Source organism: Streptomyces sp. NPDC088350, from assembly GCF_044753545.1.
Lineage (GTDB): Bacteria > Actinomycetota > Actinomycetes > Streptomycetales > Streptomycetaceae > Streptomyces.
In genome coordinates this window covers 115,343-173,013 of sequence record NZ_JBIVNL010000009.1, presented here as the reverse complement: position 1 = coordinate 173,013, position 57,671 = coordinate 115,343, and the positions used below count along the sequence as shown (strand labels likewise).

Annotated in this window: 37 protein-coding genes (1 of these 37 cut by a window edge); 17 read left to right on the top strand and 20 right to left on the bottom strand. The window is 70.4% G+C overall.

Going from position 1 to position 57,671, the window contains the following annotated elements; translation table 11 throughout:
• Positions 1-463: 463 nt before the first annotated feature.
• Both ACIQBL_RS30900 and ACIQBL_RS30895 read left to right on the top strand, forming a co-directional pair.
• Positions 464-1,270, top strand: a complete 807-nt coding sequence (locus ACIQBL_RS30900; RefSeq protein WP_401947192.1) for an SDR family oxidoreductase — start codon at positions 464-466, stop codon at positions 1,268-1,270.
• A gap of 36 nt (positions 1,271-1,306) precedes the next feature.
• Positions 1,307-2,191 carry a helix-turn-helix transcriptional regulator gene (locus ACIQBL_RS30895; RefSeq protein WP_401947189.1) on the top strand — a complete coding sequence of 295 codons (885 nt, stop codon included), beginning with the start codon at positions 1,307-1,309 and terminating at the stop codon, positions 2,189-2,191.
• A 19-nt stretch (positions 2,192-2,210) separates the two neighbouring features.
• Here ACIQBL_RS30895 and ACIQBL_RS30890 read toward each other — a convergent pair whose 3' ends face one another.
• The 4 genes from ACIQBL_RS30890 to ACIQBL_RS30875 all read right to left on the bottom strand — a co-directional run bounded on the left by ACIQBL_RS30890 (position 2,211) and on the right by ACIQBL_RS30875 (position 5,273).
• A complete protein-coding gene (locus ACIQBL_RS30890; protein ID WP_401947186.1) occupies positions 2,211-2,516 on the bottom strand; it encodes a TetR family transcriptional regulator in 306 nt (101 codons plus the stop codon).
• A 346-nt stretch (positions 2,517-2,862) separates the two neighbouring features.
• A complete protein-coding gene (locus ACIQBL_RS30885; RefSeq protein ID WP_401947183.1) occupies positions 2,863-3,678 on the bottom strand; it encodes an endo-1,4-beta-glucanase in 816 nt (271 codons plus the stop codon).
• Positions 3,679-3,689: 11 nt separating this feature from the next.
• Entirely contained in the window at positions 3,690-4,505 is an 816-nt protein-coding gene (locus tag ACIQBL_RS30880) for a pectate lyase (RefSeq protein ID WP_401947180.1), read from the bottom strand.
• A gap of 183 nt (positions 4,506-4,688) precedes the next feature.
• Positions 4,689-5,273, bottom strand: coding sequence for a hypothetical protein (locus tag ACIQBL_RS30875; protein ID WP_401947177.1), 585 nt, complete (start codon positions 5,271-5,273; stop codon positions 4,689-4,691).
• A 602-nt stretch (positions 5,274-5,875) separates the two neighbouring features.
• Between ACIQBL_RS30875 and ACIQBL_RS30870 the strand changes: the two genes are divergently transcribed.
• The 5 genes from ACIQBL_RS30870 (at position 5,876) to ACIQBL_RS30850 (ending at position 22,662) form a co-directional block, all read left to right on the top strand.
• Entirely contained in the window at positions 5,876-7,081 is a 1,206-nt protein-coding gene (locus ACIQBL_RS30870; RefSeq protein WP_401947175.1) for a glycosyltransferase, read from the top strand.
• A gap of 253 nt (positions 7,082-7,334) precedes the next feature.
• Complete coding sequence (locus ACIQBL_RS30865) at positions 7,335-7,721, top strand: signal peptidase I (RefSeq protein WP_401947172.1); 387 nt, start codon at positions 7,335-7,337, stop codon at positions 7,719-7,721.
• 567 nt (positions 7,722-8,288) lie between these two features.
• Positions 8,289-12,314 (top strand): amino acid adenylation domain-containing protein, encoded by a 4,026-nt coding sequence (locus ACIQBL_RS30860; RefSeq protein ID WP_401947170.1) that lies wholly within the window; start codon positions 8,289-8,291, stop codon positions 12,312-12,314.
• A gap of 347 nt (positions 12,315-12,661) precedes the next feature.
• Entirely contained in the window at positions 12,662-21,739 is a 9,078-nt protein-coding gene (locus ACIQBL_RS30855; RefSeq protein WP_401947167.1) for an amino acid adenylation domain-containing protein, read from the top strand.
• A 44-nt stretch (positions 21,740-21,783) separates the two neighbouring features.
• On the top strand, positions 21,784-22,662 hold the full coding sequence (locus tag ACIQBL_RS30850; RefSeq protein ID WP_401947164.1) for a TauD/TfdA dioxygenase family protein: 879 nt from the start codon (positions 21,784-21,786) through the stop codon (positions 22,660-22,662).
• Positions 22,663-22,934: 272 nt separating this feature from the next.
• On the opposite strand, the gene ACIQBL_RS30845 is transcribed toward ACIQBL_RS30850, so the two are convergent.
• Positions 22,935-24,527 (bottom strand): pentapeptide repeat-containing protein, encoded by a 1,593-nt coding sequence (locus ACIQBL_RS30845; RefSeq protein WP_401947162.1) that lies wholly within the window; start codon positions 24,525-24,527, stop codon positions 22,935-22,937.
• A 259-nt stretch (positions 24,528-24,786) separates the two neighbouring features.
• Positions 24,787-26,931 (bottom strand): ATP-binding protein, encoded by a 2,145-nt coding sequence (locus ACIQBL_RS30840; RefSeq protein ID WP_401947159.1) that lies wholly within the window; start codon positions 26,929-26,931, stop codon positions 24,787-24,789.
• Between the two features lie 267 nt (positions 26,932-27,198).
• Here ACIQBL_RS30840 and ACIQBL_RS30835 point away from each other — a divergent pair, with 267 nt between their 5' ends.
• The gene (locus ACIQBL_RS30835; protein WP_401947157.1) at positions 27,199-28,275 is read left to right on the top strand and encodes a helix-turn-helix domain-containing protein; all 1,077 of its coding nucleotides are present in this window, start codon (positions 27,199-27,201) and stop codon (positions 28,273-28,275) included.
• Positions 28,276-28,340: 65 nt separating this feature from the next.
• Here the strand turns inward: ACIQBL_RS30835 and ACIQBL_RS30830 are convergent, their stop codons facing one another.
• Genes ACIQBL_RS30830 through ACIQBL_RS30820 form a run of 3 tightly spaced genes read right to left on the bottom strand, consistent with a single transcriptional unit; the run spans position 28,341 to position 31,284 of the window.
• Positions 28,341-29,090, bottom strand: a complete 750-nt coding sequence (locus tag ACIQBL_RS30830; protein ID WP_401947154.1) for a D-Ala-D-Ala carboxypeptidase family metallohydrolase — start codon at positions 29,088-29,090, stop codon at positions 28,341-28,343.
• 58 nt (positions 29,091-29,148) lie between these two features.
• On the bottom strand, positions 29,149-29,565 hold the full coding sequence (locus ACIQBL_RS30825) for a hypothetical protein (protein ID WP_401947151.1): 417 nt from the start codon (positions 29,563-29,565) through the stop codon (positions 29,149-29,151).
• Positions 29,566-29,601: 36 nt separating this feature from the next.
• On the bottom strand, positions 29,602-31,284 hold the full coding sequence (locus ACIQBL_RS30820; protein WP_401947148.1) for a GH25 family lysozyme: 1,683 nt from the start codon (positions 31,282-31,284) through the stop codon (positions 29,602-29,604).
• Between the two features lie 492 nt (positions 31,285-31,776).
• On the opposite strand from ACIQBL_RS30820, the gene ACIQBL_RS30815 reads away from it, so the two are divergent.
• Together ACIQBL_RS30815 and ACIQBL_RS30810 are read left to right on the top strand one after the other, a co-directional pair.
• Entirely contained in the window at positions 31,777-33,519 is a 1,743-nt protein-coding gene (locus ACIQBL_RS30815) for a sensor histidine kinase (RefSeq protein WP_401947145.1), read from the top strand.
• Positions 33,520-33,584: 65 nt separating this feature from the next.
• Positions 33,585-34,238, top strand: coding sequence for a response regulator transcription factor (locus ACIQBL_RS30810; protein WP_401947874.1), 654 nt, complete (start codon positions 33,585-33,587; stop codon positions 34,236-34,238).
• Positions 34,239-34,247: 9 nt separating this feature from the next.
• Here ACIQBL_RS30810 and ACIQBL_RS30805 read toward each other — a convergent pair whose 3' ends face one another.
• Positions 34,248-34,670, bottom strand: coding sequence for a response regulator (locus tag ACIQBL_RS30805; protein ID WP_401947143.1), 423 nt, complete (start codon positions 34,668-34,670; stop codon positions 34,248-34,250).
• A 227-nt stretch (positions 34,671-34,897) separates the two neighbouring features.
• Between ACIQBL_RS30805 and ACIQBL_RS30800 the strand changes: the two genes are divergently transcribed.
• A complete protein-coding gene (locus ACIQBL_RS30800; protein ID WP_401947141.1) occupies positions 34,898-36,163 on the top strand; it encodes a hypothetical protein in 1,266 nt (421 codons plus the stop codon).
• An 88-nt stretch (positions 36,164-36,251) separates the two neighbouring features.
• Positions 36,252-37,232 (top strand): threonine/serine dehydratase, encoded by a 981-nt coding sequence (locus ACIQBL_RS30795; protein ID WP_401947138.1) that lies wholly within the window; start codon positions 36,252-36,254, stop codon positions 37,230-37,232.
• Positions 37,233-37,534: 302 nt separating this feature from the next.
• Here the strand turns inward: ACIQBL_RS30795 and ACIQBL_RS30790 are convergent, their stop codons facing one another.
• On the bottom strand, positions 37,535-38,398 hold the full coding sequence (locus ACIQBL_RS30790; protein WP_401947135.1) for a helix-turn-helix transcriptional regulator: 864 nt from the start codon (positions 38,396-38,398) through the stop codon (positions 37,535-37,537).
• 131 nt (positions 38,399-38,529) lie between these two features.
• Between ACIQBL_RS30790 and ACIQBL_RS30785 the strand changes: the two genes are divergently transcribed.
• Positions 38,530-39,489 (top strand): zinc-binding alcohol dehydrogenase family protein, encoded by a 960-nt coding sequence (locus ACIQBL_RS30785; protein ID WP_401947132.1) that lies wholly within the window; start codon positions 38,530-38,532, stop codon positions 39,487-39,489.
• A 10-nt stretch (positions 39,490-39,499) separates the two neighbouring features.
• On the opposite strand, the gene ACIQBL_RS30780 is transcribed toward ACIQBL_RS30785, so the two are convergent.
• The 3 genes from ACIQBL_RS30780 to ACIQBL_RS30770 form a co-directional block, all read right to left on the bottom strand.
• A complete protein-coding gene (locus ACIQBL_RS30780) occupies positions 39,500-39,685 on the bottom strand; it encodes a hypothetical protein (protein ID WP_401947129.1) in 186 nt (61 codons plus the stop codon).
• A gap of 361 nt (positions 39,686-40,046) precedes the next feature.
• Positions 40,047-43,259: a TIM-barrel domain-containing protein gene (locus ACIQBL_RS30775; RefSeq protein WP_401947872.1), complete on the bottom strand. Its 3,213-nt coding sequence runs from the start codon at positions 43,257-43,259 to the stop codon at positions 40,047-40,049.
• A 292-nt stretch (positions 43,260-43,551) separates the two neighbouring features.
• Positions 43,552-46,488, bottom strand: a complete 2,937-nt coding sequence (locus ACIQBL_RS30770) for a SpoIIE family protein phosphatase (protein ID WP_401947126.1) — start codon at positions 46,486-46,488, stop codon at positions 43,552-43,554.
• A gap of 325 nt (positions 46,489-46,813) precedes the next feature.
• Here ACIQBL_RS30770 and rutA point away from each other — a divergent pair, with 325 nt between their 5' ends.
• Together rutA and ACIQBL_RS30760 are read left to right on the top strand one after the other, a co-directional pair.
• Positions 46,814-47,887: a pyrimidine utilization protein A gene (rutA, locus tag ACIQBL_RS30765; protein WP_401947123.1), complete on the top strand. Its 1,074-nt coding sequence runs from the start codon at positions 46,814-46,816 to the stop codon at positions 47,885-47,887.
• A gap of 86 nt (positions 47,888-47,973) precedes the next feature.
• Positions 47,974-48,609, top strand: a complete 636-nt coding sequence (locus tag ACIQBL_RS30760; protein WP_401947121.1) for an isochorismatase family protein — start codon at positions 47,974-47,976, stop codon at positions 48,607-48,609.
• 38 nt (positions 48,610-48,647) lie between these two features.
• On the opposite strand, the gene ACIQBL_RS30755 is transcribed toward ACIQBL_RS30760, so the two are convergent.
• Positions 48,648-49,337, bottom strand: coding sequence for a TetR/AcrR family transcriptional regulator (locus ACIQBL_RS30755; RefSeq protein ID WP_401947118.1), 690 nt, complete (start codon positions 49,335-49,337; stop codon positions 48,648-48,650).
• A 161-nt stretch (positions 49,338-49,498) separates the two neighbouring features.
• On the opposite strand from ACIQBL_RS30755, the gene ACIQBL_RS30750 reads away from it, so the two are divergent.
• Positions 49,499-50,572, top strand: a complete 1,074-nt coding sequence (locus tag ACIQBL_RS30750) for a medium chain dehydrogenase/reductase family protein (protein WP_401947116.1) — start codon at positions 49,499-49,501, stop codon at positions 50,570-50,572.
• Between the two features lie 66 nt (positions 50,573-50,638).
• On the opposite strand, the gene ACIQBL_RS30745 is transcribed toward ACIQBL_RS30750, so the two are convergent.
• The 5 genes from ACIQBL_RS30745 to ACIQBL_RS30725 form a co-directional block, all read right to left on the bottom strand.
• Positions 50,639-51,298: a response regulator gene (locus ACIQBL_RS30745; protein WP_401947113.1), complete on the bottom strand. Its 660-nt coding sequence runs from the start codon at positions 51,296-51,298 to the stop codon at positions 50,639-50,641.
• The gene (locus ACIQBL_RS30740; protein WP_401947111.1) at positions 51,295-52,575 is read right to left on the bottom strand and encodes a sensor histidine kinase; all 1,281 of its coding nucleotides are present in this window, start codon (positions 52,573-52,575) and stop codon (positions 51,295-51,297) included. The genes ACIQBL_RS30745 and ACIQBL_RS30740 overlap by 4 nt, the downstream gene beginning before the upstream one ends.
• The gene (locus tag ACIQBL_RS30735; RefSeq protein WP_401947108.1) at positions 52,572-53,171 is read right to left on the bottom strand and encodes a hypothetical protein; all 600 of its coding nucleotides are present in this window, start codon (positions 53,169-53,171) and stop codon (positions 52,572-52,574) included. The genes ACIQBL_RS30740 and ACIQBL_RS30735 overlap by 4 nt, the downstream gene beginning before the upstream one ends.
• Positions 53,172-53,358: 187 nt before the next feature.
• Entirely contained in the window at positions 53,359-55,383 is a 2,025-nt protein-coding gene (locus tag ACIQBL_RS30730) for an ATP-binding protein (protein WP_401947106.1), read from the bottom strand.
• 198 nt (positions 55,384-55,581) lie between these two features.
• A complete protein-coding gene (locus ACIQBL_RS30725) occupies positions 55,582-56,568 on the bottom strand; it encodes a helix-turn-helix domain-containing protein (RefSeq protein ID WP_401947103.1) in 987 nt (328 codons plus the stop codon).
• Positions 56,569-57,233: 665 nt separating this feature from the next.
• Between ACIQBL_RS30725 and ACIQBL_RS30720 the strand changes: the two genes are divergently transcribed.
• Positions 57,234-57,671, top strand: the 5' portion of a protein-coding gene (locus tag ACIQBL_RS30720; RefSeq protein ID WP_401947101.1) for a BBE domain-containing protein. It continues 189 nt past the right edge of the window; only the first 438 of its 627 coding nucleotides appear in the window; the start codon lies at positions 57,234-57,236; the stop codon falls past the right edge of the window.

The window sequence follows — 57,671 nt, the reverse complement described above, 5'->3', positions numbered from 1 at the left end:
GGCGAGCAGGTCGCGGGCGTGACGTACCTGTTCGTCGGTCATGGCGGGCGGGCGGCCGAGTCGGGCGCCGCGGGCGCGGACGGCGAGGTGAAGCCGACGCCGCGCTTCCGCCGGCCGGACACGATGGCGATGAGGTCCTGGAGGGAGCGGCCGAGCAGCCGAGCCGGTCCAGCGACGGGACGACGAGGGTGTCGGAGAAGGTCCGGATTTATGGCGCTCGGATCGAACTGGCCGCTCTCGTTGGCGAAGGTGAGTCAGCGCACCAGCCAAGGGGGGCTCTCACAGTACCTGTATCACCAGGGTCTCCCCGACGTCCCAAATGCCTGTCAATCTGGTTGAGTCGAAAGCGCCGACAACAATTCATTGACACGCACTGCGGCTTTGCCCTCATCAGCTCAATTCGGCTGCTCCGAATGCGCGACCATGTTGGCGCATTCTTCCACGACATAAGGGACGGAAAGCAATGACGGACAATCAATTCACCACTCACGCAGAACTCTTCGATCTGAGTGGGAAGTACGCCCTTGTCACTGGCGGCACCAGGGGAATTGGGATGATGATAGCGCGCGGCCTTCTCCAGGCGGGCGCCCGCGTCGTCATCAGCTCACGCAACGCGGACACGTGCGCGGAGGCACAGCGTCTACTGTCCGAATTCGGCGACGTGCGAGCAATCCCCGCCGACCTGTCCAGGCACGACGAGTGTCGGCGCCTCGCTGATCTTGTCCAGGCCGACTCGGAACGCCTGGACATCCTTGTCAACAACGCGGGAGCGATGTGGCGCGAGCCGCTGGAGACGTTCCCGGACGAGGCCTGGGACGCAGTGCTCGACCTCAACCTCAAGTCGCCGTTCTGGCTGGTGCAGGCACTGCTCCCGGCACTTCGTAAGGCGGGCACCGCCGATGATCCCGCACGGATCATCAACATCGGCAGCATCGCCGCCATCCATGTCGCCCCGTCGCCCAACTACTCGTACGCCAGCAGCAAAGCTGCACTCCATCAGCTCACCAGGGTACTTGCCAGAGAGCTGGGCCCCCAGCACGTCACGGTGAACGCGGTAGCACCGGGAGTGTTCCCGTCGCAGATGATGGCGACCACTCTCGATGCCATCGGCGACACGATCGCGGCGGCGGCCCCTCTGCGCCGGGTCGGCCGCGACGACGACATGGCGGGTGCCGCCGTGTTTCTCGCCAGCCGGGCCGGGTCCTACCTCACGGGCGCCATCATCCCGGTGGACGGCGGCACCGCAACGACCGCAACAAATATCCATTAGGCTGCGGGACGGGCTTACGGTGAGGAGAGAACCGCGATGGATCTACGCACCGAGATCCGGGAGTTTCTCAGCTCGCGTCGCGCCCGCATCGCACCCGAGCAGGCGGGCCTGCCCGCCTACGGTGGCAACCGCCGGGTCAAGGGTCTCCGCCGCGAGGAGGTAGCGCTACTGGCGGGGGTATCTGTCGACTACTACGTGCGCATGGAGCGCGGCAGCCTCGCCGGTGCCTCCGATGGCGTGCTCGACGCGTTGACCTCTGCCTTGCAACTCGACGAGGCCGAGCGCGACCACCTGTTCCACCTCGCGCGCCAATCCAGGACGCCCAGCGGCCCACGCCGGCGCGGGTCTGCCGTGACGGTGCGTTCGACGCTGCAGCAGGTGCTCGACGCGATCTCCGATGCGCCGGCCTTGATCGGTAATGGCCGTTATGACGTGCTCGCCATGAATCAACTTGCTCGTGCGCTGTATTCACCGGTGCTGGCCGACCCGCGACGCCCCGCGAACACAGCGCGGTTCGTCTATCTGAACCCCGAGGCGGCCAGGGGTTTCTTTGTCGACTACGACCAAATTGCCGGTGACGCGGCGGCGAAGCTGCGCATGGAAGCCGGCCGCAATCCGCACAACGAGGAGCTGATCGCCCTGGTCGGCGAACTGTCAACGTGCAGTGAGCTATTTCGGCAGCGGTGGGCATCTCAGGACGTGCGGCTGCGCCGGTCCGGCCGCAAGCGTATGCGCCATCCGATCGTGGGCCGGCTCGACTTGGACGTCGAGTCCCTGGAACTGCCCGCCGAACCCTGCCTGCACCTCAACGTCTACACCGCACCCGCGGGCACACCGACCGCTGACAATTTGGCGCTCCTGGCTTCGTGGGCGGCCACCCAACAGACGCCGGCGACCGGCCTCGAAGCACACAACGGATAGTCCCACCCCATCAGCCGTATTAGTCAGAAATCAGTATGGACACGCGCGTGAACCGTTGAAACTGCTGCGCCGGCTCGTGCCGATAGAGCTTGAGCCGGACGAACGCGTCCGTGGAGGCGAGCAGCCGCTCCGGTGCGGGCGCTCCGGGTCCCAGGGGCGGGGGTCCGTTCCCGACCGCATCGCGCGGTTCCCGGGACCGCTCCTCCAGCAGCGCCTGCAGCAGTCCGGCGCGGTTGCCGAAGCGCCGGAAGGCAGTGCTTTTCCCGACTCCGGCAAAGGCGGCAACGCGGTCGAGTGACACATGGCCCCGGCCGCCTTCGGCCAAGAGTCGCTCAGTCGCGCGTAGTACCGCGCGACGGTTACGGACCGCGTCGGCGCACGTCTGTGTAGGACGCCTTCAACGTCGTCTGCGCCGTCCGCCGGTTGACCGGCCCACGGGTCCTGAACTCGTGTACCAGCTCGCGCAGCGTCGCCCCACGGTGAACGGATCATGCCGCGGCGGTCCTGCGCGCGAATCACCCCGACGGCCATGCGGGTGAGGGGCGGTCCGCGCGCAGGACCGCCCCTCACATGGCATCAGCTAGCTGTGTTCTGTGTTCTGTGTTCCAAGGACGCCCCTGACCAGGCAGGTCAGTGAAACGAGGCGCTGCTGGAGCGGTGGACCGGGGCGGTCAGCCGACGTTGACCGAGTAGGAGCTGCTGCTCAGCTTGCCGCGTCCGCGGAAGACCTCCGTCCCGGCCTCGACGCTCGTCAGATACGCCGTGTTGGCCAGCAGCCTGCGCTGGACGAGGGCGTCGGCCATGGCGGTGATGTCGGTGGTGGCCGAGTTGGTGTTGGCGACGCGGACGTAGGAGTAGACGTTCCAGCTGCTGGTGACCTTGCCTGCCTGGTCCTTGTTGACGATCTGCCCGACGTACAGGTCCCAGGCCGTGCCGCCGATGGTGACCCGCTCGCGTTTCGTCCCCAACGGGCCTGCTCCGCCTTGGTGGTTGAGCCAGATCATCATCTCGTCGTGGGGCTGGTCGGCCCAGTTCGGGTTGGACTTCTGGTGGAACCAGACGTCGTAGGAGACGTTCATGACGGACGGGGTGTTCTGGGTGATGCCGAAGGTCCAGTTGGAGGTGACTTTGCGGCGGCTGTTGAGCTGGACGGGGAGTTTGGTGGTGGTGTCCTTCCAGCCCCAGTGCCAGCCGAGCACGATGCTGCCGTAGGCCTTCACGCCGGTCGGGTTGCCGCCCGACCAGTCGAAGGACGTCTCCCAGTTGACCTTGCTGCCCTGGTAGGAGTTGAGCCAGGTGCACTCCTTGCCGGTGGCGCCGCTGGCGCCCCAGACGTTGTTGTTGAGGTAGTACGGGGACGCCTTGATGGTGTTGAAGGCGGTGCAGTTGTCGGCGGCCCGCGCGGCGGAGGGGGCGAGGAGGAGCGGTGCGGCTACGGCGGCGGCGACCGACGCGGTGAGGCCCTTGAGGACCCTGGAGGTGAACATCGGTGGCGCTCCTACTTGTAGGTGATGTCGGAGGTCTTGTAGATGCAGTTGCGTCCGTCGGGTCCGGATCCGACCTTCGCGGGTTCGCCCGAGGTGACCCCGCGGAACTTCTGGCAGACGACGATCTTGCGCGCCGGGTCGCCCTGGATGGTGATGCGGGAGAGGCGGGCGGTGTCGCCGTAGGGCGTGGAGTTGATGCCGACGATGTCGAGGCCGGGGGACTTCACGGTGACGTTGTCGAGGACGACATGGCGCTGGTACTGCGTCTTGCAGTTGCCGCAGGAGCGGTAGAGCTTGCCGAAGTTCTCGACCTTGAAGTTCCTGATGACGAAGGTGCCGGGGCCGTTCTGCTGGAACACCTTGTCGGCGGCCTTGCGGGCGCCGCCGCCGTCGATCGTCATGGTCTGGTTCGCGGCGGTGCCCTTGAAGGTGGCCGCGTCCTCGCCGACGTCCTCCCACCACACGTTCTTCAGGGTGCAGGTGCCCCGGCAGTGGATGCCGTCGGCGGCGGGGGAGCCGATGATGACGTTCGAGACGGTGGCCTTGTCGGCGAGTTCCAGGATCGGCGGCTGGTTCTCGGCCTGGTCGCCGCCGGCGAGCGCGCCGGTGCCGACGAAGCGGGTGAAGTCGAAGTCGCGGTTGCCGGTGACCTTGATCGTGGCGGACACCGGCTGGACGCGCTTGGCGGCGGGCCAGTCGGCGGCGGGGCGTGCGGAGTCGGTGGTGCCTGGGCGGTCGGCCGCCGCGACGGTGCTGGGGAGCGAGGGGACGAGTGCGGCGGCCGCGAGGGCGGCGAGCGGCATGAGGGTGCGTCTTCGGCTGTGCATAGTCGGATCGTTGGCAGAAACCCGGCATCGGCGCGCGCGGTGTCGGCCGAACGCATGACCGGAGGGCTCGAACGGGTGTCCTGTCACGGAATCGGTCCGGCCCGCCAACGCACTGAGATGGTCGACGACCTCGGCGAGTGTGCGCGGCGCCGACCGCGCACGAACTCGTCCGCGCCGGCGAAGTCAGCCCATGGTGGTGTTGTAGTTGACGATCCGCTCCACGACGAGAGCGACCGCACCGGACAGTGGGCTGTCCGCCCCTTTGCGGACCACCTCGGGTAACCGGTGTGCCTCCTCCTCGGTGACCGCCACCATGCCCCAGAACGCGTTGAAGCCGGAGGGGTCCGCCGGCTTGTCGGTGGCCGCCCGGACGGTCGCGACGTCGTCCCCCGCGACCAAGGCCAGCGCGCCCATCTGCCGCAGCATGCCGGGATCCCGCTCTTCGGCGGCCACCACGCTCCAACCCGCCACCTCTACTTGTTGCAGTGCGGCGAGAAGACTGCCGGCACTGCCCGCCCCGGAGACAACGATGTCGGGGAGGACGAGAGCGACCGGCCCTCGCGTCATCGGCAACGCGGTCCGGATCGCGCCGTCGAGATCCGGTTCGAACGACTGGTCCTGGTAGACGAAGACCATTTGAAAGGTGTCGGCGTAGCGCGCGAGATAACTCACCGTGTCCAGCTTGTGTGTCCCGAACACGACGACCAGGCGCACGGTGAGCCCGCTTTTGGCCAGCTCGACAACGGCTTCCAGACTGCGGTCCAGCACCGTGACCCCGGGAGCGAGACAGTGCAGTTCCTTCGCGTAGGGCGCCCCGAAACGCGTTCCGTAACCGGCGCAGGGCAAGATGACCGAAACATCAGGGATGGGCACGGACGATCTCTGCATGGAGTGGCTCTCAGGTTGTGTTGACGATCCGGAACCTTGCGTGCCTCGCCGGGTACGTACGGGTACGGGCGGCCCCACGCCGACGCCACACCGCCGGCCTGGAAGCACGCTGGCGCTCACCGTAGCCACCGCGGACGGCTCCACGCGAGAGGGCGTTGATCGACGAGGTCTTCCGTGCGGGGGACAAGACCGGGCCGCCACTGTCCCGTGCCGACTTCCTCCAACTCCGCTACGTCGGCGCTCACTTGCCCATACACCTGGGTAAGGGCAGGGCGCGCGCGCCCCGACTCCTTGTTGATCGGCGACCCCTGCCGCGATCGGTACCACGCGACGTAAGCTGCTGCCGCGCATCCGCTACGACCGACGCATCGCCACCAACTCACCATCAACTCGTCATCAACTCACCATCAACGAGGACCGCTTGAAGCCTGGGCGGGCACCGGCCGAGACGTATGGGAAGACAGAGCGAAAGAGGACGCTGAATGCGGGTGCTGTTGTCCACATACGGAACGCGTGGCGATGTCGAGCCGCTGGTGGCACTCGCGGTGCGGCTACGGGCGCTCGGAGTGGACGTGCGGATGTGCGCCCCGCCGGACGAGGAGTTCGCGGAGCGGCTGGCAGGTCTCGGGGTGCAACTGGTGCCGGTCGGGCCGCCGGCGCGGGAGTTGATGCGGGGGTCGACTCTGCCGTCGGCGGCGGATCTTTCCCGGTACCGGACCGAGATGGTCGCCGCGCAGTTCGACATCTTCCCCGCGGCGGTCGACGGATGTGACGCGCTGGTTGCGGCCGGACTGGCGCAGATCGCCGCGCGGTCCGTGGCCGAGGCGGCGGGCATCCGCTACGTGTACGTGAGTTACTCGGCGGTCAACCTCCCGTCTCCGCACCACGCGCCGCCACCGCGGCCGGGCTGGCCGGAGCCGGAGGCGAGCGACAACCGGACACTGTGGGAGCTGGACGCCCACAACGTGAACGCCCAATTCGCCGACCCGCTCAACAGCCACCGGGCATCGATCGGTCTGCCGCCGGTGGACAACGTCCGCGACCACGTTGTCACCGGCCGGCCGTGGCTGGCGGCGGACCCGGTTCTGGGACCGTGGCCGGACACCCCGGGCCTCGACGTGACGCAGACGGGTGCGTGGACCCTGCCGGACGAACGCCCGCTCCCGGCCGACTTGTCGACGTTCCTGGAGGCGGGCGCGCCGCCGGTCTACGTCGGCTTCGGCAGCATGAGCCCGTCGCCGGACATCGTCCGCAGGGCCGTCGAGGCGATCCGCGCACAGGGGCACCGCCTACTCGTCTCCCGAGGCTGGGCGGACCTGGACCTGGTGGACGGCCGCGACGACTGCTTCGCCATCGGCGAGGCCAACCACCAGCGTCTGTTCGGCAGGGTGGCCGCCGTGGTGCATCACGGCGGCGCGGGCACCACGCTGACGGCCGCCCGGGCGGGCACGCCCCAAGTAGTGGTACCTCTCCAGCTGGCGGACAACCCGTACTGGGCCGGCCGGGTCGCCGACCTCGACATCGGCGTGGCACTGGACGGTCCGACGTCGACCGCCGAGTCCCTGAGCATCGCGTTCAAGACGGCCCTCGCACCCGAGACCCGGGAGCGGGCAAAGGCACTGGGCGCGGAGCTCCGCACCGACGGAGCGGCGGTGGCAGCGAGCCTGCTGTGCGACGCCCTCCGGTGAGCGGGACCGGCGGAGTGGGTGTTCAAGATTCCGGGCCAGCGCCCAGTGTTCACGTCGCGATGGAAGCTCCCGACGGACTGGCGAAGGCCGTGCTCGAGTTCGCCAGAAACTTCGACGCCGTCTGACGGTTGCGGGAGACCAGCAGGAAGGATCACTCCGATGTACGGCAGATCGGTTTCGCGGGATCGCGCAGGATCTCGGCGGACCTGTGTGACCTCCGTCCCGTCCAGGGCGACTGCTAGCGTTCCGGCGCATGGAAGACGGTGTGTACGTGGGCAACGCGGGCAAGGACGCGGTACTGGACCGGGGATGGCTGCTCGGGCACTTCAAGGAGCACGGCGATCCTCGGCACAGTGAAGCTGTGGAGGTCAAATGGGGTGTACACCCACGTGGCGAACAACGGGCACGGTGGGTGGAGGGAGAAGTGCGGACCGCTCTCCTGGTCCTCATCACCGGTCGCTTCCGTATGGAGTTTCCCGGTCGTAGCGTGCTACTGGAAGAGCAGGGCGACTATGTCGTCTGGGGCCAGGGGGTGGATCATTCTTGGGTCGCGGAGGACGAGTCCGTGGTCCTGACCGTGCGCTGGCCTTCCGTGCCTGGATACGCGGTACCTCAGGAAGAAGAGCGGACGCGTGCGTAGAGCCGATCGCGACGCCTGAACATGGGTCGGTCTGCCGGAACATCAGGCTTTCTTTGCCTGCAACGGCGTTTCACCTCACTCCGGGGGAAAACGTGTGACGTTGTGGAACCCTTCTTCCTATATGCCGGTTTCATGGGGCTCTTTTTCGGTGTGGGCCTTCTGTGAGGTGTCGCGGAATGTCGAGTATTGACATGTCCTGAGCCTGTGATTGATGATTACAGCTGTGTCACGGAGTTCCGGAAGGGAAATCCGAGTGAGCAGGAAAACGATGTGACCAGGTAATTGTCCAGCGATTTCGGGCATTGAATTATCGCATCACCAGGCCGCTTTCGGACGTATCACCCCGTGGACCAGCCCCTTCATCAACGACCTGACGTGTGCCTCGTCCCCGGTGACCGCTCCGCGGTGACAGCGCCCCGCGTGTCCCGGCCACGGGCCCCGCGCTCCGCCCCCGACGCCCCTCGACGGCGAGCGCGCCTTTTCCGGGCCGTCGGCAGTCCGGTGATCCCGGCTTGTCGCGCCCGATGTCACCCAGCCCCACACCGATGGGAAGGCCAGGTACCGCCGGTGCACAACACCCCTCACCCTGTCCCCACTCCACGCGCGTCCACCGAGACGGCCCCGGAGGGCACCGAACGGGCCCCGCGCGTCCGGCCCGCCTCCTTCGCCCAGCAGCGACTGTGGTTCCTGGCCCAACTGCCGGGCGCGAACGCCGCGTACAACGAGACGATCGCCTTCTCCCTGGCGGGCCCGCTCGACGGCGACTTACTCTCCCGTGCCTTTGACGCACTGACGGAACGTCATGAAACCCTGCGGACACGGCTGGTGGCCACGGAAGGGGACGTGCGTCAGCACATCGACCCGCCGGGCACCGGGTTCGCCCTGACCTTCGAGGACCTCACCGCCGCCACCGACCCCGACACGCGCGTGGCCGCCCGTCAACTCGACGAGGCGCAACGGCCGTTCGACCTCGAACTCGGCCCGCTCGGACGCGGCCGTCTTCTCGCCGTGGGACCCGAGCGGCACGTACTCCTGCTGACGTTCCATCACAGCATCTACGACGGCGTCTCGATGAACGTCATGATGGACGAACTCGGCCAGCTCTACGAGGCGTTGTCGGCCGGCGTCCCGAACCCCCTGCCGCCACTCGCGGTGCAGTACGCGGACCATGTGCGCGCCCAGCGCGAAGCCGACCTCGGCACTCAGGAGGAATACTGGCAGCGCGCGCTGCACGACGCGCCGCCGGTCCTTGAACTGCCCATCGACCGTCCACGGCCGACGGAACAGCAATACGACGGCGGGCGGGCCGAGTTCAGCCTCGGCGCCGAGGTCACGGCAGGACTTCGCAGCCTGGCCAGACGACACGGTGCCACGCCCTTCGTGGCCCTGCTGACCGGCTGGGCGATCCTGCTGTCACGTCTCTCCGGGCAGGAAGACATCGTTGTCGGAAGCCCGTTCGCCAACCGGCGCGGCCCGGGAACGGCCGGTCTCATCGGCTTCCTCGTCAACTCCCTGCCGTTGCGCATCGATCTGTCCGGCTCCCTCACCGCGTCCGAGGCGCTCGCCCGCACCCGCGCCGTCGTACGCGAGGCACTCGCTCACCAGGACCTGCCCTTCGAGCGCATCGTCGAACTGGTCAACCCGCCGCGCAGCGCCTCCCGTACACCGCTGTTCCAGACCATGCTGGCCTGGCAGCCCGACCGGCGGAACCTGTTGCACCTGCCCGGAGTCGACGCCCAGCCGCTGCCGATCGCCCACGCCCCGGCCAAGTTCGACCTCGCTCTCTCCGCGACCGAGTCAGAGGGCCGCATCACCGGGCACCTGGACTACGCGACGGCCCTCCTCGACCAGGTCACCGCCGAACGCTGGTCCGGCCATCTGCGGCACCTGCTCACCGACATGGCCTGCCACCCCGAACGGGACATCCGCGCACTGGAGTTGATGGACCCACAGGAACGCCGACGGGTACTGCTCGACGGAGACGCCACGCAGTCGCAGGCCCCCGGGTCCGCTCCGCACACGGCGTCCGGACTCGTCGAACTCTTCGAGACCCAGGTCCGTGAACGCCCCGCGCAGACCGCCGTCGTCGACCGGGACCGCTCGCTGGACTACGCGACACTCGACCGCCGCGCCAACCACCTCGCGCACGCCCTGGTCGCCCGGTCCGTCCGCCCCGGCGACGTGGTGGGCCTCCACGCGAAACGGTCCTGCGACCTGGCCGTCGGCATCCTGGGCATCCTCAAGGCGGGCGCCGCCTACCTCCCGCTCGATCCGGGCCAGCCCGCCGAACGCCTCGCGAACATGACCGAGGACGCGGCCTGCCCCGTCGTACTGAGCGACCACGACAGCGACGAACGCGCCCCGGAATGGCTCGACTTGAGGACCGTGGAAGCCGAGGGAGAAGTCGAGGGAGAAGTCGAGGGAGAAGTCGAGGGAGAAGCCGCGGGAGAAGCCGAGGGAGCGACCCGGCAGGGTCCGCCCGCAGGCATCGGCCACACGCCGGACCGACTCGCCTACGTGATCTTCACCTCCGGGTCCACGGGCCGGCCCAAGGGCGTCGCGGTGGAGCACCGCAGCGTCCTCAACCTCTTCGCCACCTGGCACGCCCGCATGGGCACCGCCCCCGGCGAGGTCGGTTCGGCCTGGTCCAGCATCGGTTTCGACGCCTCGATCCACGAACTGCTGCTGCCCCTGACCACCGGCGGCGTCCTGCACATCGTCCCCGAAGACCTGCGCGGCGACCCCGAGGCACTGCTGGCGTGGATGCGCGAACACGCGGTGACCCAGGCGTTCCTGCCGCCCGCCTACATCAAGTGGATCGACGAGGACCCCGCCGTACGCCTGCGCGGACTGCCGCTGCGCAAGCTGCTGACGGGAGTCGAGTCCCTCACCGAGGCCGCACTGCACCGCATGACGGAGCAACTCCCGGGCCTGCGGATCTGCTTCGGCTACGGCCCCACCGAAGCGACCCTCTACAGCACCGCGTACTACGACCCCCGTCCGCTGGAACGCCCGTGCCCCATCGGCCGCCCGCTGCCCCACACCCGCATGTACGTGCTCGACGGCCGTATGGAACCCGTCCCGCCCGGCGTGGTGGGGGAGGTGTACCTGGGTGGTGCCTCGCTGGCCCGCGGTTATCTCGGCCGCGCCGACCTCACCAAAGAACGGTTCCTGCCCGACCCGTTCGTGCCCGGTGAGCGGATCTACCGCACCGGAGACCTCGCCCGGCGCCGGCCGGACGGCCAGGCACACTACCTGGGTCGCGCCGACGACCAGGTCAAACTCCGCGGCTTCCGGATCGAACCCGCGGAGGTCGAGGCGGCGCTCATGGCCCTGCCCGGCGTCCGTGAAGCCGCCGTCCTCGTCGACCACGACGCGGCAGGACAGCCCCGCCTGATCGCCGGCATCGGCCGGGGCACGGCACCGGCCCGCACCACCCACGACTGGCGCACCGCCCTCGCCCGCCGCCTGCCCGACTACATGATCCCCGCCGTCTTCCTCGACCTCGACACCCTGCCGCTCAACCGCAGCGGCAAACTCGACCGGCCCCAACTGCTGTGCCTGGCCCAGGAGTCGGCCTCCGACCAGGTCAACACCGCCAGCCCGCGCGACCACATCGAACACGGCCTGTACCGCATATGGCAGCGCATCCTGCTCCACCCCGACATCGGCGTCAGCGACAACTTCTTCGAGATAGGCGGCACTTCACTCTCGGCCATCAAGATGGCCCACGCCGTCACCGAGACGTTCGGCCGCCGTCTCCCGGTGGGCGAGGTGATGACGCGCCCCACCATCGAATCCCTCGCCGCGCTGCTGCGCGAGGACGGCACCGCCCAAGCCCCCGGCAGCCTCATCGAGTTCCGCCCCGGCACCGGCCCACGCGTGGTCTGCGTCCACCCCGCCGGCGGCACCGCCTTCTGCTACCTCCCCCTGGCCGCGCTCCTGCCCGAGACCGTCGGGCTGTACGGCATCCAGTCCCCGGGAGTGAACCCCGACGAGCACCTCCTGCCCACCGTGGAAGCCATGGCCGAGGAGTACCTGGGCCTCCTGGAACCCCTCGGCGAGGAACCACTCGTCCTCACCGGCCTGTCCTACGGCGGCCTCGTCGCCCACGAGATGGGACGGCTCTTGGCCCGCGCCGGACACCGTGCGGTCAGTGTCGTCCTTCTCGACACCCAGGCCACCGACGACGCGTCCGCCCGCGCGGAGATCGGCGCCGTCGACGAGGCCGAGTTCCGCGACAAACTCGTGAGGTTCAACGGGATGTACCCCGGCATCGACGACGCCCAGGTCGACCGCTACTTCCACCTCTACAACCACAACCGGCTCACCGCCCGCGCACACCTCCCGGCCGCCTCCCCGACCCGCCTGGTCCTCGCCCAGGCCGTGCCGGACGGCACCGACACCCCCTTCCACGCCGAGGTCCGTGCCTTCTGGCGGCGCCGTGCGGAGGGCGACTACCGCGTCGAGCCGATGGAGTGCGACCACTGGGAAATCCTGGAGGGCGTCGGAGCGACCCAGGTCGGCACCCTGCTCGCCACCGAACTGGCCTACCACGCCGCCCAGTTGACCCTGTCGATACGGGAGGCGTGATGGACCTCCAACCCGCTCGCGACGTTTCCCCGACGCCGACGCCGACGCAGGCTCAGGCTTCGACGCCGGCTCAGGTCTCGACCCCAATCCCGATCCCGGTCTCGGCCCCGGCTTCGGCCCCGGTCCCGGCTTCGACCCCGGTCCCGGCCCAGGTCTCGACCCCGGCCCAGGTCCCGACCCGGGCCTCAACCCAGGTCCCGACCCCGACCCCGGCCCCGGCCTCAACCCCGGCCCCGGCCCCGGCTTCGACGCCGACCCCGACCCGGGCCACGCCCCCGGCCCAGGTCCCGACCCTGGCCCAGGCCACGCCCTCGACCTCGACGCCAACCCGGACCCCACCCCTGGCCTTGCCCCCGGTCCCGTCCGACGCGGCCCCCGCCCGTTCCGCCTCCCTCGCCGAGACCGTACTTGCCCAAGCCCGCCGGACACCCTCCGCCACCGCCGTCGAGGACGGCAGTCGAGTCCTCGCATACGCCGATCTCGAACGGCTGAGTGGCCGGGTCGCCGCGCGACTGCGCGCCGCCGGAGTGCGCCCCGGCCACGCGGTCGCCGTGTGCCTGCCCCGCTCCTGGCAACTGGTCTGCGTCATGCTCGGTATCCGCCGCGCCGGAGCCACCGTCGTACCCCTCGACCGGCTCAGCCCGCCAGACCGCCAACGGCACATCGTCGACGACTCGGGCGCCGTCGCCGTAGTCCATGACAGCGTGCCCCAACTGCCCGCGCAGCTCCCGGCGTTGAACGTCAACCTGCTACTGAGCGAGGACGGCTCCGACCTGCCCGCCGTGTCCGCAGCACACCCTGGCGACACTGACACTGACACTGACACAGACACTGACACCAACACGGGCTTCGTCTTCTACACCTCCGGCAGCACAGGACACCCCAAAGGCGTCGAGGTCACCGACGAAGGCGTGCTGCGACTGGCCCGGCCCGGCTACCTCGACCTGCGGACCGGCGCCCGCTTCGCCTGCCTCGCCAACCCGGCGTTCGACGCGCTCAGTTTCGAGGTGTGGGTCCCGCTCCTGACCGGGGGCGTCTGCGTCGTGCTCGACGACACCCAGGTGCACAGCGCGCAGCAACTCGCCGGGGCACTCGGCGAGCGTCGCGTCGACACGGTGTTCATCACCACGGCCCTGTTCAACGCGGTCGTCGAGCAGGTGCCCGACTGCTTCGCCACCGCCGAGCAGGTACTCGTCGGCGGTGAACAGCTCAACGCACGGATCATCCGCCGCTGGTACGAGACCAACTCCGCGGCCCACACCGTGCTGCACAACGTGTACGGGCCGACGGAAGCGACGACCTTCGCCCTGTGCCACCCCATCCCACGCGACTTCGACGGCGACACGATCCCCATCGGCACCCCGCTGCCCGGCACCGGTGTGCTCCTGCGCACCGAGGACGACCGCACCGCCGAACCGGGCGAGGTGGCCGAACTCCTCCTGTCCGGCCCGGCGTTGGCCCGGGGCTATCGCAACCTCCCGGAACAGACCGGCCGCAGCTTCGTACGACTCCCGAACGAGTCCGACGGACAACGGCGTTGGTATCGCACCGGCGACCTCGTGCGCCAGGACCCCGAAGGCCGCGTCACCTACGTCGGCCGGGCCGACCGCCAGGTCAAGGTGCGCGGCTTCCGCATCGAACCGGGCGAGGTGGAGCGCCAGATCCTGACCCACTCCGCCGTCCGCCAGGCCTACGTGTGCACCCGCCGCGACGAAGCGGACCGCAGCGAACTCCTCGCCTTCCTCGTCCTGGGCGACGCACTCTCCTACGACGCCTACGACCGCCATCTCGCCGCCGCCCTGCCCTCGTACATGCGCCCCCACCACACCCACCTCGTCACCGAGTTGCCGCGAAACGCCAACGGCAAGGTCGACCGGGCGGCGCTGCTGCGCGGCGCCCTGACCCCGTGGCGCGGCACGCCCGAGGACGACGCACCCGTCAGCGCCGAGCAGCGGCGGGTGCTGGAGGTCGCCGGGGACATCCTCGCCGTCAACGGCCTGCGCCCCGGCGACAGTTGGGCGGCCAGCGGCGGCGACTCGCTGAAGGCGCTGCGCTTCCGCTTCGAGATCCTCAACCGCTTCGCCGTCGACCTGCCCCACGACCTCGTCCTGCGGGCCGACTTCGCCGCCCTCGCGGACGCCGTCCACACGCCGGAGCCCGCCGCGGGAGAACACCCACCGGTGCCCGCCCCCTCCGGCGAACCGACCGCACCGGCCACCAGTGAGCAGGAACGCCTCTGGCTCCAGCACCAACGCGAGCCCGAAGACCGTTCCTACGACGTGCCGTTGGCCTTCCTCGTCCAGGGCAGGACCGACACGGCGGCCCTGCACCGCGCGGTGCGCACGCTGGTGGAACGGCACGTGGCCCTGCGTACCCGGCTGGTCCCCACCCCCGACGGACTGCTCCAACAGACCGGTGATCCCTACGACCCGTGGCACCACCTCGAAGCCCGCCCCGGGGAGGAGTGGCAGGCCACCGCCGACCGGTTCTTCGACCACCGCTTCGACCTCGCGGACGCCCGGATGCTGCGGGCGGCCTGGGTGCCACGGCCCGACGGCGGACTGCTCCTCCTGCACCTGCACCACATCGCCGTGGACGGCTGGTCGCTCAACCTCCTGCTCCGCGACCTCACCAACGCCTGCACCGCCGACGGCTCGGCCTACACCCCCCTGGACTTCGCCCACTGGCAGCGCACCTGGCACACGAGCCCCGCCTACGAGGACCGCCGCACGCGACTGCGCTCCCACTACGGCCGCGACGGCGAACCGTCACCCGCACTGCCCGCCCCCGACGCACCACGGGCCCGCCTGCTGCGCACCTCTCTCGACCTCGTCCGGCGCAGCGCACTGGACCGCCGTGCCGCACAACTCGGCCTGACGCGCTTCCAGTTGCTGGTGTCCGCGTTCGCCGCGAGCCTGTACGGCGTGACCGGGCAGGACCGTCCGCTGATCGCAACACCGGTGGCGAACCGGCCCCGGCCCGAATTCGCCGACACGGTCGGCATGTTCGCCAACACCGTGCTCCTGGACCTGTCGATGGAGCCGCACCGGTCGCTGGACGCCCAGCTCTCGGCCCACTCCGATGCCGTACGCGCCGTGCTGCGGGACCAGGAGGTCGCCCTCGCCGACATCCTCGCGGACCGTGCCTTCCGCGAGCGAACCCCCTTGTTCGACTACCTGTTCGTCCTGGAGAACACCGACTTCGCGCAACTGCGCCTGGACGGCTGCGACATACGACCGGTGTGGCCCGAACCGCTGGGCGCCAAATGCGCCCTCACCCTGTCGGTGGTGGAGCACGAGGGCGGCTTCGACTGCCTGTGGGAGTACCGCGACGACATCGGTGCCGAACGCGCCCGAGCCGCGGCCCGCCTCTTCCGCCAGACCCTCGATCACCTGACCGGCGACACCGACGCCACCCTGCACGAACTGGTCGCCGACTACCGCCGTACCCTGCCCGACCACGGTCAAGGCCCCACGCGGGCACCGGACTTCACCACGGTCGCCGACGGCTTCGCCCGACAGGTGGCCCACACCCCGCACGCCCCGGCCGTCACCACCGGCGAGTCGACCCTCACCTACGCCGAACTCGACGCACAGGCAGCCGAGTTGGCGGCCGTCCTGAGCGCCCGCCTCCCCGCCGATCCCGCAGTTCCGGCAGCCGTGGCGCTCTACCTCCAGCCCTCCGTCGCACACATCGTGGCGCTCCTGGCGGCAACCCGCCTCAATCTCACCGTCGTACCCCTCGACCCCGCCTACCCGCCGCCCCTGCTGCGGCACGTACTCGACCGGGCCGACCCCCTGTGCCTGCTCGTGGCGCCCGAGGACGAGGACGTCCTCGCCGCGATCGCGCCACCGTCCCTGCCCCGGCACATCCTCACCCTCGCCGACGCCCCCACCGCGGAGCACCAACTGCCCCCGCACCAGGGGCTGCGCCCGCTCTACACCCTGTTCACCTCCGGCTCCAGCGGCACCCCCAAAGGCGTCCAGGTCCCCGACCGGACCCTGTGCAACCTGCTGACCTGGCAGCGCACCGACGGCGGCCTGCGCGGACCCGCCGTCACCCAGCAGTTCTCCATGCTGTCCTTCGACGTCTCCTTCCAGGAGATCTTCACCACCCTGTGCTCCGGCGGCCTGCTGCGGCTGGTGGAACCCGCCTGGCGGCACGATGTCCCGTCCCTGCTGCGGGAGTTGGAGACCGGGGGAGCGGAGCGGATCTTCCTGCCGTACGTCGCTCTGCGACTGCTCGCCGAACACGGTGTGCGTACGGGACAGTTCCCGTCCCGGTTGCGGGAAGTCGTCACGGCGGGGGAGCAGTTGGTGTGCACCGACGCGATCCGCGGCTGGTTCGCCGGACTGCCGGAGGCCCGGCTGTTCAATCACTACGGTCCCACCGAGACCCACGTCGTCAGCGGTCTGTGCCTCGACGGCGACCCCGCCGACTGGCCGCTGCGCCCCGCGATCGGGCGTCCGGTGGCGAACGCCGTCCTGCGTGTCGTCGACGGCGGCGGGCACCCCGTTCCGCCGGGCGTCACCGGTGAGTTGGTGATCGGCGGTCTCATGGCCAACCGCTGCTACCTCGGTGACGACGCGCCGCACCAGGACCGCTTCACCGACGACCCCGGCCTCGGGACCTTCTACCGCACCGGAGACCTGGCACACTTCGACGCGCAGGGCCTGCTGCACTATGCGGGCCGTGACGACAGCCAGGTCAAACTCGGCGGTCACCGACTGGAGTTGGGGCAGGTCGAGGCCGCGTTGCTGCAGTTCCCCGGTGTGACGAACGTGGTCGTGGCGGTGGCGGACGGCCTGCTGGTGGCGTGCCTGCAATGCCGGGGCGACGACCCCGATCCCGCGGATCTCGCGAATCATCTGTCCGGCTTACTACCGGCCTACGTGCGCATCGGCCGTTTCCGCCGCCTGACGGAACTGCCGCGCACACCGAGCGGCAAGCTGGACCGCCGGGCCGCACTCACCGCCCCGGGCCGTGAACTGCGCCCGGTGGGCGCGACCGCCCCGACCCTGTCACCTCTCGAAGCACGGCTGGCCGCGCTGTTCGAGACGGTGACCGGCAGGGCGATCGGCGTGGAACAGCGGTTCTTCGACGCCGGTGCCACCAGCCTGGACCTGATGCGCTTCCAGCTGCGCTGCGCCGGCGAGGACGAACTCACTTTCGCCGTACCGGAGTTGTTCGAGCACGTCAGTCTCCGCGCGCTGGCCCGCCTCATCGAGGGACGGGTCTCGGAGGGCACCGATCCGATGATCGCCTGCGCGCCACGGCCGACGGGGGAGCGGGCCGAGGAACCCGTCGCCGTCATCGGGATGGCCGTACGACTGCCGGGCGCGCCCGACCTGGCCGCCTTCTGGGACCTGGTCGTCTCCGGCCGCCGAGGCATCGAGCACTTCCCGACGAACGACGAAAAGGTCGGCGCCCGCAGCCAGTTGGCGAGGATGCTCGCCTTCGACCCGGGCCGCTTCACGATCAGCCCGCACGAGGCCCGGCTGATGGACCCCCAGCAGCGGCAGCTCCTGATGAACTGTGTCGAGGCACTCGCCCACGCGGGCATCGCGGACCCCACGGCCCAGCGCGTCGGATTCCTCGCCGCCTGCGGGGAGAACACGTACTTCCAGAGCATGCTGCGCGAGGCCGACCCGGCCCAACTGCCCGACACCTTCCGGCTGGCACTGCACCACGAGAAGGATTTCCTGGCCACCAAGGCCGCCTACCACCTCGGTCTGACGGGCCCCGCCTTCACCGTGCAGTCGGCGTGTTCCAGCTCGCTCGTCGGTGTCCACGTCGCCGCCGGGCTGCTGCGACAGGGCGACGCGGAGGTGATGCTCGTCGGCGGTGTCCTCGTCGACGCCGACCTGACCGACGGCTACACCTACCGGCCGCAGCACATCTTCTCGCCGGACGGCCACTGCCGGCCCTTCAGCGCGGACGCCGCCGGCACGGTCGGGGCCAGCGGCACCGGCGTGGTCGTCCTCAAACCCCTCTCCGCCGCCCGCCGGGACGGCGACACCGTCTACGCCGTCGTCACGGGCTCGGGCATCAACAACGACGGCTCGGACAAGCTCAGTTACAGCGCCCCCGCCCTAGCCGGGCAGCGCGCCGCGATCCGCACCGCCCTGCACCGCAGCGGCCGTAGCGGCGCCGATCTCGGCTATGTCGAGGCGCACGGCACCGGCACCCGCCTCGGGGACCCGGTGGAGGCGGCGGCGCTGCGCCAGGCGTACGGCCTGGCGGACGACGCGCGGGTGGCGCTGTCCTCCGTGAAGAGCCAGATCGGGCACCTCGGTGCCGCCGCCGGCGTCGTCGGCATGGTGCGGGCCGTGCTCGCCGTCCACCACGGGATCGTCCCGCCCACGGCGGACTTCGACCGGCTCAACCCCGAGATCGACGACGGGCCGTTCCGCATACCGGTCGCGGCCGAACCCTGGCCGCAGGACGTGCCGCGCGTGGCCGCCGTCAGCAGCTTCGGCATCGGCGGGACCAACGCCCATCTGCTGCTCGAACAACCGGAGTTGACGCAAAACGGTGTCGTCCCGCCCGAGTCGGTGCCGTGCCTGGTGCTGTCCGGCAGCTCCGAGGCCGCCGTGCGCGCCGACGGACGCCGTATCGCCGTCTACCTGAGGACGCACCCCGACGCCTACCCGCAGGTCCTGCGCCACCTCCAGGCCGGACGGCCCGCGCTCGGGCACCGGGCGGCGGCCGTCTGCCCGGACGCCGACTCCGCCGTCGCGTGGCTCGACGCGGTCGGCGAGGTGGTGGAGCCTCACCCGCAGACCGGCCTGCCGGCTCTGGACCCTCTGGACCGGGACCCCCATGCCCTCGCCGAGGCCTGGTGTGCCGGACACATCCTCCTCTGGCCGGAGGGGCCCGCGTCCGCGCCCTGGGACTTCCCACCGCCCGCCTTCGAGACGGAGGAGTACGACTTCCCGCGCACACCCGGACCGGCCCGGACCGACGGGCTCGCACCGCGGCGACTGCCCGCCGACCAGTGGCTGCACCAGCCGCTGTGGACACGCCTGCGCCGCGCCCGCACCGGCGCCCACGAACCGCGACGCACCGCCGTCGTGGTCACCGCGGCGGACGCGGGCGGCACGTCGTGGCGGTTCCTGGAGCGGCACTACGCCCGGGTGGTGACCGTGCGCGCCGGGGGGACCCTCGTCCGTCTCGACGAGGACCGCTACGAGGCCGATCCCGCCGACTCCGGGCAACTCACCGCCCTGTTGGAGCGGTTCGGACCCGGCGCCGACTGGCTGCACGCACTGCCGCTGGCCCTCGACGGCGGCCTCGACGACCACGCGCTGGAGGCGGCCCAGTGGGCCTGCCTCGACACCGTCGCGGCACTCGCCCGCGCCCTGGCCGACGTCCCCGAAGCCGAACGGCCCCGCACCTGGCTGCTGTCCCACGGCGCGCAGCCGGTCACCGGCCCCGTCCGCACTCCCGAGGCGGGCCTGCTCGCCGCCGCACTCGAAGTGCCCCGCCAGGAACTGGGCGTGACCCTGCGCTGGACCGACCTGCCCGGACCCCGCCCGGCCGACTGGGCGTCCCGCCTTCCCGACCTGCTCCTGGACGACACGATCGCAGAACCGGCGACCGCCCTGCGCGACGGCTTCTGGTGGCAGCGCACCCTCCAACCGGTCCCGGCCCTCAACTCCCCACCGGTCGCCGTCCGTTCGGCCGCCCCCGGCACCCACCTGGTACTCGGCGGCACCGGCGGAATCGGTGCCACCCTCGCCGCGCGTCTGCTGGAGCGCCCCGGCAACCGCGTGGTGCTCGTCGCCCGAGGAACCGAGACACCTCTCGCGCTACGCCCCCACCAGAACCGGGTCACCCTCGTGCTGGCCGACCTCGCCACCGACGACCTGAGCACGATCGCGGACCGCCTCGCCCCGCACCTCGACGGCCTCGCCGGCATCGTCCACGCCGCCGGCACGGCCGCCGGTGCGCTCCTCGCCCGCCGCGACACCGCCACCGCCCGCCGCGCCACGGCCGCCAAACTGCGCGGCGCCCTGCTCGTCGAACGGCTCATCGCCGAGCACGATCCCGACTACGCGGCCTACTGCTCGTCAATGGCCGCCCAGTTCGGGGGAGTTGGACAGTTCGACTACGCGGCGGCCAACTCCTGCCTGGATGCCTATGCCCATCACGCACCCTCCGGCGACGCCGCCACCGTCCGCATGAGCATCGGCTGGGACGCCTGGCGGGACGTGGGCATGGCACAGCACGCGCTGACCACCGACGCCCGCCACCAGGAACACCTGAGGGCGGCGCTCACCCCCGAGGACGGCGCGGCGGTCTTCGGACGGGCCCTGCACCTCCAGTTGCCGCACCTGATGGTCAACACCACGCCCCTGACGGAAGCCCGCTACTTCTACGAACCGGTCGCCGACCCCCGACCGGCGCCCGCCGCGCACCCCGTACACGCCGACCCGACTGCCGAACTCACCGAGATCCTGCTCGACCTCCTCGGCGTGGACACCGTCGACCCGCAGGCCGCGCTGTACGACCTGGGCGCCGACTCGCTCACCCTGCTCGAACTCCTCGACGAGGTGAAACGCCGCTACGGCACCGACATCGACCTGTCCCGGCTCAGCCACCGGGTGAGCCTCGATGAGATCCTCGGCCACCTCGACACGGGCACGCGCGCGTCCGCCGCCGTGGACGTGGAGGTGTGGCAGCGCGGACCCGGCCCTGACGTGCTGTGCCTGGTCCATCCGGTGGGCGGCGACATCCAGGCCTACCGGCCTCTGGCAGCCGCTCTGCCCGACGAGTTGACGGTCTGTCTGATCGCCGACCCGAGACTGCGCGACCCGGCGCTGCCCGCCCGGTCGATCGCCGACCGTGCCGCCCACTACCTGCAAGCCGTTCGGGCCGCGTTCCCGGACCCCAACTGCCGCCTCCGCCTCGCGGGTTGGTCGTTCGGCGCCTGGACCGCCCTGTCCATGGCGGCACTTGCCGAGGTGGAAGGCCGACCCGTCGACGCCGTCCACCTCCTCGACCCGCCGCCGCCCGGTGCCGGACAGCGGCTCGCCGCCTACGACGATCAGCAGGTGGACGCCGTGTTCGCCCGCGAGTTGAGCGGCAACGGCAATGATGGCGAGGGGTTGTCGGAGTCCGGCCGTGCCTACGCCGAACGTCTCGCGCAGTGCTGCCGGACGAACCTCGCGGCCATGGCCGAGCACCGGTTGCCCCGGCTGAACCGGACACCCGCCGAGGTATGGCTCGCCCAACGCCCCGTAGAGGAAGGGGTCTTGGCCCCGGAGCCGACCGCCCCCGACGCGTGGGACGCCCATCTGCCCCACCCCGTCCGCGTCCACCACGTCGACGCCACCCACTACGAACTCGTCGCGGAACCCCACGTACAGGCGATCGCGGCCGTGCTCGCGACGCGCGCCGCCGTTCCCCACCGAGGCCTGTAGCCCCGTCACTCCCACCCACCCCACCGACACCACGGAGGTCCCTCATGGAGGACTACGCCCTCAAGGCCGTCGAGCGGCTCACCACCCGCCCCGCCGAGCCCTACGACACCCTGTCCGTCGCCCCGATCACCCCGCCGCTGGGCGCGGAGGTCACCGGCCTCGACCTGTCCCGGGAGCTGACACCCCAACAGGAGAAGGAACTCAAGCACGCGTTCCAGACCCACCACGTCCTCGTCTTCCGCGACCAGGACATCACTCCTGAGGAACACAAGCGGTTCGCGGGCGTCTTCGGCGAGTTGCACCCCGTAGCCCTCGCGCCCGAGGGATCCGACCCGCACATCCTTGATATCAAGGCGAACAAGGAATCCCGGGCCGTGGCCGGCAACGGCTGGCACGCCGACGGCACCGCCGATGTCGAACCCTCCCTCGGTTCGCTGCTGTACATCACCACCATCCCCGAGGGCGGCAGCGGCGGCGACACGGTCTTCGCCAACATGCATCTCGCCTACGAACTGCTCTCACCGGCGATGCGGAGTTTCCTCGAAAGCCTGACCGCACTCCACGACGGAGCCCTGCCCTGGACCGCCGCCGGACAGACCCCGCCGCCCGAGTACGAGGTGCCGCGCACCGAACACCCGGTCGTCGTCCGGCACCCGGAGACCGACCGCAAGCTGCTGTTCGTCAACGCCCCCTACACCTCGCACATCACGCAGCTGTCCCGCACCGAGAGCGACGCGCTGCTCGACATGCTGTACGCGCACATAGCCCGCACCCCGGTGCTGCACTGCCGGGTCCGCTGGCAGGAGCGCACCCTCGTCCTCTGGGACAACCGCAGCGTCCAACACCACGCCGTCTGGGACTACTTTCCGCACACCAGGGAGGGCCGCCGAGTCGCCGTCAACGGCAGCCGCCTGCACGCCTGACCCGGTGTCCCGAGGGAAGCGACTCGGCGCCGGAGCCACCGTCGCCGTAGGCGCGGCCGGTTCACGGTGGGTTGCCAGCCGGAGAGCCCACCGGCGTGCCGTTCACCAACCGCACCCCGGGCAGACCGCGGCCTGGCTCGACGGCCTCCAGATCCAGCGGCCCGGGGTGGTGCCGACCGACGAGTGGCGTCCGGCGCCCGAGACCGAGCGGGTCGATGCCGCTGACGTAAGGCGTGCTGGCGCGGAAGCCGATCGACGGCCGACGGACTGACTCAGACAGTCATCTCGGCTGACCGCGTCCGAACCTGCTGGAGGGTCTCGTCGGCGCTTTTCCGCCAGGCCCAGCCGTCGGTGAGGGTGGCGCCGGCGGTGCGGCACTCACCGTGGAACGTGGCGTATCCGCCGCCGCCCGGCAGCATGAAGTGCACCTTGAACGCGCTTCGCTCCAGGTTGGTGGTCCCGTGGAACTGGGTGCCCATGAAGTCCGCACGCGCGAACCGGCAGTCACTGAGGTCGAAGTCGATCAGAGTGGCGGCGGAGAGGCTGAGATCGACTCCGTCCCAGAACCGTTCGCGCGGCGGGGAATCCGGCGCCGCCCCGGGGTCGTGAGGACGGAGGTGGTCGGTGAGGATCTGCTGCGCAGTCCGCCGCAGCCTCAGTTCGGCCACCTGCGCCGCGGTAAGCACGGCTTCGTCGCGGACCTCGAACGCCAGCGGCGCCCTCAGGAATCCGCAGACCACGTCGACGATTCTGGCCCGCTGGTCGGCGCGGGTCTGGCCGAGCGCGTCGAGCACGTGCAGTCCGGACAGCCGCACCGCCGGGTCGGCGTCGGCGAGCTGGTGGGCGTAGGGCGCCACGGACTCGTCCGTCACCAGCCGGTCCGGCCCGTTGTCCTCGGAACGCAGCACCCAGCCGAAGGGCCACTCCTGAGGGCTGAACGACTCTTCCGCGTCGTCGACTTCCGAAGCGTCGTCTTCCTCGGTGACAGTGTCCGCGGTCGCGCCGGTGAGATCCACACGCGGCTGGTCGAGATGGACCTGACCGCCGAACCAGGCGTCGCCGAACTCTGCATCCGCCCCGAACCGTGCCTTCCAGAACCAGGCCGGACCGTGGAATCGCGCGCCGTGAAAGGACACCCGATCCCGGAAGCAGGCGCCGTCGCTGCCCTCGTACCAGGTCTGGTAGTCCTCTTCAAGCACGGCGTTCGGCCAGTCGGGATCGGCCTCGTTCGGCTCGCGCCAGGGGATCCGCACGCCGAACGGATGCGGCTTGTCAGCGGGCAGATCGCCGTCCTCGTCGAACTCTTCGAATCGGGAGTCGTCCTCCTGGACGGGCTCCTCCCCACGGCCGAACCAGGCCAGACTGTCGAACCGGGCGCCGGCGAAGCCGGCCGGGGAATGGAACCGCGCCAGCCCGAAGTGGGCGTCTCCGCCGAACCTGACGTCGGCGAACGACGCCTCGCCTTCGAACACGGCCCGCGCGAAGATCGCGTCGTCGCGGAAGTGAGCGCCGTCGAAGACGCAGCGGCCGCGGAAGTGGGCGTCCGTGAAGGCAGTCGGGCCGAAGGAACAGCCGCTGAAGTCGACGTCCGGCAATACGGCGCCTTCGAGGGCGAAGGCGAGGTGGTCTCCGCCCCGCGCCAGCGCGACAAGAAGCGCGACAGCACTGTCGACAGCTTCCACGACCGGGCCGCGCAGGTAACGGCACACGGCGTCGGCGGCAGGTTGGCGCAGCGCGGGATGCGCCCGGGTGAGTATCTCCAGCTCCTGCAAACCGGCGTGGTGCGTGTCGGCGTCCGGTCCCGCCAAGCAGTCGGCTATCCGCTGAAACTCCCCGGAGGCGTCCGGTTCCGTCGGTGATCCCATGCCGCCAGACCCTAGCTCAGCACCGCGTTGATCCTTCGGGGGTCCATGTGGCTTGGAGAGAGAAGAACAGCTCGACCTGGTTGTGCCAGGAGGTGTGTTTCGAGGTGCGGGACGAGCCGTTGTCCATGACCGGGTGGATCTGAATGTGTGGGAGTCGTTGCGGGCGATGGTGTGGGTGAGGACCTGGCCGGGCGGGTCAGCCACCTGCGGCCCACCCGCCTGACCGCTCAGACCCCCGAAGGATCAACGCGGTGCTGCACTAGTGCAGGTGGCCGTAGACCTCCGCGGTGGTGCCGGCCCGGGCCGAGGCGCTGACGGCTTCGGCTCTGGCTTTCGCCGCGTCCTCGGGACGGTTGGCGGTCTTGAGGGCGAGGGTGAGATTGTTGAGGGTCTGGCCGGTCGCGTACCAGTTGTCGTACTCCTGACGGATCTTCACCGCCTCGTGGTAGGTGGCGATGGCTTCCTCCACCCGGCCCACCGCGTGCAGGGCCCAGCCCAGGCTGTTCAAGGAGTCGCCGTGGAGGATCCGATCACCAGTCGTGCGGTGGATGTCGCAGGCCCGGACGAAGGCGTCGATGGCCTGTTCCGTCCGGCCCGCCGTGTCCAGGGCGAGGCCGAGGTTGTGCCAGGCGCGTCCTTCGAGGTGCAGGTCGCCCGTGGCGTGGAAGCGGTCGCGGGCTCGGACGTGGTTGCTGATGGCCTCCTCCCATTGGCCCGTCCTCCGTAAGGCGAGTCCGAGGTTGTTCCAGGCCATGCCTTCGCCGGTCCGGTCGCCGAGGGAGTCGAAGAGGCCCACGGCGCGGTTCACTGGTTCGATCGCCTCGTCCGCCCTCTCCGCCCGCAGCAGCGCACCGACGAGGTGGTTGCACACGGTCGCCTCGCTGTGCGGGTCCTCCAGGCGACGGGCGGCGTCCCGGGCGGCTCGGCCGACGGCGATCCCGTCGTCGAAGTACCGTCGCCAGCGCAGGAACTCGGCCACGCTCAGGGCCAGGCGGACCGAAGCAGGCGCGTAGCGGTCGTCGGTCCACTGGGCCGCGGCGACCAGATTGACCCGCTCCGCGTCGAGCCAGGCCAATGCCTCCGCGCGCCCCGCGAAGACCTCGGGCACGGGGTCGCCCCGGAGGAACCGCAGTTGGCCGTCGGCGGCCTCCGCCATCCGGCTGTAGTAGGTCAGCAGGCGCTCCCGCGCCCGTTCGCCCTCCTCGGCCAGCGCGGGGTCGTCAGCCGTCAGTGTCGCCGCGTAACCGCGCACGAGGTCGTGGATACGCCACCGTTCCGCCGTGTCGGCGGACGCCTGAACCTCTGTGATGAGGTGGGCGTGGGCCAGGTCGTCCAGGAGACGCAGCGTCATGGCCGGGTTCAGTCCGGTCATGGCTGCCGCCGCGTCGGTGCTGATCTCGGTGCTGGGGGCCAGCGCCACCGCGCGCAGCATTCCCGCCTGATCGGTACTCAGCCGGCCGAACGACACGTCGAACACCGGAGCCAGGGCCAGTGACCTGCTGTACTGGTCGACTCCCTCACTGACCAGGGCGCGTGTCGTGTCGGTTGCCGTCCGCAACTCGCCCACCAGCGACGCGATCGGGCGGTTCGGGCGGCGCCGCAGCAGGGCGGCGGCGATCTGGAGGCCCAGCGGCAGATGGCCGCACAACTGGGCCAGATCGCGCACTGCCCCGGCCTCGCGCGAGGGCCGGTCGTCGTCGGGGTCACGCAGACGCAGGGCGGTGGCGATCAGCGACACGGAGTTGTCGGGACTGAGGGCCTCCAGGGCGAGTTGGCGGGCGGGCAGGGAGTCGAGGCGCTCGCGGGAGGTGATCAGGACCCGGTGCCGGTCGCTGCCGGGGAGCAACGGGGAGACCTGCTCCGGGGTCGAGGCGTTGTCCAGCAGGAGCAGTACGGGCTGATCCTGATCGGCGAGGTTCGCGAGGCGGCTGCGGTACAGCGCGTACTGGTCGACGTCGTCGGTCGGGAGCTGGACGTGGCCCACGCCGAGCGCGTGGAGGAGGGAAGTGACGGCCTGGTCGGCCGTCACCGGGCTGTCGTTGTAGCCGCCCAGGTCGACGAAGAGAGTGCCACCGGGAAACCACTTCCGTGCGCAGGCGGTGTGCGCGGCATCCAGCGCGAGCGCGGTCTTGCCCATCCCCCCGAGCCCGGTCACGGCGCAGATGACGGCCGGGTGCGGGGTGGTCCGGCTGCCCGTGGGGCACAGGACGTCGAGCAGTTTGGTCAGTTCGGTGCGCCTGCCGGTGAACCCCGCAGGGGCTGCGGGCAGGGCCGAGAGGGCGGTGAGCACGGGGCAGTGGCATTGGTTGATGACCACTTTTCCGGTGACGGGGCCCCGGAAACCGCTGCCCCGGAAGTCGACGTGATCGTGGTACTCGTCCCTGTTCGGAGCCGTTTCTTCCACTCCTTGCCCCGCCCCCCGCATGCCGTCCCGCGCTGTGGGCGTTTCACGCTAGGGCATCCCGTCCACGTGGTGGACATAACAAGTTTTTTGCTGCGATCTCACGAAGAACATGGAATAGTTGGTGGATTTGCCCGGGGTATGGACGCGCCACGCAGGACCTGGTTGACAGTCTGTCAAATACCGTTCCTCGTAACGGTGTTGGCGCACGTACGCCGTTCCGCGGTGTAGCTTCTACCCGTCAGTAGGGGCCTGAGCAAGGGTGGAAGTGTGGCTGCCTCTCCGCGGACCGAAAAGTTTGCCGCCTGCCTTCGGATGCTGAAGGACCGCAGTGGCCGTGGCTACGACCGCCTGGGCAAGGAGGCGGGCGTCAGCGGCTCCAGTCTGCATCGGTACTGCTCCGGACTGAGTGTCCCGACGGACTACCGGGTGGTGCACGCCTTCGCCAAGGTGTGCGGCGCGAGCGCGGAGGAACTCCGTGAACTCCACCGGCTGTGGGCGCTGGCGGACGCCGACCGGGACGTACCGGACGCGACCGCCGAGGAGACCCCGGAAGCGACACCGCAAACGGGCGAACCCGCCGCGGCCGTCGAGGCGGGCCTCGGACCGGACGACGACAGCGCCCTTCCCCAGCTCACACCCGACCGGGCCGGGAAGCCCTCGCGGTACCGGATACCCGAGAAGCTGTCCTCCCGGTTCGCGATACTCGCCGCCGTGGTCGCCGTCGTGCTGGTGGCCGGCTTCGTGTGGCTGCCCGGCGGGAACTCCGCCGACGACTCGACGGCGGACGGCGGCCAACTGCTGTACTCCCGCGCGTGCGAGACGGTGAGCATGGGACAGCACGACGCGTGTGTGCGCGAGGTACAGAACCTGCTGGCGCGGGCGAAGGGCAAGCTCGCCATCGACGGGGACTTCGGGCCGGAGACCCTGCGCAGAGTGACCGCGTTCCAGGTGCTGGCCGGTCTGCCGGCCACGAACGTGGTCGACGACGCCACCAAGAAGGCGCTCTACGCCCAGAAGGTGCGCATGACGACCTGGTCCCCGGCGAAGGTGGCCGAGCGGGTCCGCGAGGTGTTCGTCGAGGATCCCGGCACCGCCGTGGCCGTCGCCCGCTGCGCGTCGTTCCTCGACCCGCTGTACGTACTGCCCAACACCAACGGCAGCCGCAACTGGGGCGTGTTCCAGATCTCCGACCGCCGCCTGTCGGAGCTCGGCGGCACACCGCTGCGGGCGTTCGACCCGGAGTGGAACATCAAGGCGGCCCACCGGCTGTGGAGTGCCAAGCACGACTTCCACGACTGGCCCTCCTGCGAGGCGGCGTTGAAGAGCAACACACCGACGAGCTGACGCCCGCCCGGAGTTCCGGGTACCGCCGCCGCGGCACCCGGAACTCCGCTCCCCCGGGAGCGGCGTCAGACCGTGCCGTCCTCCCACCACCAGTCACGGCCGAGATCGGCCCTGCTGTCGACGTGCTGGTGGTCGACCGTGTACGTCTCCAGCCCGGAGAACCCGCAGGTCTCCGCCTTCTGGTAGACGGTCTTCGTGGCCACCCCGGGCACGTCGAGGTCGGCCGCTGTGCCGTACAGGTGCATGCTGTCGCTGGCCCCGCCGATGTCGGCGTTGTGCGCGATACTGCGGAAGCCGGAGTTGACCGTGATCGGCTTGTCGCCCAGCTTCTTGCGCAATGCCTCCAGCTTGTACATGCAGCGGCGGACGTTCTCCTTCACCTGCGACGCGCTCAGCTTGCCGCCGTTGAAGGTGCCGTCCGTCTGGTTGTAGAACTCGGTCCAGTTGAAGTGGAGCGTGGAGCCGTCCGACTGCTCCAGCGCGTTGAGCTTCGCCTGCGTGTTGGGCCCGACGCTGGCGTCGGCGGTGAGACCGTACGCCGCCTGGAACCGCTTCACGGCCGCCGCCGTACCGGGGCCGAAGTCCCCGTCGACGCCGACCCGGGAGTGACTGGCGCTGTCCGCCGCCCAGCCCGCGATCCTGATCTGCAGCTCGGTCACGTCGGCGCCGGTGGCGCCCTGCTCCAGCGTGCGCGACCAGGAATAGGCCTGCGCGACCCCCGAGAACAGCAGCTGACCGAACGCGACGCCGGCGCCGGCGGCCAGGGTGCCGCGCAGCATGGTGCGGCGGTCGATGGGACGGAAGGAGGAAGTCATGGTCGTCCTTTCGGTAACTTCCGGGAACGGGAAACGGGAACGGTGGTGCGGGAAGAGGTCAGTAGGCGATCTGGAACGTGACGTTCTGCGCGTCGATGTCGTAGGCGTGCACGCGCAGGACGAAGTGGGTGCCGTCCAGGACGTCGGTGGCGACGGTTCCCCACTCGGTACCGTGGGTGGTGTACGCGTCTCCGTTGTTGCACTTGGTGGTGTGGTCGGTGAACACCACGCAGGCGTCCAGGTACACCCCCGGCTCGTCCGTGACGAGCCGCAGGTTGATGTCGTTGCAGCGCGAGGACGTGGTGTAGGTGCCGTACTCCTTGGCGGCCGACTGGTAGTGGTACGTCAGGGTCTTCGCGCCGCCGTAACAGCTGACCGCGGCGGCCGAGGACTGTGCGGACGCGGGCGCGGCGCCCGCTCCCAGCAGTGCGGCCGTGGTGAACAGAGCGGCGGCGAGCGCCTTGCTCCGGACCATGGTGGTCTCCGTTCGGTGAGGGGTGGGGTGGGGTGGTCAGAAGGCGATCTGCACGACCGCGTCGTCGCCCTCCAGGGGCACGCCGTTGGGCACCGTGAACTTGGTGTCGTCCAGGACGTCGGTGGCGATGGTCGTCCAGCTCCGGCCGACCTTGGTCCAGTGGTTGCAGACGCCGGTCTTGGCGAACTTCACGCAGGCGTTCACGTAGTCCGCGGTGCCGCCGGTGACACGCATGTTGATGTCGACGCAGCGGCCGGTGGTCCAGTAGGGGCCGAAATCGACCACGTCGCCGTAGCGCACGGTGACTGCTCCGCCGTAGCAACTCGCGGCGGTGGTACGGGCGTTGGCCGCCCGAGCGGTGAGACCGGAGGTGCGGTTGGCCAGCCGGTCCAGATCGGCCTGGGTGCCGTTGAACACGTCACCGGTCGCCGGTGCCTGGATGCCCGGGAACAGCGCGGCGTCGGTGTACTGCCACATCGCCCAGGTCGTCGAGCCGGCCGGCAGCGGTGGCTGGGTGATCGACGTGCGGTAGTCCGCGAGTTGGAGCGGATACCGGGCGAAGGCGGTGGTCGATCCCAGGCAGTCGTCCAGGAAGGACTTCTGGGTGTAGATGATCGGCGTACGCCCGAAGGCCGCCTCCACCTTGTCGAGCCAGGCCTTGGCATCGTCCACCGTGCCGTAGGTGGGACAGCGTCCGCTGCCGTCGTCCATGCGTTCCAGATCGAAGATCGGCGGCAGATCGCCCGCGCGCTGCCCGGTGTATCCGGTCGCCCGCACGGCCGCGATGAACCGGTCGGCCTGCGCGGCACCCGTGTCGGGCGCGGTGCCCGTGTAGAAGTGGTACGGCGCGACGGCCAGCCCCGCTGTCCTGGCCGCCTCCAGATCGGTGGCGAGGTAGTCGTCGGTGACGTTCAGACCTCGGGTGGCCTTGACCGTCGCGAACTCGACACCCGAGGCCTTCACCGCCTTCCAGTCGATCGGCGCGCCGCCCGGGTGCTGGTACTTGGCGGTGTCCAGGCCGTCGATCGGGTAGCCGGCCGGGCGCGGTGGCGTGCAGTACGTGTTGCGGCTGGACCAATCCACCAGTTTCGCCCAGGTGTTGGGGCCCACGACGCCGTCGGCACTGAGGTTGGCGCAGTGCTGGAGCTCGATGACCCGGGACTGGGTCCCGCCCCCGAAGTCACCGTCGATCGCCAGCGGTTGATAGCGGAACGGCTCCATTGACAGGTTCAGCCGGCACTGCAGTTCCTTGACCTCGGTGCCCTTCGCGCCCTGTTGCAGCGTCGGACGTGTGTCGGTGTGGCCGCACACGGTCGCCTGCGCCGTGGTCGACGTTCCCTGGGTCGCGCAGGTGTGGGGCTGTGCGGCCCAGGTGTTCAGCGCCGCCCAGGTCTGCGGGCCGAGTACACCGTCCACGCCCAGCCCGGCACACCGCTGGAACTCCTTCACCCGCGTCCCCGTCGCCGGCCCGAACGATCCGTCCGCCGCGATCGGCGTGTACTTGCTCGGCTTCGTCGCCAGGTTGAGCTCGCACTGCGCCTCGACCGCCGCGTCCCCCGTCGATCCCTGCTGCAGTGTGGGCTGTGCGCTCGTATGCCCGCAGACCGCGACCGCGGTCACTGCGGCGGACTCCGCCGCCCGCACCGCCGTAGGCCCGTACAGAGGCAGGACCGCTGCCACGGCGAGGGTCAGACCCCGCAGAAGCGTCCGTTGTCCCATCTGGTGTTCCCCCTCTGATGAGTACCGGGATTCCCCCGGCCACCGGCCATGTTGGCAACGGTCGTCCCGCGGTGGATCCGCTTGCTCCGGATCGGGACGCCGGGACAGTCGCGCGCCTGTGACCTGCGGGGACGCGGCACCGCTGGGATGAACGTGGGATACGGGTGGGGGAGTTGGGGTTCGACGAGGAGACCGACGGGATCGCCAGGAGTGTCGACGTGGGCCTGTCGGCGGAGAGGACCCGGTGGTGCGTCGGTGTCGCAGCTCGCCCGACTGCGGACACGGTCGCCGTAATGCGGGGATTCCGCCACGGGGGCCGTTGCGTCGGCGCTACGCTGAGTAGTCGCGTCGTTGGGGGAGGGGGCGGCTCACTTGTCCGGTGCCGCGGATGTGCCGTCCTCGGGTGCGGCGATCACCTCCGTTCCTCCTCGGGCAGGGTGGGGTTCGTTGTGCCGGGTGCGGATACGGCGGCCGCCGCCCCGGTGGGAGGCCGTGGCGCTGGCCGTGTCCGGCGCGGTGTTCGGGGCGTATGTACTGGTCGTGACCGCTCCGGGCCGGTACACCACGACGACCACGATCCTGTTCTCGGGAGCGGTCGGCGGTCTGTATCTCGGCGCCGGGCTGCTGGCGCGGCTGCGACGGCCGGGCAACCGCGTCGGGCTGATGATGCTTCTGGTGGGGATCGGCTGGTTCGCGGAGGACGTGCAGATCAGCCTGGATCCGGTCGTGCACACCGTGGGCCTGCTCGTCCGGTCGGCGTCCAGTGGCTTCCTCATCCCGCTGCTGCTGATGTTCCCGGGCGGCCGGTTGAGGTCACGGATCGACCGGGTGCTGGCCGGTGCCGGATATCTGACGGCCTTCGTGCTGATGCCGGCGACCGTGCCGTTCTCCACCTCGGTCGTGCGGAACCTGCTGCTCGTGCACCCCGTGGACTGGGTCCGCCCGGCGACCGACGTGGCGCAGTTCGTCATGAGCGGCGCTGTGGTCGCGGTCCTGCTGGTGCGCTGGACGACCGCCACACGTCCGGCCCGGCGTGTGCTCACCCCGCTGTTCGCCGTCGGCCTGGTGGGCGGTCTCGCCTCCGCGCTGGACGGCATGCTCGGGACCGGCCCCTCGTGGACGCACACGCCCCTCATCAACATCGCGCATGTCGCGGTACTCCTGCTGCCGTTGGCGTTCCTCGCCGGGGTGTGGCACGTCCGGATGGGCCGAACCGCCGTGGCCGAACTGCTCCGTCGGATGCCGCTCGCCACGAAGGAACAACTGCGGGACGCGCTCGCGAAAGCCCTCGGCGACAGCTCCGTGCAGGTGGGTTTCCCCGCCCCGGACGCGACCGGCTACCTCGACAGCCAGGGCCGTACGCTCGGTACTGCGCCCGGACAGCAGGTCAGCCCACTGGAACGCAACGGCCGGCGGGTCGGCGTCCTGCTGCACGACCCGGCACTGCGGGAGGACCGGTACGTGCTGGAGGCGGTCGTGTCCGCCGTGGCGCTGGAACTGGACAACCAGCGGCTCGCCGCCGAGGTGCGGGCGCAGTTGGCCGAGGTGCGGGCGTCCCGTGCCCGCATCGTCGAAGCGGGTGACGAGCAGCGGCGCCGGATCGAGCACGATCTGCACGACGGCGCGCAGTCGAGGTTCGTCACCGCGCTGGTGACACTGCGGCTGGCCCGGCGGCGGTTGGCGAACCAGCAGGCGGCCGATCCAGGACTGGCCGAACTGCTGGACAGGATCGCGGAGTTGATGGGTGAGGGAATGGACCAGCTGCGCGATCTCGCCCACGGAATCCATCCGGCGGTCCTCAGCGAGACGGGGCTGGTGGCGGCCCTGGAGATGATCGCCGCCCGGTCCCCCTGCCCGGTCCGGGTCAGCGCGGCAGCGGTGCCCGAGCTGCCGCGCCCCCTCGCGGCCACCGCGTACTTCGTCGCGGCGGAGGCGGTCACCAACGCCCTGAAGCACGCCCGCGCGACGACCATCGCGATCGATGTCCGGCACGAGGACGGCGTACTGCGGCTGGCGGTCGCCGACGACGGCGTAGGCGGAGCCGACCCGGACCGTGGCACCGGGCTGCTCGGGCTGCGGGACCGGGTGGCGGTGTTCGACGGCGAGATGAGCATCAGCAGCGCGCCGGGTCATGGGACGGTCGTGTCGGCCACGTTGCTGACCGGAGGCGCGGTCCGGGCGGGCGGCCCGTCCTCGGAACCCGTCCGCCCGGAGGGGGAGGACGGACGGGCATGACGGCTTCGGCAAGGACACCGGGAGGCGAGGGACCGGCCGCCTTACAGCGGACACGCCCCTTGCGTATCGTGCTCGCCGACGACGAACGGCTGTTCCGGTCCGCGCTGGCCGCACTGCTGGAGAGCAGAGGGCACCTGATCACCGCACAGGTCGGCGACGCGGACGCGCTGCGCGCCGCGGTCGCCCGTACCGAGCCCGACCTCGCGGTGATCGACATCAGGATGCCGCCCACGAAGCGGCTGGAAGGCCTACGGGCCGCGGTGGACATCCGCCAGGCGCATCCCGGTGTGGGGATCCTCCTGCTGTCCCAGAGCGTTCAGGTCACCCATCTCAATGAATTGACGGGTTCCGGAGTCAGGGGCGTGGGCTATCTCCTCAAGGAGCGGGTGGCCGACGAGCACTTCCTGGACACGGTGCGCCGTATCGCCGAAGGGGAGTGCGAGTTCGACCAGGAGGTTCTCGGACTTCTCTTCAACGGCCCTCACCAGCGCGGTGGTCTGGCCAAGCTCAGCAGCCGGGAACTGGAGGTACTGAAGCTCATGGCCCAGGGACTGACCAACCCGGCCATCGCGAGCCAACTCGTGGTCTCGGTCAAGACAGTTGAGACCCATGTCGGCAGTGTCTTCAGGCGGCTCGCACTTCCCGACGAGAGCGAGGGGGAGTACCACCGCCGCGTCCTCGCCGTCCTCACGTATCTGCAATCCGAGCGACACGGCTGATCCGGTCGTTCAGGATTCCTGACTTCGGTCGGGGGATGCTGCGCCCGCGCCCTCTTGTCCGGTGTCGGTGTCTTCTACGGCGGCGAAGCGGGCCAGTTCGGCTGCCGAGAGCCGTGCCTTCGGCAGGAAGCCGGCCGCCGGAGAGCAGGCGATCCGGCCGCCGAACTCGTCGGCCTCGCGCACCGAGCACAGCACGATCACCATGTCCGTCGCCAGCGCGTTCAGTTCGCGGGTGACGGCGAACACGTCCTCGCCCGGAAGCCCGAGATCCAGGAGCACGAGGTCGGGCCGGTTCCCCCGGGCGATCCCCGTGACGGCGGCCGACGCCGAAGCGGCCTCCGACACGGTGTAGTCACCCTCGGCTTCCAGCAAGTCGCGCACGGCGGCTCGGTAGGCGGGATCGTCGTCCACGATCAGCACGCTGCGGCCCATGGCCCCATGGTGACGGATCCCGCGCGCGAGGGCATCAGGGCCGGCACTGAGAACACCGGTCCGGAGACGGGTGGCTGCCCCGAAGACCCGGACCCGCCGCGAATCCACACTGGTCGAACAGGCCACGGGCGCGGGCGCAACCGGGTGTCGAGAGACCGGCGCGCGGCCCGCGGACCGGGATTCGTTTTCGGGGGGAACGTATGCGGGGTTCCATGGTGAGGCTGCTCGTGCCATTAGTGCTTGTGGCGCTGCTGGCCACCGGTTGCAAGAAGCCGGCGGGGAATGTGTCGGGTTCCTTCAAACCCGACTTCCTGCCGGTGACGTTCACGATCGACTCGTCGGGGCGCATCAGCGTGGCCGCGGACGCGTCGATCGTCACGCCGCTGGGCGAGGTGTCGGTGTCGGGATTCCAGCAGGAGCTGGCCAACCCCAAGCCGTACCTCGTGGCGGCCATCCGACATCTGGTCCGGGGCACGGCATCCGACCAGAGCGCGTTCGTGGACCGGACCACGGGGCCGGTCCACGTTTCGCGCGCGGAGTACGTGGAGGACTCCAACTACGGGGAAATGAGGGTGAGTTCGCTCTACTCCTTGTACCGGATCGACGCCAAGGACCGTAGCGTCCGGCCCTCGCTGGACGGACAGCCCCTCGCCCTGGCGCACAGCGGCACGATCGTGGTCGACGCCACGCACACGCAGCCCGGCAGGGTGACCCGGCTGGAGATCGCCGACGCCCCGAGGGAGCAGAAGTCGCCCGTGCCGACCAGCACGGCGTCCTCCTGCGCCGGGACGGATGCCATCGGCATCACCCTGCCCGAGGTGTCCGCGGGTGCCGATGTCACCGACACCGTCACGGAGTTGACGGCCGACTGCCTTCAGGTCCAGTACGCGGCGGAGCCGGCCGGCGGCGCGGCGGAGGGCACCGTCTCCCGGGTCGTGATCCCGACCGACGGCTCGGCCGACGCGGTGCAGTTGCCTCAGGTCGACGCGGGTGCGCCGGGGCCGGGGGACCAGGTGACGGTGAGCCGACGATCGCCGGTCACGGTGTATGTGGCGGCGACGGCGCCGACACCTTCGTCCTCGTCCCCGTCCTCGTCCCCGTCTTCGTCCTCGCCGAGCGATACCGGCGAACCGTCCGATCAGTCCTCCGACGGGTCCTCCGTGACGACTGCGCCGGGAGCCACGCCGGTGGAGGGCGCCGCGTACGCGCCCGTCCGCACCGGTCCCGGCCTGACCGCGGGGCAGAGCAGTCACATCGAGCAGGGAGGCCAGTACCAGGCCCTGTGCGTCACACACGGCGAGATGGTGCAGGCCCACGGTTATACGAGCGACTTGTGGGCCGAGTTGCTCCTCGGCGCCGGCGGGACCGGCTGGGTCACGGCGACGGCGCTCACCGGCGGCCCTGACGGTCTGTCGCTCCCGGACTGCCCGGACACCGGAAGTCCGTCCGACACTCCGCTGCCGACGTCCTCGGATGCCGTACCGACCAGTTGAAGGGTGGACCCCGCCGGCCGTGGCGAAGAGCGAACCGCTCCGGGAGATCGTGTCTCCGCCGCTGCCAGTGTCGCTACGCTGCGGTGTCGTGCAGAAGACGCGCCTCGACACTTCTCGGATCCGGGCGGCTCGGCGGGCGATCGACCCGGTCTTTCTCGACACTCCGCTGTACCGCTGCGAGGCGTTGGAGCCTGGCCTCGGGTGCACCGTGAGCATCAAGCTCGAAACGGCCAACCCGGTCCGCAGCTTCAAGGCGCGCGGCACCGAGGTGATCGCGAGCCTCCTTGCCGACCACGGCCCACAAGCGGTGGTGTGCGCCAGCGCGGGCAACCTCGGCCAGGCCCTCGCGTGGTCCGGTCGCGGCCGGGGGCTCGATGTCACCGTCGTGGCATCCCGTTTCGCGACCCGGGCCAAGCTCGATCGCATCCGCGCGTTGGGTGCCGGGCTGGAACTGGTCGACGGCGACCACGAGTTGGCCCGCGAGCGGGCGGCGGCCATCGCGCGGTACGACGGGATCCGGCTGGTCGAGGACAGCCTGGACATCCAGACGTGCGAGGGCGCGGCGACCATCGGCCTTGAACTGGTGGACACCGTGCCGTCGTTCGACACCGTCCTGATCGCTCTCGGCGGCGGTGCGCTGGCCACCGGTGTGGGTCATGTGCTCAAGGCCCTCGCCCCCGAAGTCGAGGTGATCTGCGTCCAGCCGCTGGGCGCACCGGCGATGACACACTCGTGGCGCCAACGGCGCGTCGTCACCACCGAGTTGACCGACACCATCGCGGACGGAGTCGCCGGCCGCTGTCCCATCCCGGCCGTCCTGGACGACCTCCTCCTGGTCGCCGACAACGCGGTGCTTGTGCGGGAGGCGTCGATCATCGCCGGTATGCGGATGCTCCTCGACCACGCAGGTCTCGTCGTCGAGCCGTCGGCGGCACTTGGTATCGCGGCGATCCTCGAAGACCGTGACCGTTTCGCCGGGCGACATGTCGTCACCATCGTGTGCGGCAGCAACGTCGACGTAGACGACTATCGGCGGTGGGTCGGTGCGGCTCCGCTGCGCAGGTCTTGACGGGTGCTCCGGGGTGCCGGTGGTTCACGGCACGGAGCAAGTGCCTGGTCCGGCCGAGCCGCGGTGGGCTTCTTCGGTGCCCCACTCCTCGAACCGTTGCAGCGTGTGCGCGGCATGGTCAACGAGGGCCTTTCACGCGGCTGCGGCGGATTGTGGGCGTCCCACCCGCCGGGCGGAAGCGGACCCATCCCAACGGGTGCTCCCCATGGCGAGAACGGCGCCATCCACAAGGAAGTGGACCGATGGGCCGCTCCGATCGCACTTGTCTCAGCCGCCTCTGACTCCCGTACGCCCCTGTCGGGTCAGGGGGTGCCCAGTCGGCCGGCGAGGAGTTGGAGTCGCTTGGCGTCGAGGCTGCCCTCGGCGGCGGTGCAGACCAGGAGCGCGGGGCCGGGGTTGCCCGGTATCGGGTAGGCGTCCCAGTCCAGGTTCAGTTCGCCGACCTGGGGATGGGTGAGGCGCAGCTGGCCGCGGGTCGGTTCCTCCACGTCGTGCAGGGCCCACAGGGCCGCGAACTCGTCGCTGCGGACGGCGAGTTCACCCACCAGCTCGATGGCGCGCGGGTGGCGGGGATCGGCGGCGACCTGGGTGCGCAGCATGCCGATCAGCTCGGCGACGGTGGCCGCCCGGTTCGGGCACGCGCGGTCGGCCTCGGGGTGCAGGAACAGCGCCAGCAGGTTCCGCTCCCGCTGCGGCTGCCGGGTGAACTCGCCCAACAGGGCACCGCCCAGCGGGTTCCAGGCCAGTACATCGAGGTACCGGCCGACGACCAGAGCGGGCGAGGCCATCGTGCGCAGCAGCCGCAGCGTGGTGTCCGGTACCTCCTCCGGCTCGTACGTACGCGGCGGGCGGGCCGGGGTGCGTGCGGCGGCGGCGAGGCTGTGCAGATGCCGGGTCTCCTCGGCGGAGAAGGTCAGGGCGCGCGCGAGGGCGTCCAGGACCTGTTCGGAGGGGCGTACGTCGCGGCCCTGCTCCATGCGCTGGTAGTAGTCCGAACTCACCCCCGCCAGCAGGGCCAGCTCCTCGCGCCGCAGCCCGGCGACGCGCCGCCGCGGACCGGGCTCCAGCCCGACGTCCTCCGGCCGCAGCCGAGTTCGGCGGGTGCGCAGGAACTCCGCGAGTTCGCGCCGGGGGTCGTCCGTCAGTGCGTGCGGGTCGTCGGTCACGGCAGCAGTATGCCGTGGACCCGGCCCGCGAGGGTGGGTCTGCCGGACCCAGGAAAAGGAGAACGACCGTGATCCCGCGTGCGGGGTCCAGCATTGGAGGCACCCCAGCCGGTCACGGAAGGAACAGCGACATGAAGGCCGTTCAGATCACGAGTTTCGGTACGGCGGACGCCCTGCGCGTCAACGAGGTCGACCGCCCCGCCCCCGGCGCCGGAGAGGTTCTGGTGGCGGTCGAGGCGACCAGCGTGAACGGGCACGATGTGATCGTCCGCTCGGGGGAGTTGAAGATGGTGTCGGGGCGCCGGTTCCCGATCGGGGTGGGCCTGGACTTCGCGGGCACCGTCGCCTCGACCGGTGCCGGTGTCGAGGCCTATCGGATCGGGGACCGGGTCTGGGGCATGGTGCATCCACGGAAGCGGCACAGCGTCGCCGGAGCGGCCGAGTACGTCGTGGTCTCCGCGGAGCGCGTCTCGCACGCCCCGGCGGACCTCTCGTCGGTCGAGGCGGCGGCCCTGGTGGTCGCGGGCTCCACGGCACTGCTCGCACTGCGCGACAGCGTGCGCCTCACCAGCGGCGAACGGGTCCTGGTCCGGGGCGCGGCCGGCGGAGTCGGCACGGCCGCCGTGCAGTTGGCCCACGCGATGGGCGGCCACGTGACCGCGCTGGCCCGCGACCGCCACGCCGAACTCCTCACCGACCTCGGCGCCGACGAGGTCCTCGACTACCGCACCACCGCCTCGGACGGGATCGGGCCCTTCGACGTCATAGTCGACACCGTCGGCTCCGAACTGCACTGCTACCGAGGCCGGTTGGCCAAGGGCGGCCGGATGGTCACGGTCGGACTGTCCCCGTCGGCCCTGGCCGCGATCGCCGCGTCGAGCGTGCACGGCTCCCGCCGCATCCGTACCTTCAGCGCCAACCCCGAGACGCCCGTGCTGCGCGATGTGGCCGACCTCGTCACCTCGGGCTCGCTGCGCCCGGTGATCGACAGCGTGTACCCGCTCGCGGACATCGCCGCCGCGCACCAGGCCTTCGAGCGCGGGGGCGTCGCAGGCAAGCACGTGGTGACGGTGCCGCGCAGCTCCGTCTGACGGGTTCCGGTCAGCGGGAGTCGGTGCGCAGGTCGATGCCGCGGACCTGGGCGTCGGCGGTGACGATCCGGGTCGCCAGCTGTGACAGCCGCTTCCGGTCGGCTTCGGGCAGCGGTGCGACGGCTCTCTCGATCAGCTCCGCGAACTGCGCGCCGACCTGCTCGGCGAGCTGACGGCCGGCGTCGGTGATCGACACCTGGAACGAGCGGCGATCGACGGCACTGACGGTGCGGGTGACCGGGCCGCGGCGCTGCGCGCGGTCGACGAGGCCGGTGATCGAGGACCCGGCAGGTCCGCACCGCCGCCGAGCAGCGACTCGCCACCGCCCAGCGCGAACTCCACCAGCTCTCGCGCCAGGTCCAGCGCGACCTGCGCAGCGTCCGCCGACACGGCGAGACCACCGCCCTCGTCACCCGCGCGAACCTCGCCGAGATCGCGGTCCAGGGCATCACCAGGCTGGCGGCCACACTCCGCACCGACCGCACCGAGCAGTGGGCGACCGCGTCTCGGGACGGACCGGCTCCGCGCGGGCTGGGACCACGGAGCTACCTCGGTGATCAGTTCATCATCGACACAGTGATCGGTGTGTGCACGCTCCGCCAGGGCAGCGTGACGGTCAGAGTCCGGGTCGTGCTGTCGAAGTGGTAGGCGTGGGGGGACAGTTGGGCCCCTCCCACCCGGACCGTGCTCGGGGCGGTGACGCCGAGGAGGGAGACCGTCCACTGCCGGGTTTTGACCTGGCCGTGGAAGGACCCGGTCGCGGCCTTGATCGTCAGCGTGTGCCGGGAGCCGTTCTCACGGTACCGGATCTTCGTGACGGCGCTGTGGCCGCGCCCGGTGGTGGTCCCGTCGTCCTCGTAGAGGGAGGAGGAGCCGGAGGCGCCCGCGGCGACGGTGAGCGTGACCTTGGTCAGCGGGGCCTTGTCGTCGCTGGTGACGTCGTTCGTGCGGGTCGGGACGACGGAGCCCGCCTTGACGAACACCGGCATGGTGTCGAGGCCGTTGGTGATGTTCTGCCTGGTGCCGCCCGCGTAGGTCCGGCCGGTGAAGTAGTCGGTCCACTGGCTGCCGGGCGGGAACCACACCGAGGTCGTCGCCGTGGTGCCGGGCGTGGTGACGGGAGCGACGAGCATGTCGGGCCCGTAGAAGTACTCGCTGCCCGAAGTGGCGTACGCCTGCGGCTCGTTGGGGTATTCGAGGTATGTCGGGCGGGTGATCGGGACGCCGGTCGTGGCGGCCTGCTGGGCGAGCGTGTAGGTGTAAGGCACCAGGTTCTCGCGGAGGTTGAGGAACTTGTCGGCGGACGCGCGGGCCGCGGTGCCGTACTGCCAGGGGAGCCGGTCGCTGTGGTTGCTGTGCAGGCGGTCGACGGGCTGGAAGGTGCCGAGCTGGACCCAGCGGGCGTACATGTCGTCGGGGAGTTTGTGCGTGGTGTGGGTCGTGCCGCCGGAGGTGTAGGTCTCCGAACCGGTCAGGTTCGTCGTGTCGTTGTGGCCGCCGATGTCATGGCTGATCGCCGACAGGCCGGTGGCGGCGGCCTCGCCGGGCGTGTAGCCGACCTCCCCCTTCAGGGTGCCCCAGGTGGAGGAGGTGTCGCCGGTGAAGTGGACGGTGGTGCGCTTGTCGGCCCACGGCCCGGTGGGCAGCCCCTGCTGGCCGCTGTAACCGCCCGCCTGGAGCGAGCCGTAGGCGCGGGAGACGACGAAGCCGCGGCCGACGGTCTTGTCGGCGTCCGTCGCGTACTGCTGGTTGATCCACGCGTCCGGAGTGACACCGGGCAGCGAGGACTGGGAGGTGTCGCAGCACCAGTCCGGCCACCAGAAGTCGTTGCCCTGCTGGTCCATGGTCTGGTGCAGGTCCATGTACGCCTTGAGCTGGTCGGGGTCCCCCCAGTCGAAGGTGTAGCAGTCCCCGGGGCCCGTGTTCGCGGAGGAGGCACAACCCCCCTTGCGCAGCTTGCCCTTGGCGGTGGCCTGGGCCTGCGCGAACTGCGGGTCGCCGCTGAGGATGCTCGGGTGGACGTTGAGCGTGTTGTGCAGGCCCTGGGAGGCGGACCAGTCGAAGAACCCCATCGGATCGGGGAACTTGGAGGTGTCCATCTCCCAACCGCTCCACGTGTTGGGCGACTTGAAGTCGGTGTCGGTCACCAGGACGTCCAGCGGCACGCTCTCGGCGCGGAAGGCGGGCAGGATCCTGTTCTCGTAGTCGGCGGCGGTGCGGTCGATGTACTCCGAGTACCAGACGCCGTAGGCCCATGAGGGAAGCAGTTCGGACGGGCCGGTCAGGGTGGCCAGGTCGGACAGGGCCTGTTTGTAGTCGTGGCCGTAGCCGAAGACATAGCCGTCCTGGTACGGCGCCCCGCCGTGGGACGGGCGCTGGGTGATCCGGCGGGTGCCGGTGTCGTAGAGGGCCGAGGCCGTGTCGTCGAGCAGGTACCAGCCGTCCTTGTACAGCAGGCCGGACGTGATGGCCGGTGCGCCGTTGTCGCCGTTGTAGCCGTCGAGGCTGCGCCGGTAGCCGCCGAGCGCCAGGTGCGGCTGCGGGGTCGCCGCGCCGGTCGCGGTGACGGCGACCGTGTCGAGGTTGACGTGGCAACTCGCGGCGTCCGGGCAGTTGATGGCGATGTCGTTCGCGCCGGCCTTGAGGGTGACGGGGACCGAGGCGGTCTTCCACGTGTCCCAGTCGCCGGTGACGGGCAGCGACAGGGTCTGCGTGGTGCCGCCCGAGGACACCGCGGCGGTACGGGTCTGGTAACGGCCGTCGCTGCCGGTCGCGTTGGCGTAGCGCACCTGCAACGCGTAGGTGCCGTCGGCCGGTACGCCGACCACGTGGGTCAACGCGCCCGCTCCCTGGTTCAGTTCGGCGAGGAAACCGCTGCCGGAGTAGCCGACGTGGTCGGTGGCCGTGATCGCCGTGCCCGAGACGCGGCCGGCCTCGGCCTCGCAGTTCACACCGAACCCGCAGCCCGTGATCGCGGTCGTGGACGTCGCCGGAAAACCGTCGCCCTGATGCACCAGGGCGACACTGTCGATGTTGACGTCACCGGAGTCGGCGGTGGTCCTCGTCAGCGTGACGGTGTGGTGGCCGGCAGCGAGTTGCACCGCGCTGCCCGCCAGGCCCCAGGTGTCCCAGTTCGCGGTGGTCGGCAGGCTCACCGTCCGGTTCGCGCCGCCGTCGACCGACAACGTGAGGGTGCGTGCGGTGTTCTGGCCGTCGCCGCCCAGGGAGTTGGCGTAGCGGGCGTCGAACTGGTAGGTCCCCGTGGCGGCGACATCGACGTCTGCCGACAGGGAGTTGCCCGTCCCCTCGAAGCCCGCGAGGAAACCGGAGCCGGTGTAACCGGTGTGGTCCGAGGCGATACCGAGCCCGCTGTGCGGCAGTTGCTCGGCCTCGCACAGGGCACCCAGGCCACAGGTGAGCCGCTGCCACGGTGCGGCGCTGACCGGCGACCCGCCGGCCGACAGCCGCACGGAGAGGTTCTGCGCGTCGAAGGGCCCGGAACCCACCTGGTATCGCAGGGTGACCGCGCTCGTGGTGATGGTCAGCCAGCCGTCGGACGTGCTGGAGGTGTACGAGGGCGGCGCGAACGCGGAGCGGCCGATCGCGTTGAACGTCGCGCTGTCGGTGAACTTCCCGTCCTGCGCGTACTCCGTGCGAATGAGGGTGGGGGAGAGGACCTGGAAACGCGCGTTGCCCGAAGTCACCGACGCGGGGCGGTGAGTTGCCGCCGGTACGTCCGCCGACGCCACTCCGGCGGCGGGCACGATCATGGCCGCCAAGCTGCTGATGAGGGCGACGACCGTGACATGTCGTCGCGGGAAGCGCGTGGTGTGAAACACCGATCTTCTTCTTCTCACGGACAGCTCCGTCCTGAAACGGGCCTGCGGGGGCCCGTGGTGAAGGTGTGCCGGTTCCCGTTCGCGCCCGGTGGAATCTGCTGCCTGCCGACATCGTTGTCAAGTCCCCGCGTGCGAGGGCCTGTTGAGGATCCGCTCGGCCGGACGGCTCGGAGCGCGACATACGGCTTCACCTACGGCGGGTTTCTGGGACCTTTTCCCGCTGTCAGTCCTCGTCCCCGAAGGGGAGCGAGTCGAGGTCCCCGGTGAAGTCCTCCATGCTCGGGAACATCAACTCCACGGCGTCGGACGGCAGTTCCTGCCTGGCCCCTGGCGCGAGGAGGGCCTGTTCCGTCCAGATGCACTTGCCTGTCGGCGTGTAGCGCGTACCCCAGTGCTGGGAGAGGGCGGCGACCAGTTGCAGACCGCGACCGCCCTCGTCCGTCTCCGTGGCGCGGCGGATACGGGGCATCGTCAGGCTGCCGTCGAAGACCTCGCAGATCAACTCGGCGCCGTGCAGCAGGCGCAGACTGACCGGGCCCTTGGCATGGCGTACGACGTTGCCGACCAGCTCGCTGGCCAGGAGTTCCGTGGTCGGGGTCAGGTCCTCCAGGCCCCAGGTGCGCAGCTGCTCCCGGACATGGCGGCGGGCCTGGCCGGCCGCTCGTGGATCCTCGGGCAGCGGCCAGGAGGCCACCCTGTCGCTGGTCAGGGCGTGGAGACGGGCGACGAGGAGAGCGGCGTCGTCGGCCGTCGGGTGTTCTGCCGGGAGCAGGCCCGCCGTGAGGGTGTCGCAGAGCCGCTCCAGGTCCGCCGCTTCGCCGCTCTCGGTCCGGTGCGCCGAACTCAGCAGACGCGCGAGATCCGCCATGCCCTCGTCCATCTCGCGCTTGGACGACTCCACCAGGCCGTCGGTGTACAGCACCAGAAGACTTCCCTCCGGCACCTTCAACTCGACTGTCCCGAACGGCGGTTCGGCCGCGCCGAGGGGCGGGTCGGCCGACAGTTCCGGGAAGTGCACCGTGCCGTCCGGGTGGACCACGGCCGGCGGCGGATGGCCGGCACCGGCGATGGAACAGATCTGGGTCGTCGAGTCGTAGAGCGCGTACAGACACGTCACGTACGACTCCTCGCCCATACCGGCGACGAGGTCGTTCAGGTGGCTCATGATCTCGTCGGGCGGCAGCTCCAGGTCGGCGAGGGTGTGCAGCGCGGTGCGCAGCCGGCCCATCGTCGCCGCCTCCGGCAGGCCGTGGCCCATGACGTCGCCCACCACCAGGGCGACCTGGCCGCCCGAGAGCGGGATGATGTCGTACCAGTCGCCGCCGACGTCCATGCCCTGGCCCGCGGGAAGGTAGCGGGCCGCCGCGCTGCACGCCGGCAGGTCGGGGAGGGCGCGGGGGAGCAGGCTGCGCTGGAGTTCGCGGGAACGGGTGTGCTCGGCGTCGTAGAGCCGGGCCCGCTCCAGGGCCTGGGCGACGAGGGCGCTGATCGTGGTCAGCAGCGTGCGTTCCTCGTCGGTGAGCCGGCGGGAGCGGTCGAAGGCGACCACGCAGACGCCGAAGGTCTTGCCGGACGCCGTCAGCGGGAGGAACGCCCACGCCTGTTTCCCGGCCCGGGCCGGTCTGCCGGCCAGCTCGGGGTAGTGGGCCTCGTACTCGTCGACCGAGGAGAGGAACAGCGGCAGACCGGACGCGATCACTTCCCAGGTCGGCTCACCGGGCACCCGGGGGCGGCCGTCGACGCCGGCCAGGAAGTCGTCCGGGTAGCCGTCCGCACCCACGGTGTGCAGCCGGTCGCCCTCGACGGCCTGCACCAGGAGCCCGGCCGCGGCGAACGGTGGCAGCACCCGGCGGGCGACCGCGGCCACCACGTCCTTCGAGGTCGTCGCCTTGGCGAGGGCGGCCGTCAACTCGCTCATCCGGACCGCGCGCCGGGCCGCCGCCAGCTCGGACGCCCGGCGCTCCTCCTCGTGCTGCCGTTTCTCCGTCACGTCGGTGAGGTAGAGGGTGACTCCGTCGGGCCCCGGGACGAGCCGCAGGTGGTAGCGGCGGCCCGCGTCCCCCAGCCGGGCGTCGAAGCCGACGGGCTTCTCCTCGGCGGCGGCCTTCCGGCAGCGGTCCTCCAGGCCGGGGACCTCCCGCGCCGTGGGCAGCTCCCACAGCAGGCGTCCGAACAGCTCCTCCTCGGAGAGGCCCAGCGTGCGCTCCGCCTCCAGGTTGGCGAAGGTGATCCGCCACTCGTCGTCCACCGCGAGGAATCCGTCGCTCATATGGCGCAGGGCGCGGCTGAGCGCGTCCCGGGCGGTCCGGGACTCGTTGCTCTCCCAGCCCACGCCGATCATCCGGTGGGGCTCGCCGTGCTCGTCGTAGGTCGCCCGGCCGCGGGCCTGCGTCCAGCCGTACGTGCCGTCCAGGCGCCGTACCCGGTACTCCGCCTCGAACACGCCGTGCTCGCGGATCGCCCGGTCCACCGCGTCCAGTGTCGGCGCCAGATCGTCGGGGTGGACGCACGCCATCCAGTTCTCGACCCTGGCGGTGTAGTCCTCGGGTCTGGTGCCGTAGAGCTCCAGGGCCGCCTCGTCCCAGATCAGCTCGCCGCCCTGGATGTCCCAGTCCCAGGAGCCGACGCTGACCTCCTTCAGGGCCTGCCGAAGCCGGTCACGGTCACCGCTCAGCTCTGCCTGGGAGGGCCCGGAGGGCGGCGGCGCCTGCCGCATGCGCTCCTCGGTCCAGGCGACCAGGTCCTTGAGGAAGTCCCACTGCTGCGGGGTGGGCTCGCCCTGGTCGCCCATGAGGACCGTGAGCGCGCCGATGCTGCGGTCCCCACCGGACACCGGTACGGAGGCCAGACCGCTGCCGGGCCACGCGAGCTCCTGGCCCGCGGACGTGGACCGGACCGGCACCCACACACCACTGCCCTGGTGCAGGGCCCTGGCCGGGGCCGTGGGGCCCTCCTGGTCGATGATCTCCCACGGGCGGGTGAGGGCGGGCGGCAGACCGGTCGACGACACCAGCCGCAGCGCGGACATCGGGCCGCGCAGGTGAATCGCTCCACCGAGCGCGCTCAGCTCCGCCACCGCGTGCTGGAGTGCCAGCCGGAAGACCTCGCTCTCGGTGACGCCGGGGTCCACAGTGCCGAGCAGAGCCAGACGTGCGTTCATACCGTAAATTTTACCGTTCCCGCCTCACGTAACGCGGTGCTTCGCAGGACTCCCACCGTGACTCCAGCTATCCCATCAGGCCCTCAACAGCCAGCGCTCCAGACCGAGTTGCAACAGAGTTCCGCCTGTGTTCCCTGGGGTGACAATACTCGGCATCCGGGGGAACGGAACGCCGGAAACCGGAGACAGCCCAGGGTGCCGTTCACAGACCGGGAGGGGAGCGGTAACGATCGACGACTACATTCGACGCCATCCTGGAACTCCTTGATCACGCACGCGCGTTGTCACCCCGTCAGACTCACCCCGACCGCCAACGAGGAGCGGCATGGACATCGGCGTTTTCATCCCCATCGGCAACAACGGCTGGCTCATTTCGAAGAGTTCGCCCCAGTACCTACCGAGCTTCGAGCTGAACAAGGCCATCGTGCAGAAGGCCGAGGAGCACGGGCTCGACTTCGCGCTGTCGATGATCAAACTCAAGGGGTTCGGCGGTGAGACCGAGTTCTGGGACCACAACCTGGAGTCATTCACACTGATGGCCGGCCTGGCCGCCGTGACCGACCGGATCAAGCTGTACGCCTCCACCCCGATCCTCGCGCTGGAGCCCGCCATCGTCGCGCGCATGGCGGTGACGATCGACTCGATCGCCCCCGGCCGCTTCGGCATCAACATCGTCACCGGCTGGGCGCCCGGCGAGTACTCCCAGATGGGCCTGTGGCCCGGCGACCAGCACTTCGGCAACCGCTACGCCCGCGCCGCCGAGTACGTCACCGTGATGAAGGAGCTGTGGAGCGAGGGCGTCAGCAACTTCAAGGGCGAGTTCTACGAGATGGACGACTGCGTGCTCTCACCGCGCCCGACGGACGGGCACATCGACATCGTCGCCGCGGGACAGAGCAACACCGGGATACGGTTCGCCGCCGAGCACGCCGAGTACAACTTCATCCTCGGCAGCGGCGTCAACACCCCGCTCGCCCTGTCGGACACCACGGCCACGCTCGTGGACGCGGCGGCGGAGACCGGCCGCGACGTCGGAGCGCTCTCCCTCTTCATGGTCATCGCCGACGAGACCGACGAGGCCGCCCGGGCGAAGTGGCAGGACTACCACGACAACGCCGACCACGCGGCGCTGGCGTACATGGCCGGTGAGTCGGCCTCGGACACCACCGCCGACGACACCTCCACCGCCCGCACCATCGTGCTGCCCGAGGGCGCGGTGAACTTCAACATGGGCACGCTCGTCGGGTCGTACGAGACCGTCGCGAAGCTGCTCGACGAGGTCGCCGAGGTCCAGGGCACCAAGGGCATCATGCTCGTCTTCGACGACTTCCTCGAGGGCCTGGAGAACTTCGGTACCCGCGTCCAGCCGCTGATGAAGTCCCGCTCGCTGCCCGAGTGAACACCCCCGTGGAGCCGGACAGCGGTTGACCCTCCTTCGGCGGGGCGCCCGCCCCGCCGATCCCGCCACCCACGAAAGCCGTCGCCATGACCGGTTCCCCACACCAGCAGGAGGACTACGAGCGGGCCGGATTAGCGGGGCAGCTCACCCCCGGCACGTCCCCGGCCCTCGTCCTGGTGGACCCCGCCCGCGCCTACGTCGACCCGGACTGCCCGCTCTACGCCGGTGTCGAACCGGCCGTCGACGCGATGCGGGTCCTCCTGGCCGACGCGCGCCGGGCCGGGATTCCGGTGGTCGTCACACGGGTGCGGCTGCGGGCGGACGGGAGTGACGGCGGCGTCTTCTTCCGCAAGGTGCCCAGCCTGCGGGCCTTCGTCGAGGGCAGTCCCTTCGGCGGGTTCATCGACGGGCTGGCCCCGGCGGCGGACGAACTGACCGTGACGAAGCAGTGCCCGAGCGCCTTCTTCGGCACGGGGCTCGCCGCGCACCTCACGGCCGCCGGAGTCGACACACTGCTCATCGGCGGACTGTCGACGAGCGGCTGCGTCCGTGCCACCGCGATGGACGCCATGCAGCACGGATTCGTTCCGATCGTGGTCGAGGAGGCCGTGGGCGACCGGGACGCCGGCATCCACGCGGCGAACCTCTTCGACATCAAGCACAAGATCGGTGAGGTCTGGCCGCTCCGGCGGGTTCAGGAGTACCTCGGTACGTCCACCTGACCGGGCGTGTGCGGGCCGGCGGCGTCGGGTGGTCGGCCTCAGGTCAGGGACTGGACCGCGTTGTCGATCTCCAGATCGATCAGCCGCTGCGCCTCCAGCGTCCGGTTGTCGAACACGCCGGTGAGTTCGAGGCTCACGATCCCGTGGACCCGTGTCCAGATCAGGATGGCGGCGCGGGCCACGTCCGGTGCGATGTCCGGCCGCTCCTGCGAGCGCGCCCACAGCCGCAGTTGCCCGTCCAGCGTGCGGTCACCGCTGGAACCGGCGACCCGGCCGCCGTCCTGGACGCCCACCAGCAGGTCGATCAGCAGCGCCATCGCGTCGTCCAGCGGAGTCCCCGTGGTGACCTCGCTGGGCAGGTCTCCGGCCCGCTCGTCGAACAGCATCCCGTAGCGGCACCGGTGCCGCAGCGCCCAGTCGCGGTACGCGGTGACCACCAGCCGCACCCGCGAGCGCGGCGCCCTCCTGCTGCCCTGCACGGCCTGGCTCATGGCCGCCGCGAGCTGCCCGTAGGACAGGGTCACCAGGTGCGCCACCAGCGCGTCCCGTGACGGGAAGTAGCGATAGACCGCCGGCGCGGACATCGCCATGCTCCGGGCCAGCGCCGCGATCGACAGCGCCTGTACACCCTCCGCGTCGATGATCGCGAACGACGCGTCCTCGATCTCCTGGAGCGTCTGGGCCCGCAGCCGCTCGCGCCTGCTCACCGGCCGCGTTTCGTTTGTCATCGTCACACTGTAACGGCTCATGCGAATTCTGACGGGCCCAGCGTCCCGCTACGAGCAGTAACGCGGTGCTGTTGGCGATTGACGCAACCTGACGGTCAAGTGCATAGTTACGACCATTAACAGAGTGAGAGACAGTCGCATACATCCGAGAGGAATCCGCCATGACCGGGACGAGCGCCGCCGACGAAGCCACCGTGACCGCCACCGAGGTGGTGCTGCCGGGCAAGGTCGCACCGTCCGGCCTGCGACTGCTCCGGCGCACACTGCCGGCACCCGCCGCCGGGCAGGCACTGGTGCGTGTCGAGTCGACCGCTGTGTCCTTCGCCGAGAGCGCGATGCGCCGGGGCCGCTACTACGGCCAGCCCCCGTTCCCGTTCGTGCCCGGCTACGACCTGGTCGGTGTTGTCGCGGCCGTCGGCCCCGGCGGGGATACCGCACTGCTCGGCCGACGGGTGGCCGCGCTGACCAAGACCGGCGGCTGGACGACGGCCGCCCTGCTGACCGCCGCCGACCTGGTGGAGGTACCCGACGGGATCGCCGCCGACGAGGCGGAGACACTGATCGTCAACGGGCTGACCGCGTATCAGATGCTCCACCGCAAGGCGAAGGTGCGGTCCGGGCAGACCGTGCTCGTCACCGGCGCCGCCGGCGGCGTGGGCTCGGTCCTGGTGCAGCTCGCACGAGACGCCGGCGCCCGTGTGATCGGTACGGCCAACCCGCGCCATCACGAGGCGCTGCGCACCCTGGGCGTGGAGCCGATCGACTACCGGGACCCCGAACTCGCCGCCCGTGTCCGGGAGTTGGCCCCCGACGGCGTGGACGCCGTGTTCGACCACCTCGGCGGCGCGAGCGTCACCCTCTCCTACCGACTGCTCAACCGCACCGGCACCCTGGTCTCCTACAGCATCGCGGCGGCACTCGACGACACCAGGCCCGTACTCCTCGACTTCCTGCCGCTGCTGGCCAAACTGGCGTTCTGGAACTACCTGCCCACACAGAGGCACGCGAGCTTCTACGACATCTGGGCCGGCGCGGGCAAGCCGGACTCGGCGAAGCGAGAGGCGTTCCGGGCCCGGATCCGCACCGACCTCACCCACGTCTTCGGCCTGCTGCGCGACGGCGTACTCACCGCGAAGATCGCCGCCCGCTTCCCGCTGGAGGAGGCGGCCCGGGCCATGGAGCTGGCGGAGTCCTCCGGCCGCACCGCCGTCGGCAAAATCATCCTTGCTCCCTGACCGGCGTCGGGGTACATCGCGTGACCGTCACGGGATCAGGCTTCTTCTCATACCGGGCGGGGAAGGTCAGGGCGGGTTGTCCCCGGGCATGACGACGCCTGTCTCGTACGCGTACACGACAGCCTGTACCCGGTCGCGCAGCCCGAGTTTGTTCAGCACCCGCGACACGTGGGTCTTCACGGTCGCCTCGCCGACGAACAGCTTGCGGGCTATCTCGGCGTTGCTGTCGCCGCCGGCCACCAGGCGCAGGATCTGCTCCTCCCGCTCGGTGAGCAGATCGACGAGATCCGGGCGCTGCGAAACGGCGGGCCGGGCCACGAACTGGTCGAACAGCCGGCGGGTGAGTTCCGGTGCCAGCAGCGCGTCCCCGCGCGCGACCACCCGGACCGCGCTGATCAGGTCCTCCGGCGAGGCGTTCTTGAGCAGGAAGCCGCTCGCGCCCGCCTGGAGGGCCTGGAACAGATAGTCCTCCCGGTTGAACGTCGTCAGGACGAGCACCACGCAGTTGCCCGCAGCCACGACCTGCCGGGTGGCTTCGAGCCCGTCGAGCCCCGGCATCTGTACGTCCATGAGCACGATGTCGGGCCGCAGCGACCGCGCCAGATCGACGGCCTGGGCCCCGTCCTCGGCTTCGCCCACGATCTCGAAGTCGTCCTGGCTCTGCAGGATCATCCGGATGCCGCCACGGATGAGCTGCTGGTCGTCGGCGAGCAGGATCCTGGTCATGACACGCGGAACCGGGCTCGGACGCGGTAGCCGCGATCGTCCGGACCGACGTGGAGTGTTCCGTCGTGCAGGGCCACTCGCTCGCGCATTCCGATCAACCCCAGGCCACCGCGGGTCCCTCCGCTCCCCGTGCGCCGCGGCACGGTCGTCACGCGGTCGGTGGCGGCACGTCCGTCGTCCACCACGGTCAGCTCGACCGTCGTGGCGCGGTAGGACAACGTGACGTCGGCCCGCGAAGCGCCCGCGTGCCGCACCGTGTTGGTCAGCGCCTCCTGCGTGATCCGGTACAGGGAGATCGACAGCGACTGGGGCAGTTCGCGTGGTTCGCCGTCCACCGTGTAGGTGGTGCGCAGGTCCCCGCGCGGTCTCGCCACCAGCGTGGGGAGTTGCTCGACGCCCGCGTCCGGCACCGCCTGGGCGGGCTGCGTTCCGTCACGCAGAGCCCCGAGGAGGCGGTGCATCTCCTCGACCGCGTCCCGGCCGGCCGACTCGATGGACTTGAGCGCGCTTTCGGCGGCGGCGGGATCCCGGGGGAGCACCAGCCGGGCGGCACCGGCCTGTACGCCCATGACACTCACGTGGTGGGCGACGACGTCATGGAGTTCGCGGGCGATGCGGAGCCGCTCGGTGATCACCGCGTTGCGCGCGTTCTCCTCGCGCTCGACCTGTAGTTCGCGGTTGCGTTCGGCGAGTTCCGTCCGCTGACGGGTCTGCACCCACGCGGCGTCTCCGAGGGCCCAGGCACCCGCGAGGTAGAGGATGTTGGTCCCGATCGTGTAGAGGGCGAACGCGTCCAGCGACGACAGCGGGCCGGTGCGGTGCCCGGCCGTGAGTCCGTTCAGCGTCGACCAGGTGCTCGTGCTCAACGCGTACCCGAGGCAGGCGAACAGCGTCACGACGACCACCGTCCTTACGACGGTCGCGCGGCGCCGGTCACGGCCCCAGGCTCCGGCGCCGTAGACGGCCAGGGACAGGCAGAGCGAACTCACCACGGAGTCGCCGACGTATCGCAACTGAAGGCCGACGAACGCGACGGTGCAGGCCGTCAGCACGCTCAGCGGAAAGCTGCGGCGAAAGCAGAGCGGCAGGCCGACGGCGAGCGCCCAGAGCAGTTCCTCGCCCTGGCCGGGCCGCAACGAACCGGGGTCGATACCGGAGCCGCGCGACAGCACGGTGCTCAAAGCCACGCCGGCCGTGAGCAGGACGCCGACCGCGAGGTCCCAGCGCCGCTGACGGCCGGTCGGTATCGGCCTTGCCCAGTCGGGCCCGGTGGTCATGATCGGACACGGTAGCCCAGGCGTACCCACAGAGCGACATAGCCCAGAGCGCCGCCGATGAACACGAGGAGCGAGAAGGACTGTGACCAGCCCAGGAGCGTGGCACAGGCCGTGAAGTCCACCTTGGTCAGGTCGTATTCCGGAAGCGGGGTCAACGCCGCCTGCGTGAACTGCAGTACGGGGTCGACGGCGAAGACGGCGAGCAGCGGAGTCAGGACCGGGTACCACCGTCGGCCGGCGCGCCGGCGCAGCAGGAACAGCGACCAGGTGATGACCTGGGTGACCAGCACTCCGCCGAGCGTGACCGCGACCTTCTCGGACGTGTTCATCCGCGTGGCGTCGAAGTGGTTGCAGCCGAACCCGGCGGGCTCGCAGTGCAGTTGGTACGAGGCGTTGTGGTCGCCGGCGAGCCACGCGACAGCGGTGTGGCCCAGTTCATGGATGTTCAGGGCGACGAACATCCCGAGCAGGGCGGTGATGACGACCACGCCGGTCCGTCGCGCACGGCCCGTCGTTCCAGGCGGGTTGGCTGTGGTCGGCTCGGCCTGCCCGGACGCGGTGTACCGGCCGGCCGGTATGCGGATGCTGCGGGTCATGGTGTGTCTCCCCCGACGAGTTGGCGCTGCCGGACCTCCCGGCGCTGCTGCCGACGCTAACCGCGGACGACACCTGGGTTCGTCAGCCGCAGTGCGGACAGCGCGGGTAGCTCTCGCGGTGGATGACACAGGGTGCCGACGGCCCGACGCCGGCGTACAGAACCGGCGGTCCGCGCGAGGCTGGCGGTCAGGTGGCGTGCGGCCCCTGCATGACGAGGGCCAGGCCCTGTTCGGCGTCGTCGTTGAGGGCGTCGTGGAAGGCGGTGTCGTAGGCGTCGTCTCCGATGGCCTTGCGGGCTTGGAGTTCCCATTGGTCGCGGACCGCGGAGAGTTCGGGTGTGCCGTGATGGGGGTGGCCGAGCATGCGCCAGAAGGTGTTGCCGGTGCCGGAGGTGCGGGCGGCGGCCATGCCGTTGCCCTGAACCGCGTTGGCTCCGGTGAGGAGGTCGAGCGCGAGGGCGATGCCGAGGTTGTCGTTGAGGTTGTGCTTGCTGGTGAGCATGGCTCGGGCATGGCGTTCGGCGTCGCGGGCGCGGCCCTGGTGGAGGTCTATGAAGGCGAGTTGGTGGAACGCGTACGACCGCGCCCAGTGCTCCCCGTACCGCTCGCTGAGACGGCGCAGGGCGACGGCCGCTTCGTAGGCCTCGGCCAGTCGGCCCAGTGCGGAGTGGGCGAAGGTGCGGATCACCATGCAGCACAGCTGCGGGGCGCCCGACGGGGGCGACGTGCTGTGGGTGATCAGGGCGTGGTCGCAGATGTCGTAGGCGGCCTGGGGGCGCCCGGCCATGAGGTGGGTGAGGCCGAGGGTGTGGGCGGCGAAGAGCGCGGAGTGCGGGGTGCCGTCCTGGCGCGCCTCGGCGGCGCACTCCTCCCCGACGCGCAGGGCGGTCCGGTGGTCGCCCTGGAGGGTGAGCGTGATGCCCAGGGCCCACAGGGCGCGGGTGCGGGAGGGGCCCGGGGGTGTGTCGAGGGCCAGGGCGCGTTCGAGGTAGTCGCGGGATTCGTGGAGGTGCCCGCAGCAGGGCCAGAACAGGCCTGTGCGGCTGGCCATTTCGACGGCGGCGTCGGGATCCGCCTCGATGAGGTGGTCGAGTGCGGCGCGTACGTCGGTGTGGCTCGCGGAGATCCGCGCGTACCAGGCGACCTGCTGCTCGCTGAGCCAGCCGGCTTCGGCCTCGCCGAGCAGGGTGGCGAAGTGCGCGGCATGGAGCTGGGTGAGGGTGTGCTCCTCACCGAGTTCCGCGAGCCACATGGCTCCGTACTCGCACAGGGTGTCGAGCATGCGGTAGCGGGTGCCCGCCTGTTGGAGGACGGACTGGTCGGCCAGCCGTTCGAGCAGGCGGGGGATCGCGTCGGCGCTGAGCGGGCCGCCCGCGCAGACGGACTGGGCGTCGTCTGTGTCGAAGGGGCTGCGGAAGACGGAGAGCCTTGCCCACAGCAGCCGTTCGAGCGGGGAACACAGTTCGTGGCTCCAGCCGATCGCGGTGCGAAGCGCCCGGTGGCGCCTGGGCCACACCGTCTCGTCCACGAGGGTGTCGAGCCGTGAGCCGAGGCGCTCGGCGATCTGGGCGAGGGAGTTCTCCCGCAGGCGCGCGCAGGCGAGTTCGACGGCGAGCGGGATTCCCTCCAGCCGACGGCAGATGGCCGCCACGGCCTCGGCGGCGCCGGGGGAGTCGAGGGACACCGCGGGGGCGGACGCGGCACAGCGTTCGCGGAACAGGCGCACCGCGTCCCCACCGCCGCCGGTGTCGTCGTCCATGGAGAGCGGGGTCACCTCGATGCGGTGCTCACCCCGTACACCGATGAGCTTTCTGCTGGTGGCCAGGACGGTCAACCCCGGTGCGGCGGCGAGGAGTTCGCTCACCAGGAGGAGACAGGAAGGCAGCACCCGCTCGCAGCAGTCGAGGACGAGGAGAACCTGACGGCCGGTCAGCCACTCGCACAGCGCCTCGATGGGGGCACGCGGATTGTGGTCCAGGAGATCGACCGCGTCGCAGACCGTGGCGGTGAACAACCGCTCGTCGTAGAGGTTCGACAGGTCGGCCCACCAGACCCCGTCGGCATACCGGTCCCGGGTCTGCTCCGCGACGCGCAGCGCCAGGCGGCTCTTGCCGACACCGCCGCCACCGGTGAGGGTGACCGACCGGTACCGGTTCAACGCCGCTTGGACTGCGCCGACTTCGCTTTCGCGGCCGACAAAGCTGGTCGTCATGACGGGGAGGTTGCCTACCACGGCCCCATCCTGCACGGCTCGTGAGCTGGGCTAAACCCACTCGCGTTAAACGGTCGCAAGTGATCGAGCTTGACAACTATTCGATCGGACGGTTGCTGTGGCTGGCGAGGCGAAGCGCCGCCCCTGATCCGTTGGCCGCAATGAAGGCGGCCGATCGCCCCCGGTTCCGTGTTCGGCTCAGTTCCCTGCCCGGCCGGTCGTGCGGGCGTATTCCGTGGGGGTCTGGCCGTAGCGCTTTTTGAAGGCGCGGATGAAGTGGCTGCTGTCGGCGAACTGCCAGTGCGCGGCGATTTCGGAGACGCTCAGCCGGCCGTGCGGTGCGCCGAGTGCGAGCCGGGCCTCTTCCAGCCGCCGGCCGCGGATGTAGGCGGCCACCGACTCTCCCGCCGCGGCGAATGCCCGCTGCAAGGTGCTGACGGAGACGTTGAGTTCGCGAGCCAGCATCATCGGAGAGAGCTCGGGTTCGGCGAGGTGGCTGTTGGCGAGGTCCTTCGCGGCTTGGGCGAGTGCGGGGGCCAGTTGGGGCTCCACGTCGTCGAACCGGCCCATCGCCACGGCCTTGGCCAGTTCGAGCAAGGCCTGGTAGGCGGCGTACGAGCCGGCCGGGCTGAGGTCGGCCGAGGTCCGGCGGACCATGGCGATGTGGGACATCAGCAGGCGCGCCTCGGCCGAGTCCACCGACCCGAGGAAACTCCGGTCCCGGAGCAGGGGCCTGAGCATCGCTGAGGGCAGGAAGAGGAAGTGAGTCGTGCTGTGCGGCTCGATCTCGAAGGGCAACGGCCGCCCGAAGTCGCGGAGGAGGAACTGCCCCGCCGGCACGGTGTGTCTGTCGAGATCGGGCAGGCCGCTCACCTCCCATGCGCCGCGACGCACCATGTAGAGCCCTATGTGGTCGATATCGCCGCCCGGGGCAGCGGTCCCGACGGTCGGCGACGCGACGTGGAGATCGCCGATCACCGCGCCTCGTACTCGGTCGAAGCGACCCTTGACCCTGAAGTCGCCGATCGTGGCCGGGCTGTAGGCAGGAAGCGGGAAGACATCGCCGATCTGCGTCTCCCACCCGCGCTGGAAGTCGTCGAATCCCTCCGTCGCGGTGTCCGGGCGGGTGGAGTCCAGCGAGAACGTCCCGCTCCAGCGGTCGGCCGCCGCGCCACTGCCGTCCATAGTCGGTCCATCCACCTTGTGCGTATGGCCTCAACTGCCCTGTATGGCACGGCAGTTCCGCCGGATGCCGCTGTGGTTCAAGTATTTCACGGGGGCTGCTCTCTCCTTTCGGAGATCCCGCTCGGCTCATGGATCACGGTGGCGGACCTCGGATTCGTCCCTGGTGCAGCCGTGACCTGAATGTTCCATCGGGCTGATGCCGTGGTCCAAGTGAGGGCTGTGCCGATCTTCCTAAGCTGCTGGGCGAGGAGCGAGACCCAGGGTGGTTCTGGGCGTGGTTGACGCACATGATGACAAATTTGGAAAGCGCCACAGGCTCGGCCGCGTGGCTGCTGACGCGGGTACTGGTGAGCGGGGTCGGGGCTGTGCCCGCGTCGCGGTCCACTCCTGACGGGCGTGCGGTCGTAGTCGCGTGGGGAGGGGCTGGGCGGTGTCGCTCTGTCCGTCGGGGCTCTGGCCGTGCGCCGGGTGCCTGTCCGGCTGGTCGACGCGGTGGGGGCGGTGAGTTGTCGGGGGCACGTCCCGTATCGGGCGGCGCCTGGCCCGGTGCCGCACCGCGAGGGGCGACACGGAGGTGGTCGCCGGCCACGTGGCGGAGCGCTCCCGGGGCGCCGTGCGGGGGATCGCACAGTCCGTCGCTGCGGGGGAGCGGCCAGGAACAGCGCGTGGAGGGACCGGCGTCGGACCCCGACCGGCCTGACCGCTCCCAGGCCGGTCGGCTGCCTGGTGGTCGCGCACGCGCCCGGCACTGGACATCCCTCTGCGGTTCGGATGCCCTCGACAGCGTCGCGGACACGCCGTACCGCGAGGTGGGGAGCATCCACAACACCCCGCCGTTCCCCGTGCCGTTCGTCGACCGCAGCATCGGAGTGCGCGAACTCTCCGCGGAGCCGATCGACACCCTCGTCGAACTGACCGGTCCCGGCTCGGACTGTCCGCCGGCCATCGTCGAACTCCGGGCGCTCGGCGGGGCGTTGGACCGCGAGCCGGTGGTGCCGGACTCGGTGCCCAACCGCGGTCTGCCCTATCAGCTGTTCGGTTTCGGTGTGGGCGGTCCGGAGCGGGCCGACGACCTCCGGGGCGCCCTGGCGCGCCTGCTGGAC

Bases quoted from the DNA above. Each gene is read 5' to 3' on its own strand.
- ACIQBL_RS30900 (WP_401947192.1), top strand. From the start codon at position 464: ATGACGGACAATCAATTCACCACTCACGCAGAACTCTTCGATCTGAGT.
- ACIQBL_RS30895 (WP_401947189.1), top strand. From the start codon at position 1,307: ATGGATCTACGCACCGAGATCCGGGAGTTTCTCAGCTCGCGTCGCGCC.
- ACIQBL_RS30885 (WP_401947183.1), bottom strand. From the start codon at position 3,678: ATGTTCACCTCCAGGGTCCTCAAGGGCCTCACCGCGTCGGTCGCCGCC.
- ACIQBL_RS30880 (WP_401947180.1), bottom strand. From the start codon at position 4,505: ATGCACAGCCGAAGACGCACCCTCATGCCGCTCGCCGCCCTCGCGGCC.
- ACIQBL_RS30870 (WP_401947175.1), top strand. From the start codon at position 5,876: ATGCGGGTGCTGTTGTCCACATACGGAACGCGTGGCGATGTCGAGCCG.
- ACIQBL_RS30865 (WP_401947172.1), top strand. From the start codon at position 7,335: ATGGAAGACGGTGTGTACGTGGGCAACGCGGGCAAGGACGCGGTACTG.
- ACIQBL_RS30850 (WP_401947164.1), top strand. From the start codon at position 21,784: ATGGAGGACTACGCCCTCAAGGCCGTCGAGCGGCTCACCACCCGCCCC.
- ACIQBL_RS30845 (WP_401947162.1), bottom strand. From the start codon at position 24,527: ATGGGATCACCGACGGAACCGGACGCCTCCGGGGAGTTTCAGCGGATA.
- ACIQBL_RS30830 (WP_401947154.1), bottom strand. From the start codon at position 29,090: ATGACTTCCTCCTTCCGTCCCATCGACCGCCGCACCATGCTGCGCGGC.
- ACIQBL_RS30825 (WP_401947151.1), bottom strand. From the start codon at position 29,565: ATGGTCCGGAGCAAGGCGCTCGCCGCCGCTCTGTTCACCACGGCCGCA.
- ACIQBL_RS30820 (WP_401947148.1), bottom strand. From the start codon at position 31,284: ATGGGACAACGGACGCTTCTGCGGGGTCTGACCCTCGCCGTGGCAGCG.
- ACIQBL_RS30805 (WP_401947143.1), bottom strand. From the start codon at position 34,670: ATGGGCCGCAGCGTGCTGATCGTGGACGACGATCCCGCCTACCGAGCC.
- ACIQBL_RS30785 (WP_401947132.1), top strand. From the start codon at position 38,530: ATGAAGGCCGTTCAGATCACGAGTTTCGGTACGGCGGACGCCCTGCGC.
- ACIQBL_RS30775 (WP_401947872.1), bottom strand. From the start codon at position 43,259: ATGATCGTGCCCGCCGCCGGAGTGGCGTCGGCGGACGTACCGGCGGCA.
- ACIQBL_RS30770 (WP_401947126.1), bottom strand. From the start codon at position 46,488: ATGAACGCACGTCTGGCTCTGCTCGGCACTGTGGACCCCGGCGTCACC.
- rutA (WP_401947123.1), top strand. From the start codon at position 46,814: ATGGACATCGGCGTTTTCATCCCCATCGGCAACAACGGCTGGCTCATT.
- ACIQBL_RS30760 (WP_401947121.1), top strand. From the start codon at position 47,974: ATGACCGGTTCCCCACACCAGCAGGAGGACTACGAGCGGGCCGGATTA.
- ACIQBL_RS30755 (WP_401947118.1), bottom strand. From the start codon at position 49,337: ATGACAAACGAAACGCGGCCGGTGAGCAGGCGCGAGCGGCTGCGGGCC.
- ACIQBL_RS30750 (WP_401947116.1), top strand. From the start codon at position 49,499: ATGACCGGGACGAGCGCCGCCGACGAAGCCACCGTGACCGCCACCGAG.
- ACIQBL_RS30745 (WP_401947113.1), bottom strand. From the start codon at position 51,298: ATGACCAGGATCCTGCTCGCCGACGACCAGCAGCTCATCCGTGGCGGC.
- ACIQBL_RS30740 (WP_401947111.1), bottom strand. From the start codon at position 52,575: ATGACCACCGGGCCCGACTGGGCAAGGCCGATACCGACCGGCCGTCAG.
- ACIQBL_RS30735 (WP_401947108.1), bottom strand. From the start codon at position 53,171: ATGACCCGCAGCATCCGCATACCGGCCGGCCGGTACACCGCGTCCGGG.
- ACIQBL_RS30730 (WP_401947106.1), bottom strand. From the start codon at position 55,383: ATGACGACCAGCTTTGTCGGCCGCGAAAGCGAAGTCGGCGCAGTCCAA.
- ACIQBL_RS30725 (WP_401947103.1), bottom strand. From the start codon at position 56,568: ATGGACGGCAGTGGCGCGGCGGCCGACCGCTGGAGCGGGACGTTCTCG.